Source organism: Streptomyces sp. NPDC006643, from assembly GCF_042870175.1.
In the GTDB taxonomy this organism is placed as follows: domain Bacteria; phylum Actinomycetota; class Actinomycetes; order Streptomycetales; family Streptomycetaceae; genus Streptomyces.
This window is the reverse complement of sequence record NZ_JBIAHA010000037.1, coordinates 1-56,576: the sequence shown is the minus strand read 5'-3', so window position 1 is coordinate 56,576 and position 56,576 is coordinate 1. Positions and strand designations below refer to the sequence as shown.

The following is a 56,576-nucleotide window of genomic DNA, read 5'->3' as shown; positions in this document are numbered from 1 at the left end:
TGCAGATACGTGGCCAGGGTCAGCGCGATCACGAACGCGATCGGGTGCACCAGGGCCTCGGGGATCCGTGCCGCCTCGAAGCCGGGCTCCAGGAGGTGCGCGATGGCCGGTTCGGCCACGGCGCCGAGGACCAGCGACGAGACGGTGATGCCGAGCTGGGCGGTGGCCATCATGGCCGACAGGTGTTCCAGCCCGTACAGCACGGTGGGTGCCCGCTTGTCGCCCTTGCGGGCGTGCGGCTCGATCTGGCTGCGGCGGACGGCGATGAGGGCGAATTCGGCGCCGACGAAGAAAGCGTTGGTCAGCAGCGTCAGTGCGCCGATGGCGAGTTGCAGGGCGGTCATCGGGCTTCTCCGGCGTACTCGCGTGAGGGGTCGTCGGTGGCGGCGTCGGTCGCGGTGGCGGCGTCGGTGGCATCCGTCGCGGTGGCCGCGTCGGCCGCGGTGGCCGCATCGGCGTCGGTGTCCGTCACCGGTACGGGTACGGGCACGCGCGCCGCGTACGGCTCCACGACGGCCCGCGCCGGCTCGGTGATGTGTACGCGCTCCGCGACGTGGTGCTCGATGTCCAGGACATCCAGGCGCCACCCGTCCAGCTCGACGGTGTCGCCCTCGACGGGAATGCGCGCGAGGCGGGCCGCGACGAGTCCGGCGACGGTCTCGTACGGCCCCTCCGGGGCGACCAGACCAATCCGCGCCAGCTCGTCGATCCGTACGCTGCCGTCGGCCTCCCAGGTCGCGCGCCCGTCCGCGCTGGGCGGCGCGGGCAGCAGGTCGGGGGTCTCGACGGGGTCGTGCTCGTCGCGTACCTCGCCGACGACCTCCTCGACGATGTCCTCCATGGTGGCCACACCGGCCGTGCCGCCGTACTCGTCGATGACCACGGCCATGGTGCGCGCGGCGCGCAGCCGGTCCAGCAGCCGGTCGGCGGTCAGGGTGTCGGGCACCAGCAGCGGCTCGCTGGCCAGCTCGGTGACGGACACGCGAGCGCGCCGCTCCGGCTCCAGGGCGAGGACGTCACGGATGTGGACCGTGCCGATCACCTCGTCCAGGCTGCCGCGGTAGACGGGGAAGCGGGAGAGGCCGGTGGCGTAGGTGAGATTGGCCGCGTCGGCGGCCGTCGCGCCGGCCTCCAGCGCCTGGACGTCGACGCGGGGCGTCATGACGTTCTCGGCGGTCAGCTCGCCGAGCCGCAGTGTCCGTACGAACAGCTCGGCCGAGTCCTGCTCCAGCGCGCCTTCGGCGGCGGAGTGCCTGGCGAGCGAGATCAGCTCGTCGGGGGTACGGGCGGAGGCCAGCTCGTCGGTGGGCTCCAGGCCCATGCGCCGGACGAAACGGTTCGCCGTGCTGTTGAGATGGCGGATGAGCGGGCCGAAGGCGGCGGTGAAGCCGCGCTGCGGGCCCGCGACGACCTTGGCGACGGCCAGGGGCCGCGAGATCGCCCAGTTCTTGGGGACCAGCTCACCGATCACCATCAGCACCACCGTGGAGATCACGACACCGAGGACGGTGGCCACGACCGAGGCGGCCGAGCCGAGCCCGACGGCCTCCAGCGGTCCGCGCAGCAGCACGGCCATGGACGGTTCGGCGAGCATGCCGATGACGAGGGAGGTGACGGTGATGCCCAGCTGGGCGCCGGACAGCTGGAACGTGAGCCGTCGGACGGCCTTGAGGGCCCCTTCGGCGCCCCGCTCACCGGCCGCCGCGGCGCGCTCCAGGCTGTCGCGCTCGACGGTGGTCAGCGAGAACTCGGCGGCCACGAAGACGGCACAGGCGAGTGTCAGCCCGAGGGCGATCAGCAGGAAGAAGATCTCGGTCACCGTGCCACCCCCGCTCCGCCGGTCAGGTAAAGCGGAGAGGAAATGGCACGGCTGGTACTAGGAGGCTCCATCGTGGAACTGCTGCTTCCTTCTTGGTCGGTCGGGGTGTCCCCGCCGCGAGCGGTCTGAGGGACGAGACACCATGGTAAAGGAATGGCAAACGGAATGGGAGTGCCAGGTGGGGCGACCAGGAGATCACCCTGGGACGCCCCTTCGGGCACGCACTCGGGCACGCCCTCGGACACACACTCGGGCACGCTCTAGTGACGCTCGCGCCACTCCGCGGCGATCTCCTCGACGTCGTACGGCTTCTTGTTCAGCGGTGGTCCGGCCGGGGGCCTGGCGACGGCGGCGCGGATCTTCTCGTTGATGGCCGTGATGATCCGCCGTGCCTGTGCCTCCGACGCGGCGTCGCGGGCGGCGGCGACCGCGTCCTCGACCTCCTTACGGAGCATGAGCGTCGGCGGCAGGTGGGAGATTCCCTCCCGCTCCAGCTTTCCCTTGATCCACCACAGCTCGTCGTACGGGGCGGAGTCGGACGGCAGCGGCTTGCCCGCCCCGGGCAGATCGTCGAAAGCGCCGCGCTCGGCGGCCTCCCGGACCTGCCGGTCGACCCATGTCTCGAAGTTGACGCCGGGTGGCTTGCGCTCGGTCATCCTGCGATCTCCTGTCCGACTGTGACGTGGGGCGGCGGCAGCGGTCTCCTTACATGGTGCCGGAGCGGCTCAGATCTCCTTCGCCGGCCAGTCCAGCAGCCGCGCGCCGATCACCGCCGTCTGGAGCGTGTAGCGCTGGAAGGGCTCCGCCGGGTCCGACCCGGTGAGCTTGTGTATGCGCTCCAGCCGGTACGTCAGCGCGCGCACGCTCAGATTCAGCCGCCGCGCCGCCTCCGCCGACACACACCCCGCGTCGAAGTACGCCGTCAATGTGTCGAGCAGCGGCCGGGCGCCGCCGCGTGCCTCCTTAAGAGGACCGAGCGCACTGCGTACGAGATCGGTCATCGCCTCCCGGTCCCGGCTGAGCACCGGGTACACCAGCAGGTCGGCCGCGCGCAGCACCGGTTCCTCCAGCTCCATGCGGTCGGCGAGGTCCTGGGCGTTGAGCGCCTCCTCGTACGACTGCACGACGCCGCCCGCCCCAGGATGCGCGCGCCCGATGGTGACCCGTCCGCCGCCTGTCGCCGCGTGCGCCTGCTTCGCGAAGTATGTGAGGACGTCGCCCTCGTCGGCGGGCGCGACGCAGATGAGCCGCCCGTCCTTGGTGGTCAGCAGGATGCGGCGGTCGCCGAAGCGCGAGACGAGGGCGAGTTCGACGCTGCGGGTGACGGGGTCGGTCTCGGCGTACGCGGCCTCTCCGACGGCCACGGCCACCGCGTGCGCGTGGGAGAGCTGGAGCCCGAACCGGCCGGCCCGCTCGGCGAGCCTGCCCAGGTCGCTGCGCCCGTGCAGCAGGTCGTCGATGAACTCGCGCCGGGACGCCTCCTCGCGGCGTACGGCGAGGCGCTGGGCCCGCTCGTACCCCTCGGCGAACGCGTCGACCGCCTGCTCGACGGCGGCCAGAACGCTGTCGGCGGACGCCGTGTCGGCCGACGAGACGGGCCAGGCGGCGCGGGTGGCGGTCAGATGCCTGCTGACGAGGGCCCGCAGACCGTGCCCGGCCTCGGCGGCCTGCTCGCCCAGCGCGCGGCGCGAGTCCAGCTCGTCGCGGGTGAGGCGGCGCCCGGTCGTCGAGACGTCGGAGAGGATCCGGTCGTAGCCCGTCAAGTACTCCTGGAACACGTCGAGGTCCGTGCTCCGCTCCGTGCTCCTGTCGAAGCTTCGGTCCGTGGTCCGGTCCGCGCCCCGGCCCGTCGTGTGGTCCGTCATGCCAGCCCCCCGGCTTCCTGATCCGTCCTGACGCGTTCTTAACGCGGCTGCCGCCAAGCCTGTCAGACCTGGATCCCGCGACGACACCCGGCATTAGGAGCGCGTAAAGATTGCCGGGATCCGGCAATGCGCACGCGGTCCGTCGGCTGACAGGATCGGACCACGGAAAACGGGGGACGACACGGGGGCCGTGGTCCGGTGCCGGAGTGCGCGCACTCGCACTCCGGCATCCGGAGTCGGTCCGGTCCGGTCGGTACGGCGGCGGAGTGCCGCGCGAGGGGGAAACGGGACATGCGTGAATTCATCGACGCGGCACTCGGATTCCCCACTTTCCTGTTCACCGCCGCGCTGATCGTGGTCGTCGGCTTCTGGCTGCTGGTACTGGCCGGCGTCACCGAGACCGACAGCTTCGACTCGGACATCGACCTCGACACCGCCGGGATCGGCGGAGTGCCGGTCACCGTGGCCTTCTCGCTGCTGACGGCGGTCGCGTGGTTCAGCAGCCTCACCGCCTCCGTACTTATGGGCCACCTCGGCGTCTCCGGTCTCGTACGGGCCGTTTCGGCTCTCGCCGTCCTGGCCGGGGCGACGCTGCTCGCCTGGTGGGTCACCCGGCTCCTCGTACGGCCGCTGCACACGCTCTTCCCCGACGAACCCGGGCCGTCCCGGCTCGACTTCGTGGGACTGACCTGCACCATCCGGACAGGACGGGTGGATGCCTGGTTCGGCCAGGCCGAGGTCGCCGCGCGGGACGGCTCCACCGCCCTCGTACAGGTCAGGCAGCACCGCGCGGACACCGCGAAGGCCGGCGCGCCGACGCTGAGCAACGGCAGCACCGGGCTGCTGTACGCCTACGACGACGCCGGTGAGTTCTTCTGGGTCGCGCCGTACGACACGGCGCTGGACCCGCGCGCCTCGGCCGCCTGATCCCTTCGCCCCGCATCGCCTGACTCCCCTCACCCGGCCCCTCGTCGGTCGGGCCCCCATGCCTGCTCGTGCCCGTTCGTGCCTCCACGCAAGGACTTCTCATGGATGCCATCACCTTGGGCGTCGGCGTGCTCGTCGCCGTCGTCCTGCTCATCGCAGTGACCCTGCTCCTGGTCGTCAGCCGGCTCTTCCGCAAGGTCGAGCAGGGCAAGGCCCTGATCGTCTCGAAGATGCGGAAGGTCGACGTCACCTTCACCGGCCAGGTCGTCCTGCCCGTGCTCCACAAGGCCGAGACGATGGACATCTCCGTCAAGGCCATCGACATCACCCGCACCGGCCGGGACGGACTGATCTGCCGGGACAACATCCGCGCCGACATCCGGATCTCGTTCTTCGTCCGGGTCAACAAGACCACCGAGGACGTCATCAAGGTCGCGCAGGCCATCGGCACGGCACGGGCCAGCGACAAGGAGACGTTGCAGGAGCTGTTCAACGCCAAGTTCTCCGAGGCGCTGAAGACGGTCGGCAAGCAGCTCGACTTCACCGATCTCTACACCAAGCGCGACGAGTTCAGGGACCGGATCATCCAGGTCATCGGCACCGACCTCAACGGCTACAGCCTGGAGGACGCGGCGATCGACTATCTGGAGCAGACGCCGCTCGCGCAGCTGGACACCCACAACATCCTGGACGCCCAGGGCATCCGGAAGATCACCGAGCTGACAGCGATCGAGCATGTCCGCACAAACGAGTTCCTCCGTACGGAGGAGAAGGAGACCACCCGCCAGAACGTCGACGCCCGCGAGGCGATCCTGGAGCTGGAGCGCCGGCAGGCCGACGCCGAGATCAAGCAGAAGCGCGAGATCGAGACCGTACGGGCACGCGAGGAGGCCGAGACGGCGCGTGTGCGTGAGGAGGAGCGGCTGCGGGCGCAGAGTGCCTTCCTCAGTACGGAGGAGCAGTTGGGCGTCCAGCGCGAGAACCAGGCGCGTGAGGTCGCCGTCGCCGAGAAGAACCGCGAGCGGGTCATCGCCATCGAGACCGAGCGCATCGAGAAGGACCGACTCCTTGAGGTCATCGCCCGCGAGCGGGAGACCGAACTGACGCGTATCTCGGCCGAGAAGGAGGTCGAGACGGAGCGCCGGGAGATCGCCGAGGTGATCCGCGAGCGGATCGCCGTGGACCGTACGGTCGCCGAGCAGGAGGAGTCCATCAAGCGGCTGCGCGCCGTGGAGTCCGCCGAGCGCGACCGCCAGTCGATCGTCATCGCGGCGGAGGCCGAGGCGCAGGAGAAGCTGGTCAAGGACATCAAGGCGGCCGAGGCCGCCGAGCAGGCCGCGGTCCATCTGGCGGCCGAGCAGATCACCCTCGCCGAGGCGCGGGTGAAGTCGGCCGACCTCGACGCGACCGCGAAGACGCGGCTGGCGGAGGGCGTCCAGGCCGAGACGGCGGCCGTCGGCCTGGCGGCGGTGCAGGTACGGGAGAAGGAGGCCGACGCCGTCGAGAAGGCGGGCCGCGCCGAGGCCGGGGCGACGGAGGCGCGTCTGCGCGCCGAGGCGGCCGGGCTGACCGAGAAGGCGGCGGCGATGGCCGCGCTGGACGAGGCGTCGCGTGGTCACGAGGAGTACCGGCTGCGTCTGGAGGCCGACAAGGAGGTGCGGCTCGCGGGTCTGGAGACGCAGCGGCAAGTCGCCGAGGCGCAGGCCGCGGTGCTGGCGACGGGTCTGGAGAGCGCGGACATCAACATCGTCGGCGGGGACACCGTCTTCTTCGACCGGCTCGTGTCGTCGATCTCGCTCGGCAAGGGGCTGGACGGCTTCATGAAGCACTCGGACACCGCGCAGACGCTGGCGGGGCCCTGGCTGGACGGGTCGGCGAGCTTCACGGACGACCTGGCGAGGATGCTCGGGTCGGTCTCGACGGCCGACGTGCGGAATCTGACGGTCTCGGCGCTGCTGACGAAGCTGATGACGGCGGACGGCGGCGCGGGCGCGGGGGCACGGAGCGGGCAGCTCGGCGAACTGCTCGACAAGGCCAAGCAGTTGGGGCTCGCGGACATGCCGATCGCGGAGCTGAACGGCGCGCTCAAGACCTGACGGCCGTCGCCAGGACCATCGAAGACCGGCCGGAGCTGCCGCCATGGGGGTGTGTGGCAGCTCCGGCCCCTGCTCGCCGACCCCGCAGGGAGTGACCACACATGACGACGACGGCCGACGACGCGGGCACGGACGCGGGCACGGACGCGGTTACGAGGACAGACGCCGGTACGGGCACGCATATCGACCGAGGCACGCGTATCGACGCCGGTGCCTACGAGGTGCTGCGTGACCGGCTCGCCGCCCAGGGCGGTGAACTCGCCCTCCGTACGGAAGCGCTCAACTCCCGCCGCGTCGAGACCTTCGGCTCCACCGAGCTGCGCCTCACCGGCACCGGACAGGTCCGGACGCGGCACGCGAGTGTGCCGCGCGACATCGTCGCCGTCGGGGACGTGCTCCTCTTCGGCCGGTCCGTCGACGACGCCGCCGCCACCGCCACCGGCCATGACCCGGAGATCGCGGTCTCGGACGTCTTCGTCCTGCACGACCGCGCGCTCGAACCGCTCCCCGAGGACGCGGTCCCCGGACTGCTGGACGACCCGGCCTTCGTCAGGGAACTGGGCGCGCTGTTCCGCTACTACCGGGGCGCGCGGCTGCTCCGGCTGCGCCGTCTCGGCGGCAAGCTGCTGGCCGTGTTCCGTACGGGCGAGAAGGCCGACGACATACGCGTACTGCGCTGGGCGCTGCGCACCGACGGCACGGCGGAGTTCCTGGACGCGCGCGGCGACCGGGACCATGTCTTCCCGCTGTCGCACGACGTCGAGTGGACAGTGGCGACCCGCGACGACCATGTCCTCGGCCGCCATCCGCACATCCGCGTCGGCGGCGAGGCGTATCTGTCCACGGTCGGTGGCGCTCTCACCGTCAAGACCGTGGACGACACCGAGACGGCCGAGGGGATCTACACGGAGCCCGTCGCCGAACCTCTCCAGTCGCTCGCGGACGCCGATGTCGCCCACGCGCGCGTGGGCGCGCTGCTCCTGCTGCGGGTGCGTCCTTACAAGGAGGACGCGTGGCGCCATCTCGTCCTCAACACCCTCACCGGGACGGTCGTGCGGCTCGACGGCATCGGCCGGTCCTGCCGCCGGCTGCCGGAGGACCAGGGCGTCGTCTTCCCGGGCGGCTACTACCTGGCGGCCACGGACACCGCGAAGACGTTCGAAGCAGGCACGGGCGAGGGCGAGGGCGCGGACGGAGGCCTGGAGTTCGAGCGCACGGTGCGCTCCCCCAACGGCGAGGACGTGCTGTACGTCTTCCAGGACCGTACCGAGGGCCGCACGCTCCTCCTGCCGTACAACGTCATCCGTAAGGAGGCCGCGACGCCCCTGACCGGCGCCGGCTACGCCGTCTTCGACGACGGCACCCTCATCACCCTGCGCGCCGCCCCGGAGCCCGCGCGGGTGCATCCGCTCCAGCTCTGGCACTCGCCGTACGTCTCCGACACCTACGCGGCGACCCGCCCCACCGGCAGCGGGCCCCTCGCCCGCGTCGGCAACGCCGATCTCGTGCGCGGTATCGCGGACTGTCTGTCGATCACCCGCGCGGTCGCCGGGACGACGGCGCCCGCCGCCACACCGACGACCGCCGCGTACGCCGCGCTCGTCACCGCGTGCGCCCGCGCCGCCGACCGTCACCACTGGCTGACCGACCCCGAACTGGGCGCCCCGCACGGCCTGTTGGCCGAGATCAGGGTCACCGCCGAGCAGGTGCTCGGCGAGTTCGAGACGGTACGGACCCTGACCCGGCAGGCCGCGGACGCGCTCACCGAGTCCGCCGACCGGGTCGCCGCGCTGGTACGCCGTATCCGTGGCGAAGCACCGCGCGGCGCGGCCGACTGGGTGGACCGGCTCACCGAACTGCGGCGCGCGCAGGGCCACTTGGTGACGCTGAAGGAGATGCGGTACGCCGACACCGAGCGGATCGACGGCCTCGTGGCGGCGACCGAGGGCGACATCGACGCGGCGGCGCGCCGCGCCGTCGCCTTCCTCGGGCGCGAGGACGCGTTCGCCGGTCACCACAGCGAGGTCGAACGGCTGACGGCCGACGCGGCGGCCATCACGACGGTCACCGAGGCGGCGCCGCTCGCCGCCCGTCTCAAGGAGCACGCCGCCGGGCTGCGGACCGTCACCGATGTCGTCACCGGGCTCGACATCGGCGACACCGTGGTCCGTACGTCCGTCCTGGAGCGCGTCGCGGACGTACTCGGCGGCGTCAACCGCGCCCGCGCCACACTCGAAGCGCGCCGCTCCGAACTGCTCGACCACGAGGGCCGCGCCGAGTTCGCCGCCGAATTCGCCCTGCTGGGGCAGGCGGTGACCGGCGCGCTCGCCGCCGCCGACACCCCCGAGACCTGCGACGAACAGCTCGCCGGGCTGCTGCTCCAGCTGGAGGACCTGGAGTCGCGCTTCGTCGAGTACGAGGGTTTCCTCACCGAGCTGGAGACGAAGCGCACCGAGATCTACGAGGCGTTCGCCGCCCGCGGGCAGGCTCTTCAGGACGCCCGCGCCCGGCGCGCCGAGCGGCTGGCCGACTCGGCCGTGCGCGTGCTCGGCTCGATCTCGCGCCGGCTCCCCTCGCTCGCGGACACCGACGCCGTGAACACCTACTTCGCGTCGGACCCGATGGTCGCCAAGGTCCGCCGCACCGCCGGCGAACTGCGTGAGCTGGGCGACCGGGTGCGGGCCGAGGAGCTGGACGGGCGGCTGCTGGCCGCCCGCCAGGAGGCGGCACGGGCCCTGCGCGACCGCACCGATCTGTACGCGGACGGCGGCGCCACGATCCGGCTCGGCCGCCACACCTTCGCGGTGAACACCCGGACCCCGGAGCTGACCCTGGTCCCGCACGGCGACGGTACGGCGCTCGCGCTCACCGGCACCGACTACCGCGATCCCGTCACGGACCCGGCGTTCGAGGCGACCCGCCCGTACTGGAACCAGCTGCTGCCCTCCGAGTCCCCCGGCGTCTACCGCGCGGAGCACCTGGCCGCCCGTCTGCTGGCCGAACACGGCGCCGCCGGGCTCCGGGCCCACGCCGACCTCCCCGGGCTGGTCAGGGCGGCGGCGGAGGCCGCGTACGACGAGGGCCACCAGCGCGGCGTCCACGACCACGACGCGACCGTCCTGCTCACCGCGCTGCTGCGGCTCCACGAGGAGGCGGGCCTGCTGCGGCACCCGCCTGGGGTGCGCGCGGCGGCGCAGCTGTTCTGGGCGTACGGCGTGACGGAGCGGGCGCGGGAGAGCCTCACCCGCCGGGCGGTGTCGCTGGCGCGCGTGCGCGAGACGTTCGGGCCGGCCGTCGCGGTCGACGCCTTCCGTACGGAGCTGGCCACGGCGGTACGGGAGTTCGGCGGCGGAGGCGTATCCGAAGGCGAGTCTGGAAGCGAAACCGGAGGCGGATCCGAAGTCGCCCCCCTCCATGTCGCGGACTACCTCTTCGAGGAGCTGACGAGCGGCCCGCCCGGTTTTGTCACGGGCGCGGCGGCCCGCGCGCTGCTCGACGGCTTCCACCGGTCACCGGGCGGCCCCGCGCTGGCCGAGGACCTGAAGCAGGCGCGGGAGGACACCCTGGACGCGCGCCGGCAGCTCGTGGTGGCCTGGCTCACCTCGTACAGCGCCACGTCCGGCGATCCGGGTGACCCTGGTGATCTGACCGAGGCGGTCGCCGTCGCACTCTGCCCGGAGCTGGACCGGTACGACTCCACGGCCCGCCTCACCACCGAGGTCGACGGCCTGCTCGGCAGCCATCCGCGCGTCACCGGCCGCCGGATGACCGTACGGATCGACGAACTCCTCGTCAGGACACGGGACTTCCGCGAGCGCACGGTGCCCGGCTTCCGTGCCTACCAGGCGCGGCGCACCGCCCTGGTGGCCGCCGAACGCGCCCGGCTGCGGCTGGACGACCTCCGGCCCCGGGTCATGTCCTCCTTCGTACGGAACCGGCTGGTGGACGAGGTCTATCTGCCGCTCGTCGGGGACAACCTCGCCAAGCAGCTCGGCTCGTCCGACGACAGCAGGCGCACCGACACCAACGGCCTTCTCCTGCTGGTGTCGCCGCCGGGCTACGGCAAGACGACGCTCATGGAGTACGTCGCCGACCGGCTCGGCCTCCTCCTGGTGAAGATCGACGGACCGGCGCTCGGCCGGTCCGTCACCTCGCTCGACCCGGCCGAGGCGCCGAACGCCACCGCCCGCCAGGAGGTCGAGAAGATCAACTTCGCGCTGGCGGCGGGCAGCAACACCCTGCTGTACCTGGACGACATCCAGCACACGTCACCGGAGCTGCTCCAGAAGTTCATCGCGCTGTGCGACGCGCAACGCCGCATCGAGGGCGTGTGGGACGGCGAGGCGCGCACGTACGACCTGCGGGGCAAGCGGTTCGCGGTCTGCATGGCCGGCAACCCGTACACCGGCGCCGGGGGCCGTTTCCGGGTGCCCGACATGCTCGCGAACCGCGCGGACGTCTGGAACCTCGGCGACGTGCTGACCGGAAAGGAGGACGTGTTCGCGCTGAGCTTCGTGGAGAACGCGCTCACGTCCAACCCGGTGCTGGCCCCTCTCGCGGGCCGCGACCGGCGCGATCTCGACGTGCTGGTGCGCCTCGCGGAGGGCGACCCGACCGCCGCGTCCGACACCCTGCGCCACCCGTACGCGCCCGCCGAGCGGGACCGTGTCGTCGCCGTCCTGCGGCATCTGCTGACGGCCCGGCGCACGGTCCTCGCCGTGAACGAGGCCTACATCGCGTCGGCGGCGCGGACGGACGAGTCGCGCACCGCACCGCCGTTCCAGCTCCAGGGCTCGTACCGCGACATGAACAAGATCGCCGCGCGGATCGACCCGGTGATGAACGACGCCGAGCTGGCGGCGCTCGTGGACGACCACTACGCGGGCGAGGCCCAGACGCTCACCACGGGCGCCGAGGCGAATCTGCTGCGGCTCGCCGAGCTGCGGTCGGCGCTGACACCGGAACAGGCCGAGCGCTGGGCGGAGATCAAGGCGGCCTATGTACGGAGGCAGGCGCTCGGCGGCCCGGAGCGCGATCCGATGACGCGGGCGGTCGCGGCGCTGGGGCTGCTGGCCGACCGGGTCGCGGCGGTGGAGTCGGCGATCACCCGGGGCCGCGGCCCCGGCCCGTCGGGCGATTGACGGCGTTACGCGTTGACGGACGGGCGCCACCCCGGGTCACGGCCGGTCTCGGCGAGCAGCGACTCGAAGGGCGTCGCGTCCTCCCCCACGGGGAAGGGCGCGCCGAAGACGTTCATCTTCCGGGCCGTCGGGGCGAGCGCGGTGAACTCCTCGTTGAGCATCGCCACGACGGCGGCGTCCGGCTCGTACGGCTGCCCGGTCGCGCGGGCCAGGTCCCAGGAGTGCACGGTCAGATCGCCGAGCGCCATGGCGCCGACGGTCCGCGCGGGCATGTTCATGCCCCCGGTCAGGCCGTCCTCGGCGCCCGGCGCGGCCCACGCCCTGACCAGCTCGGCGATCTCGGCGGCGAACCGCTCGCTCCGGTCGTCGCCCAGCCGCTCGGCCGTCGCGCCGAAGTCGGACTCGCCCTTGGCGGCGAGCACCTGGAAGTTGGTGATCACCTGGAACAGGTGGTCCAGCAGCCCGTGCACGTCGTACTCGGCGCAGGGCGTCGGCAGGGTGAGCTGGTCGTCACGCACCCCGCGCAGCACCGGAAGTGCGTCGGCGGCGGCCGTCTCCAGAAGGGTGCAGATCTTGTCGTTCATGGTTCCGACGTTACGAACGGCGCCCCGGCGCGTATTGAACAAACGCGACATAGGATCCGGCCATGACAGCTCCACGGCGCGACACCCGAGGCATCGTGGACGCCTCCGCGCTCTTCGCCCGGGTCGACTTCCGCCGCCGTCTGCCCGCGCCGGAGCTGCGCCGGTACGTGGAGCTGTACTGGCTGATCGACTGGGATCTGTCGCAGCCGTACGCCTCCCATGTCGTCCCGCACCCCTCGGTGAACGTGGTCTTCCAGCGCTTCGGCTCGGCGCCGCCCTGGGGTGAGGTCGCGGGGATCGGTCTGGAGCTGTTCACGCAGAAGCTGCAGGCTCGCGGGCGGGTGTGCGGGGTGAAGTTCCGCCCGGGTGGCTTCCGGCCCTTCGCGCCCGCGTGGCCGGTGTCCGAGTGGTCGGGCCGGCGGGTGCCGATCGCCGATGTGCTGCCCGCGACGGACGCGGACGTCGCCGCGATCCTCGATCCTCCTGAGGAGGACGCCCGGGTCGCGGCGCTCGACGCGTACCTCCTGGGACTGGGGGCGCGGCCGGACGCGGGGGCCGACGAGGCGATGCGGGTGGTCGCCCTGGTCGGCGAGGACCGCACGATCCGGCGGGCGGCGCAGCTGGCGTCGGCGGCCGGTCTGTCGGTGCGCTCGTTGCAGCGGCTGTTCGCCACGTACGTCGGGGTGGGACCGAAGTGGGTGATCCTCCGCCACCGCATCCACGACGCCTTGGAGCGCGCCGAGGCGGACGGCGAGCCGGACTGGGCGGCGCTGGCGGCCGAGCTGGGCTACAGCGACCAGGCGCATCTGGTGCGGGACTTCACGGCGACGGTGGGCGTGCCGCCGACGGCGTACGCGCGCGCCGTCGAGCAGGACGGGTAGGGCGCGTCCGGCGGCGCACGTCAGCGGACCTCGGCCACGGCGACGACACCCCGGCCGTGGGCGGCGGCGTACCGGAGCACCCGCAGCGGCCCGGCGAGCAGTGCGGCTGCGTCGAACTCCCCCTCCGGCGCGTCCGTCATCCCGTACACCCAGGCGTCGACGCGGGCGAGCACCTCCGTACGGCGGGGCCCGGTCACGGACAGGACGGACTCGGCGCCCGGCAGCACGGCCCGCACCTCCTCGGCGGTGAGGAGGAAGTCCCCGAACCAGCCCGGCAGTTGGGCCGACGCCTCCGCGCCCAGGCCGTGGTGGAGCGCGGTCGCCGGCTCCCCTTCGCGTACGGCCACGGCGAACAGCCCGTCCGGATCGGTCCCGTCGCCCTCGGCCCGGCGCAGCAGGTCGGTCGCCGCCCGTTTCATGGCCACCACGGCGGGCGTGCTGGGGCCACCGCCGCGTGCGAACGCCGCGAAGCGGTGCGCGGCGGGGGTCGGTCCGGGCGTGAAGTACGGCTCGCGGTCCCCGCCGCCCAGCCACCAGCGCAGATCGTCGGCGCAGCCGTCGGGGACGGTCCAGGTCTCGTCGAGATGGGCGAACCGCCGGGGCAGGGCGGCGACCTCCGTGTCGGCCACGGCGCCGACGGACCAGACGCCGGTGTAACCCATCCGACCGCACCTGCCTCCCGCTCGGGGTTCCGTTGTCAGTGCCCCGATCTACAGTCGGTCACATGGAGATGAAAGCACCCCAGGTACGGCTGGAGCCATGGTCGGCGGGGGATCTCGGGCTGCTGCACGCGGCGAACGCGCCGGAGCTGATGACGCATCTCGGCGGCCCCGAGACCGGCGAGCAGGTGCTGGCCAGGCATCTGCGGTATGTGACGCTGAGCGCCGACCGGACGGGCAAGGGCCGGATGTTCCGGATCACGCTGCTGCCGGACGGCGAGGCCGTGGGCAACACCGGCTTCTGGGAGTCCACCTGGCAGGGGCAGGACGTGTACGAGACGGGCTGGAGCGTGCTCGGGGAGTTCCAGGGCCGGGGGCTCGCGGTGGTGGCGACGAGGGCGGTGGTGGAGCGGGCGCGGGCGGAGCGCAAGCACCGCTGGCTGATGGCGTACCCGTCGGTGGACAACGGCGCGTCGAACGCGGTGTGCCGCAAGGTGGGCTTCGAGCGGGTCGGGGAGGCCGACTTCGAGTATCCGGTCGGCCACATGATGCGGTGCAACGAGTGGCGGCTCGATCTGGAGGCGACGCCTTGACTGGACGCGACGCCTTGAGCGGATCGCGGGACAACCCCCTCGGCGCCGTCTGAAGCACCGCCCGAAGCGGAGTGAGGCCGCCCCCGCCCCCGGAGGTCGTACCCGCGCGGAAAGCCCTGGCCCGCCTCCCGGCCCGATGTCATGCTGACGACGTGAACGGACCGGAGATCCACCTCACCTTCGCCCCTGAGCTGCATGTCTTCGTCCCGGCCGGGCGGCGCGGCGGACCGACGGCCGTGGCGACGGACGGCTCGTCCACGCTCGGCCATGTCGTCGAATCCCTCGGCGTCTCGCTCACCGAGGCCGGTCAACTCCTCGTCGACGGACGCCCGGTGGCCACCTCGCACATCCCGTCGGCGGGCGAGTCGGTGGAGGTGCGGGCGGTGGCGCGCCCGCAGCGCGTGCCGGGCGCGCCGCTGCGCTTCCTGCTCGACGTCCACCTCGGCACGCTCGCGCGCCGGATGCGGCTGCTGGGCGTCGACGCGGCGTACGAGAGCGAGGACATCGGCGACGCGGCGCTGGCCACGCTCTCGGCGAAGGAGCAGCGGGTGATGCTCTCCCGCGACCGGGGCCTGCTGCGGCGCCGGGAGATCTGGGCGGGGGCGTACGTCTACAGCGACCGTACGGAGGACCAGCTGCGGGACGTGCTGGAGCGGTTCGCTCCGCCGCTCGCCCCCTGGACGCGCTGCACGGCCTGCAACGGGCCGCTCGGAGCGGCGGACAAGGACTCGGTCGAGGACCGGCTGGAGGGCGGCACCCGGCGTACGTACGACGTGTTCGCGCAGTGCACGGCCTGCGGCAGGGTCTACTGGCGCGGCGCGCACCACGCGCGTCTGGCGGCGATCGTCGACGAGGCGATGCGCGAATTCGGCGGCGCGGCAGCCTGGTTGAGCGAACCTCAGTAGACGTACAGATCGCCGGTGGCGGGCACGAGCACCTGGTGCTTGTCGTTGTCCGGGTTCTGATCGTCCGCGCCGCCGTTCCACACGGTGGAGACGTCCACGGACACCTCGGCGGGGTCGCCGACGGTCCGCAGATCGAGCAGGAACTCGCTGTCCCGCCCGTCCGCCCGCAACGCGCCCGCCTGGCAGTACACGATCTGGTTCCCGCCCCACAGACAGGCGTCCGGCAGCTTCTGCCCGGCGGCCAGCGGTACGGAGAAGCCCAGCCGGGCGGTCGCGCCGGTCAGGTCCGACGGACCGTGGTTGCCGGTCGAGAGCCGTACGGCGAGACGCCCGCCCCAGAGGGAGACGTCCCCGTGGTGCGCCACGTCGGCCTCCACCGCCTCCGGCCCGGCGCCCACGCCCGCGCCGGACGCCACGGCGGAACCGGCGCCCGGACCGATGCCGGACCCCACACCGGAACCGGCGCTCAGCACCACGGCCGTGGCCGCGGTCGACGCCACCAACATCGCCTTACGCATTGCTCCCATAATCTGAAGATACCCCTAAACCCCCCTAAACCTGACCACCCGTCACTGTGTCGACCCGCCTTCCGCCCCCGCAGCCGCATGCCCGCCCCGCGCGACCACCGGGCCGCACCGCCTGCCTATCCTGGCCGGAAGTCGATCAGCGGTCGACAGCCGTCGGCACCCGTCGACAGTCGCCCACACGCGCGAGGAGCACGCCATGACCGTCGCCGGTAGACCCACCGCAGTCGTCACCGGAGCAAGCAGCGGCATCGGAGCCGCCACCGCTCGCCAACTCGCCGCCGCGGGCCTGCACGTCGTCGTGACCGCCCGCCGCCAGGACCGTATCGAGGCACTGGCCGCCGAGATCAACGCGGCCGGGCACTCCGCCACGGCGTACGTACTCGACGTCACCGACCGCGCGGCCGTGGACGCGTTCGCCGCCGAACTCGGCCGGCTCCCGTCCGTCGACGTGCTCGTCGCCAACGCGGGCGGCGCGCTCGGCGCCGACCCGGTCGCCAGCGGCGACCCGGACGACTGGCGGCAGATGTTCGAGACGAACGTCATCGGCACCCTCCACACCACCCAGGCCCTGCTCCCCGCGCTCACCGCGAGCGGCAACGGCACGGTGGTGATCCTCTCCTCGACCGCCGGCTTCGCCACGTACGAGGGCGGCGGCGGCTATGTCGCGGCCAAGCACGGCGAGCATGTCCTGGCCGAGACCCTGCGGCTGGAGATCGTGGGCACACCGGTGCGTGTCATCGAGGTGGCGCCCGGCATGGTCAAGACGGAGGAGTTCGCGTCCACGCGCTTCCGCGGGGACACCGAGCGGGCCGCGAAGGTGTACGAGGGGGTGGCGGAGCCGCTCAGCGCGGAGGACGTGGCCGACACCATCACCTGGGCGGTCACCCGCCCCCACCACGTGAACATCGACCTCCTGGTGGTCCGCCCGCGGGCGCAGGCGTCCAACACCAAGGTGCACAGGGAACTCTGACGCGCTACCAGTGCGAGGGGCGCGCCAGCGCGGCCGGCAGTACGGTCGCGGCGTCGCCCCTCGCCGCGTTGAGCTGTGTCTGGGTGAGGAACAGGGCGCCGGTGAGATCGGCGCCGCGCAGGTCCGCGTCCCGGAAGTCCGCGCCGATGAGATCGGCCATCCGCAGATCGGCGCCGCGCAGATCGGCGGCGATCAGATACGCGCCCCGCAGATTCGCCCCCTTCAGGTCGGCGCCCCTCAGCTTCGCGCCCATCAGATCGGCGCCCCTGCGCTCCATCCGTTTGCGGCGTACGCCGGCCCGGACCAGCTCACTGGTCCGCAGCAACAGCTCGTTCACACCCGCCCGGTGGCCGGCCACATCCGTCCCCGCCAGGGCCTCGGCGTCCCCCGCCGCCAGCCGCTCGGTCGCGTCGAGCGCGGCCCGCAGCTCCCCGGCCAGCCCGCGGGCGGGCTCCATCGCCAGCGCCTCGGTGAGATACCGGAGCAGTTCGTGCAACTGCCGCATCACCGGAAACACGGCGTACATGGCCTGCGCGCTCCCCGGCTCCTCCCGCCAGCTCCTCCCACCGAAGGTGACCTGCGAGACCCGCTGACCGGCGCCGAAACAGTCGTACACCGTGCAGCCCTGGAAGCCCTCCTCCCGCAGCCGCGTATGAATGCCGCAGCGGAAGTCGGTGCGCAGATTCGAGCACGGCTGCCCGGCCTTCTTGTCGACGGCGAAGTCCGCCGACGCGGTGAAGGGCAGCGCGACACAGCAGAGCCCGAAGCAGCTTCCGCAGTCGGCGGTCAGCTCGGTTCGGTCGGACACGACGGCGGATCTCCCGGCTCTGACGGCGGCACTGCGCCCAGTAGACACCACACCGGCGGTCCCCCGACAAATGGTTTGCCCGACCGCCGCCCCCGGTGCCACGCTCACCGTCATGACGACGCCAGTCCCCCGCGTTGACCTGCTGGTCCGCCAACTCGACATGGCCTGGGCGCTGTTCGAGTACTACCAGAAGGACCTGGACGACCAGGCCTGCCTCTGGGAACCGTCCCCCGACTGCTGGTCGGTCCGCCCGGACGCGAACGGCGACTGGGTCGCGGACTTCCGGATCCCGGAGCCCGACCCGGTCCCCAGCACCTCGATCGGCTGGCTCACCTGGCACATCGGCTACTGGTGGACGACCACCCTCACCCACTGCTTCGGCGACGGCGCCCCTCCGCGCGAGTCCATCCACTGGCCCGGCACGAAGGAGTCCGCCGTCACCTGGCTCCACTCCCTGAAGGACTCCTGGCGCGCCGAACTGCTCCCCCTCACCGACGCCGACCTGGACTCGAAGTCCCGCACGGCGGGCCTGCCCTGGGGCGAGAACATCGAGCTGGTCCACGTCGCGAGCTGGCTCAACTTCGAACTGACGAAGAACGTCGCGGAGATCGGCCTGGTCCACCGCGCGTACGAGAAGCGGGTCAGCCCTTCACACACACCAGCTGCTTGAGCTTCGCCACCACCTCGACCAGGTCCTTCTGCTGGTCGATGACCTTCTCGATCGGCTTGTACGCGCCCGGGATCTCGTCCACGACCCCGGAGTCCTTGCGGCACTCCACGCCCCGCGTCTGATTCTCCAGGTCCCGCACGGAGAACTTCTTCCGCGCCGCGTTCCGGCTCATCTTGCGGCCCGCGCCGTGGGACGCGGAGTTGAAGGACGCCTCGTTGCCGAGGCCCTTCACGATGTACGAGCCCGTGCCCATGGAGCCCGGGATGATCCCGTAGTCACCGCTGCCGGCGCGGATCGCGCCCTTGCGGGTGACCAGCAGGTCCATGCCGTCGTACCGCTCCTCGGAGACGTAGTTGTGGTGGCAGGAGATGACCGGCTCGAAGGCGACCTTCGCCTTCTTGAACTCCTTGCGGACGACGTTCTTGAAGAGGTCCATCATCACGGCGCGGTTGTAACTCGCGTACTCCTGCGCCCAGAACAGGTCGTTGCGGTACGCCCTCATCTCCGGAGTGTCGGCGACGAAGACCGCGAGATCGGGGTCGATCAGGTCCTGGTTGTGCGGCAGGCCCCGTGCCACACCGATGTGGAAGTCCGCCAGTTCGTTGCCGATGTTCCGGGAGCCGGAGTGCAGCATCAGCCAGACAGATCCGGTCGAATCCAGGCAGAACTCAACAAAATGATTCCCGCCTCCGAGCGTTCCCATCTGCCGTACCGCCCGCTGCTGACGGAATTTGACCGATTCGGCGATCCCGTCGAACCGCTCCCAGAAGTCGTCCCAGCGCGCGCCGACCCCCTCCGGCTCCATCAGTTCGTCGTGCATCCCCCGCCCGACCGGAATCGCCTGCTCGATCCGGGAGCGCAGCCGCGACAGGTCGCCCGGCAGGTCGTTCGCCGTCAGGGACGTCCTGACCGCCGACATGCCGCAGCCGATGTCCACGCCCACCGCCGCCGGGCAGACCGCGTCCCGCATCGCGATGACCGAACCGACCGTCGCGCCCTTGCCGAAGTGGACGTCGGGCATCACGGCGAGGCCCTTGATCCAGGGCAGCGTCGCCACGTTCCGCAGCTGCTGCATCGCGACGTCCTCGACCGACGCGGGGTCCGTCCACATACGGATGGGGACCTTCTCGCCCGGCACTTCCACGTACGACATAGTTCCTCGATTCCCCCGAAAGTCTGATAGAGCAAAAACCGGAACCAGCGCCGTCAAAACAGACAGCGAACCGGCATCCACGGCAATGCTTGAGGTACACATTGTGTCCACCGCACGCCATGCGGCGGCAAACCGTTTTCGCGTGAACTCGCCATGTGTGCCGAACGTGGAACCAGCACGGCACCTGCGTAGTTCTCACCAGTGCGACCATTTAGAACTCATGTCCACACCGCGTAGATGAGGAGCCCAGGGACCGTGCAGCGAAAGGCGTACGTACCCGGCCTGGCGGCGCTGCTCGTGACTCTCGTCGCGGGCTGTACCTCCGGCGGCGGCGGCGACGGCTCCGATCTCGACTCGAAGGCCGGTGTCCCCACCACGACCACCGCGCCCCCGGGGAAGTACCGGACGCTGAGCGAGCCCTGCGGCTCCGTGGACCGCCCGACGCTGCGGGATCTGCTGCCGGGTGTCGCCCAGCTCCCCGGGGAGCAGCAGGAGAAGGCGCTGAAGGGCACGGCGGCGGTGACGTACGACACCGATCGCCGCGTCGGGTGCTCCTGGTCGGCGGACGCCCCGAACGCCTCGCACCACCTGGTGATCGACGTCGAGCGCGTCGTGTCCTACGACCCGGCGGTGAGCGACGCGGACAAGGCGCAGGAGGTCTACGCGAAGAAGGAGGACGGCGCGGCCCTGCCGCCTCCGGTGGAGGGGGCGGGCGAGAGCGAGGGGACGGACGAGAGCACGAGCCCGTCCGGATCGCCGTCCGACGGCAAGACGCCCAACAGCGGCGCGACCACCGGCCCCTCCGCGAGCACCACACCCGCCGACCTCCAGCCCCGTCTGCTGGAGGATCTCGGCGACGCGGCCTTCGTGGACGACGTCTTCGCCTCGTCCGGTTCGGCCGCCAAGCGCCGTACGGTCAGCGTGGTCTTTCGCACATCGAACGTGGTCGTGACCGTGCGGTACGCAGAGCAGCCGGCCCATCCGACGACGGTCCCGGACAGCAAGGAGCTGCAAGAAAAGGCCCGTGGGCTGGCCCGGAAGCTGGCCGATCAGCTCAACGAGTAGCGGGGCCTGGTCCGGCGCCCGGCCCCTGAGTGACGCTCGGGGCGGTTACCGTGGCCGATCGGACCGTACGACTACCGACTCAAGGACCACTGAAGGAACCATGCAGCGATCAGCCCCGCGACCCAGCCGCTCCCGCACCCGCACCCGCCTCCGTATGCTCGCGTGCGCAGCCGTCCCGGTGATGATCGTCGCCGCCGGCTGCTCGTCCGACTCCGACGATGCCGCCAAGGACACGAACAAGCCCTCGGCCTCGGCCTCGAAGTCCGCGCCGAAGCTGGCCCCGGCGAAGTTCAGCTCGCTGCCGGCCGACCCGTGCAAGGCGGTCGCCAGGAAGACGATCGAGGACCTGGTGCCCAAGGCGAAGGACAAGTCGGGCTCGTCCGGCAAGTCCTCGGACATCTCGACGCGCGGCAGCTGCTCGTGGAACGGCCTGGACGACAACGGCGTCAAGGGCTCGCAGTACCGCTGGCTGGACGTCTCCTTCATGCGTTACGACTCCGACGAGGGCATCGGTTCGGGCCAGGACCGCGCCGCGGACTATTACAAGAAGGAAGTCGCCAAGGCGCGTGCCACGGAAGGCGCGAAGGGCGCGAAGGCCACCCCGACGCCCGGGGTAGGCACGGAGGCGACGGCGGTCACGTACAGCCTGACGAAGACGGGCGAGTCGTTCGGTTACGCGACGGTCGTGACCCGCTCGGAGAACGTGGTGATCACGCTCACGTACAACGGCGCGGGTTACGCGGGGGCGAAGTCCCCGGCGGCGTCGGACCTGGTGAAGGGCGCGACGAAGGCGACGAAGGAAGCGGTGGCGGCCGTTCCGGGGGCGGCGGGCTAAGCGGTGTCGGGCGGAGGTCCGGCCGTGGACGGGCGCCGCCCGCGCCCGTCCGACGATTGAGGACAAACGCCCCACCCCTCGGCCCCCGTACCCCAACTCCCCGGCCACGCACGGCTCCCCGGGCCACAGCACCCGCACACATATGCGAGGCTGTGCCCCGCCAGATGTCCAGGACGGGAGGGGCCACGGGTGGCCGCGATGCAGCTCACTCGCACGCACCGAATACTCATCGGCGTCGTCGTCGCCGGCGCGGTTCTCATCGCCGCGATCGGTTTCGCGGGGTCGTACGCCGCAGTGCGCGAACTCGCCGAGCAGAAGGGCTTCGGTCAGTTCTCGATCGTCTTCCCGATCGGTATCGACGCGGGTATCTGCGTCCTGCTGGCGCTGGACCTCCTGCTGACCTGGATGCGGATCCCGTTCCCGCTCCTGCGCCAGACCGCGTGGCTGCTCACCGCCGCCACCATCGCCTTCAACGGCGCCGCCGCCTGGCCCGACCCGCTCGGCGTCGGTATGCACGCGGTGATCCCGATCCTGTTCGTCGTCTCCGTCGAGGCGGCCCGCCACGCGGTCGGCCGGATCGCGGACATCACCGCCGACAAGCACATGGAGGGCGTCCGCCTCACGCGCTGGCTGCTCTCGCCCGTCCCGACGTTCAAGCTGTGGCGGCGGATGAAGCTGTGGGAGATCCGCAGCTACGAGGACATCATCCAGCTCGAACAGGACCGGCTCATCTACCAGGCCCGCCTCCAGGCGCGCTACGGCCGCAACTGGCGCCGCAAGGCCCCGATCGAGGCGATGATGCCGCTGCGCCTCGCCAAGTACGGCGTCCCCCTCGCGGACACCGGCCCGGCCGGCCTCGCCGCCGCGGGCATCGAACCGGCCCTGCTCCCGCCGGCCCCGGCGACCGCGACGCCGATCGCGGCGGCCCCCGAACTTCCGCAGGCACAACAACAGCAGCAGCAACTGGAGCAACAACAGCAGCTACAACAGCAACAGTTGCGCCAGCAGCAGCAGGCACCGCAGCCCGAACTCTCCGAAGAGGAGTGGATCCAGCTCCAGAAGGAGGAGCAGTGGGCGCGGGAGCACGAGGCCGGGCCGCAGGACCCCGGCGCGCCCGCCGCCCAGGCGAACCCCTGGTTCGCCGCCCCGCGGGCGCCTGAGGGGCCGTACGAGGGCTCGTACGACCCCGCGTACGACCCCCAGCAGCAGTACGACCCGCAGTACGACCCGCAGCAGCACGACCCCGAGCACTTCGATCAGCAGGAGTACGAGCAGCAGCAGTACGAGCAGTTCGAGCGGGCCCGCCGCCGGTTCGAGCAGTACGAGCGGTACGAGGACGAGCAGCCCCCGGCCCAGGAGGCCCAGGAGCCCCAGGGACAGGGGCCGGAGCAGCAGCAGGCGGCCCAGCAGGCACCGTCCCGCCGCCCTCTCGGCCCCCAGCAGCCCCAGCCCGACCTCGGACCGGATGTCGAGCCCGAGCCGGAGCCGGAAGACCTCCCCACCGCGTCCCTCCCCAACGGCATGCCCCGTGAGGAGGCGTACTTCAACGCCTTTCTGAGGTACGTCAGCGAGCGCCAGGATCTGCCCAACGCCCGCCAGTTCGCGATCTACTTGCAGGATCTGTACGGCGTGACCGGCCGCACGGGCGGCCCGTTGAGCGAGAGTTCCCTGCGCACGTATCTGAAGGACTTCAAGCGCCGCTACCAGCAGCAGCTGGACGCGCAGGACGACGCCGAGCAGATCGCCTGAGCCGGTCCGTCAACAGCGTTGACAGGGCGCCGGTCGGCTATCCGGCGAGGACCTCGCCGAAGTACGACAGACCGGCGGGCCCGCCGACCGACGCGGCGCCGAAGGACGTCGAACCGGTCGCGGTGACACCGCTCGTACCGGACTTGAAGAGCCAGATGGAGCCCGCGCCCGCGTTCTCGGCGAAGGCGCCGGCCACCAGCTCCGCGCGGCCGTCGTTGTTGCTGTCGGTGAGTTCGACGGAGCCGCCGAACTGGTCCTCGGCCTCGGCCGCGCCGGGCACGCCCGCCGTGTCCTGCGTGAAGCTCTTGGAGCTTGTGCCGGTCAGCCCCTTGGCGGAGCCCCGCAGCACGGTGACCGTGCCCGTGCCCCGCTTGCTCCCCGTGGCCTCGCCGGTCGCGCCGATCGCGATGTCCGCGTAGCCGTCGCGGTTGGTGTCACCCGCGGCCAGGCTCCAGCCGAAGCGGTCGCCCTTCTTGGCGGTGCCGACGACCGCGGTGGTGTCCTGGGTGATACGGACCGGCGTACGGGTGGAGAGCCCGGCGGCGCTGCCGTACGTCACGGTGATCGCGCCTCCGAGACCGCCGTTCGGCTCGTCGGTGGACTTCTCCATGAAGTTGCCGGTGACGATGTCGCCGTAACCGTCCTTGTCGACATCGGCGATGGCGGCCTCGTAACCGCCGGCGACCTTGCTCGACGCCTTGAGACCGGTCGTGCCGCCCTTGTAGAGGACGCTGCGGGTCCGGTATCCGTCGCCGCTCTCCTCCTGGCCCATGACCAGAAGGTCGGTCGCGGCGTCGCCGTTGACGTTCCCCGCGATGATCTTGTCGGCGTTGATGCCGGTCTGGCTGAGGGTGTCGATACCGGTGAGACCCGCCGCCTTGCCGGTCCGGGAGACCGGTCCCTTGAAGATGTTCAGCTCGGGGGCGGCGAGGTTGACGACGGCCAGGTCGGTGCGCCCGTTCCCGTCGAAGTCACCGGAGGCGAGGCCCCAGCCCAGTTCGTTGCGGTACTTGGGCAGCGGCGCCGAGATGTCGACGGCGGACTTCAGCCCGCTCGCGCCGCCCCAGACGACGGTGAGGACTCCGTAGGAGTCGGTGTCGCCGATCCGTTCGCCGTGCACGCCGACCACCAGGTCGGTGTACCCGTCGCCGTCGAGGTCCCCGGTGGTGAGGCGGTCGCCGAAGTAGTCACTCGTCTCCGGCGTGCCCGGGATACCGGTGGTGGCCTGGCTGATGATGGTGCGCTTGGACTTGTCGAGCCCGTTCTTGGTGCCGTAGACGACGGCCACGTATCCGGCCCTCGCCTTTCCGCTGATCTTTCCGAGGGGCGCGGCGATCGCGAGATCGCGGTAGCCGTCGCCGTTGAAGTCGCCCTCCATCCCCGACGGCGCGGCGACGGCACTGCCGCCGGCGGCGAGAAGCAGCCCGCTGACGAGGGCCGCCGACGCGGTGGTCGCGAGGATGGTGCGAAGGTGCTGCTGCATGCGTGTCTTCTTCTCCTACGGCACGCCGGACGCCGTGACGGCTGTCCGAGTCGGTGCAGATGTGACCGCTGAGGCACCCCGGGGGTTGTACGGAAACGAACGGCCCCGGCGCACATCACGCGCACCGGGGCCGTTCGTCGTTCGTATCGTTCGTCGTTCCGTACGGTCTCAGCCGCCCAGCAGCGTCCTGACCCGGTCCGCCCCCACCGCCAGCAGCAGCGTCGGCAGCCGGGGCCCGGTGTCCCTGGTCACCAGCAGCCGGTACAGCACCGCGAAGAAGGACCGCTGCGCGGCCTTCAGCTCCGGCGTCGGCTTCGCGTCGGGCTCCAGCCCCGCCAGCACCTTCGGCACCCCGTAGACGAGCGTCGTGAGCCCGTCCAGCGACCAGTGCGCGTCCAGGTCCGCCAGCAGCAGCCGCAGCGCCTCGCGCGTCTGCTCGTCCAGCGAGTCCAGCAACTCCCGGTCGGGCTCGGCGCGGACGACCGTCCGGGCCTCGGCCGGCACCTGGCTGGTGATCCAGTTCTCCGCCCGGTCCAGCCGGGGCCGCGCCTCGTCCAGCGAGGTCAGCGGGTCGGCCGGGTCCAGCTCGGCGAGGATCCGCAGCGTCTGCTCCTCGGCGCCCGCCGTGATGTCCACGACGGAGGCCAGCGTGCGGTACGGCAGCGGGCGCGGCGTGCGCGGCAGCTCACGGGCGGCCGTACGCGTGGCCCGTGAGTACGCGGCGGCGTCGGCCGCCTGCGCCGAACCGTCCGCGATCTTGCGCTCCAGGGCGTCCCACTCGTCGTACAGCCGCTGGATCTCCTGATCGAAGGCGATCTTGAACGACTGGTTCGGCCGGCGGCGCGCGTACAGCCAGCGCAGCAGCGGCGCCTCCATGATCCGCAGTGCGTCGGCCGGGATCGGCACGCCTCCCTTGGAGGACGACATCTTCGCCATCCCGGAGATCCCCACGAACGCGTACATCGGTCCGATCGGCTGCACACCGTCGAAGATCTCGCGCACGATCTGCCCGCCGACGACGAACGACGACCCGGGCGACTGGTGGTCGACACCGGACGGCTCGAAGATCACGCCCTCGTACGCCCAGCGCATCGGCCAGTCGATCTTCCAGACCAGCTTGCCGCGGTTGAACTCGCTGAGCCGTACGGTCTCGGTGAAGCCACAGGCCTGGCAGACGTAGGTCAGCTCGGTCGTCTCGTCGTCGTACGCGGTGACGGTGGTCAGGTCCTTGCCACAGCCCTCGTTGCCGCAGAACGGCTTGTACGGGAAGTACCCGGCCGAGCCCGCGCCGTCGTCCTCGTCGGCGGCGCCCGACCCCTCGGCGGCCTCCAGCTCGGCCTCGTCGACCTTCTTCTGCTGCGGCTTCTGCTGCGACTTCTTCGACGGGCCCGTCGACGGCCCGTCCGCGGGCTGCTCCTTGGTCCGGTACCGCCCGAGGATCGCGTCGATCTCGCCGCGGTGCCGCATCGCGTGCAGGATCTGCTCGCGGTACGTGCCCGCCAGATACTTCTCGGTCTGGCTGATCCCGTCGTACTCGACGTCCAGCTCGGCCAGCGACTCGATCAGCTGCGCCTTGAAGTGCTCGGCCCAGTTCGGGTGCGGGGACCCCGCCGGGGCGGGCACGGACGTCAGCGGCTTGCCGATGTGCTCGGCCCAGGACTCGTCCACCCCGGGCACCCCGGCCGGCACCTTGCGGTAGCGGTCGAAGTCGTCCCACGAGATGAGGTGCCTGACCTCGTACCCACGCCTGCGGACCTCGTCGGCGACGAGGTGCGGCGTCATGACCTCACGGAGATTGCCCAGGTGAATGGGGCCGGAGGGAGAGATTCCGGAAGCGACGACGACCGGTTTGCCAGGCGCACGTCGCTCCGACTCGGCGATGACATCGTCCGCGAAACGGGAGACCCAGTCGGTCTCGGTGCTCTGAGCCACGGTCGGTACGTCCTTCTTTCTGCTACGCCCTGCGGAATGCGCCCGTACGCCTCCGATACCGGCGACGGCCATTGTCCCAGGCCACTCCGACAATGCGAAAACGACTTGTTGCCCCATGGGAGAATGGGGGTCACGGACACACCCTCTACAAGAACGGCTCCCCGCCCATGGCCCCGGTCACTTCCCTCGCCTCGACCGTCGATCAGCGCATCGCGGACGCCCTCTCGGCAGCCCTGCCGGAGGCCGGCTCCGTGGACCCCCTGCTGCGACGTAGCGACCGGGCGGACTTCCAGGCCAACGGGATGCTGGCCCTCGCCAAGAAGCTGAAGGGCAACCCGCGCGAGCTGGCGGCGAAGGTCGTGGACGCGCTGGCGGGCGGCGACCTCATCAAGGAGGTCGAGGTCTCGGGCCCCGGCTTCCTCAACATCACCGTCACGGACCGGGCGATCGTCGAGACGCTGGCGGCCCGCGCCGCTGACGACCGGCTCGGCGTCCCGTTCGCCGCCGAGCCCGGCACGACGGTCGTGGACTACGCGCAGCCGAACGTCGCCAAGGAGATGCACGTCGGCCATCTGCGCTCCGCCGTGATCGGCGCCGCGATGGTCGAGATCCTGGAGTTCACCGGCGAGAACGTGGTCCGGCGCCACCACATCGGCGACTGGGGCACGCAGTTCGGGATGCTCATCCAGTATCTGACCGAGCACCCGCACGAGTTGGACCACAGCCGCTCGGACCAGGTCTCCGGCGAGGAGGCGATGTCGAATCTCAACCGCCTCTACAAGGCCGCCCGCACGGTCTTCGACTCCGACGAGGAGTTCAAGACGCGCGCCCGTGACCGCGTCGTCGCCCTCCAGGCCGGTGACGCCGACACCCTCGCCCAGTGGCAGCGGTTCGTGGACGAGTCGAAGATCTACTTCCACTCGGTCTTCGACAAGCTCGACATGGAGATCCGCGACGAGGACGTCGTCGGTGAGTCCGGCTACAACGACATGCTCGAAGAGACCTGCCGCATCCTTGAGGAGACGGGCGTCGCCGTCCGCTCCGACGGGGCGCTGTGCGTGTTCTTCGACGACGTGAAGGGCCCGGACGGCAATCCGACACCGCTGATCGTCAAGAAGAGCAACGGCGGTTACGGGTACGCGGCCACCGACCTCTCCGCGATCCGCGACCGGGTGGGAAACCTGAAGGCGAACACCCTGCTGTACGTGGTGGACGCCCGCCAGTCGCTGCACTTCAAGATGGTCTTCGAGACCGCCCGCCGGGCCGGCTGGCTGAACGAGGACGTGAAGGCCGTCCAGCTCGCCTTCGGCACCGTCCTCGGTAAGGACGGCAAGCCGTTCAAGACCCGTGAGGGCGAGACGGTGCGGCTGGTGGACCTGCTGGACGAGGCCGTCGAGCGCGCGTCCGCGGTCGTACGGGAGAAGAGCAAGGGCCTGGGCCTCACCGAGGACGAGATCGTCGAGCGCGCCACGGAGGTGGGCATCGGCGCGGTGAAGTACGCCGACCTGTCGACCTCGGCCGCGCGGGACTACAAGTTCGACCTGGACCAGATGGTGTCGCTCCAGGGCGACACGAGCGTGTACATCCAGTACGCGTACGCCCGGACCCGGTCCATCTTCCGGATGGCGGGCGAGCGCACGCCCGTGGGCCACCCCGAGCTGGCACTGGCCCCGGCGGAGCGGGCACTGGGCCTGCACCTGGACCAGTTCGGCGAGGTGCTGGCGGAGGCCGCGACGGGGTACGAGCCGCACAAGCTGACCGCGTATCTGTACCAACTGTCGTCGATGTTCTCGACCTTCTACACCGAGTGCCCGGTCGTGAAGCCGGCGCCTCCTCAGGAGGTCGCGGAGAACCGCCTCTTCCTGTGCGACCTCACGGGCCGCACGCTGCGCCAGGGCATGGCTCTGCTCGGTATCCACACCCCCGAGCGTCTGTAAGAGACCCACGGGCGCCGGTCCGGCGCGGCCAGGAGCCGCGCCGGATCGCATTACTAAGAGGCCCGCACCCCCGGCCGGACCTCCGGGTACGCCACTTTCTCCTCCGACAGCCAGTACCCCAGCTCCCTCATCCGCGCCGCGACGTCCGCCGGACTGCGGCCCGCGAGGCTCGCGGTGCGCAGCACGTTCTCCAACTCGATGATGTCCAGGTACGAGTTGGTGACCGCCGCCAGGAGCCGGATGTCGGCCTCCTCGGCGGTCTCGGGCAGGATCGCCCTCTCGTGCAGCCAGTGGCCCAGCGCGGTCAGGCGCTCGGTCACCTGTGCCGGGGTCTTCCCCGTGGCGAGGGACGCCCGCAGGATGTGCCGCAGTTGAAGGCCGACGACAGTGTTCTTCGCCAGCCAGGGCGCCCGGCCGTCCAGGTTCTCGCTGAGCAGGACGAAGTCGTCGGGCTCCGGGGCGTCGGGCACGGTCCCGTCCGGCCGCTGGCAGCCCAGTTCGGCCAGCCTGGCGACGATGTCCGCGGGCGGGCGGCCCGTCTCGCGGGCGACGGCGAGGACGTGCGCGACCGGCGCGGTGGCCCAGCGGCTGATCCAGCCGCCACCGGGGGTGTCCGCGTACTTCAGAAGCCGTTCGTCGTCCGGCTCGGGGGTGTACGGCAGCCGCAGCCCGAGCGCGATCAGGCGCTCGGCGGCGAAGCGCGGGCTGCACGACAACTCCTGTGCCGCTTCCAGCACATGGCCGGCCGGGACCTCGTCGCCCCACTCGAACCACTTGCCCCGGCGGTCCTTGCGGATCAGCACGACGTCACGCGGGTTGGCCGACTCGGGCAGCGGCCGGGCGCCGGTGCCGACCCGGAAGCCGAGAGCGGTCATGCGTCGTGCGGCCTCGGCCGGGGCGCGGCCGGCGAGAGCCGCCGATACGACGATCTGCCGCAGGGACACGGTCGTGTCGGCGTCGACCGGAAGGGCGCCGAAGCGTCGGTCCACACCCGCGATCAGCGGTACGTCGTCGGGCCCGACGGCATCGGGCCACGGTCCGTCGGAGCGCTGGACGTCGGCGTACCCCAGGGCGCCCAGCCGGGTCAGCACGGCGTCGGGGCGCCATGCCAGCTTGGCCGCGATGAGCAGCACGCGCCCGTAGGGCACCTGCTCGGCGGGGTCCTGCCACGGGTGTCTGCCGTTGAGATTGCTGCTGGCGATCACGAGATCGTCCGGGTCCTGGGACTCGGGGGCGGCGGGATCGGGTTTGCGCGGCATGCGGTGTGGCCTTTCGGAGGTTCAGGGGTTCAGCTGTGCGACGGGTCCTCGGCGGTGGGTGGCGCGGGCCCTCATTCGGACGCCGCGATGTACCGGCCGTCCGCGTCCCACTCGTTGCGCTCACGCCGCTGCCGCGCGGTCAGATCCACCCGGACTCCCGCCGGCTCCAGGGCCGTCCAGATCCGCAGCATCATCTCGTCGCCGATGAAGTGGAAGGAGAGGTCGAGTTCCCGCAGATGTGTCAGTGGCTGTCCCTGGAGCAGCGCCTCCACCCCCTCGTCGGAGAGCGTGCCCATCGCCAGGCTGAGCGAGGTGAGCTGGGGCACGACGGTCGCGGAGGCGAGCGCGGCGGCCAACTCGTCCTGGATGTGGCTGTTCTGGAGACCGAGGTGGCGCAGCGCGGGCTTGCCCTCTCCCGTGAGCAGCGGGGCGAGCTGTTCGACCGTGGCGCCACCGCCGTAGTTCTCGTCGCCCAGCCACAGCTCCAGGCGTTCCAGCGACGGCAGTTGGGCGGCGGCGATGTGTTCGGCCGCGCGCGGGGGCAGCCCGCCGGACTCGACGCGCAGCACGCGCAGTGCCTCGTGGCCGGAGACGGGGAAGTCGAGGCCTTCCCCGCCGCGTATCGCCAGCTCCCGAAGGCCGGGGTACGCGGCGAGGATCGGGCCGACGTCGCAGTGGTAGATCGAGGAGAGCATCGACTCCTCGTCCTCCAGATCGCCGAGGAAGAGCGCTTCGAGCCCGGTCAGCCGGGTGCTCAGCTCGATCAGCGGTTCGTCCGACATCCCGCCGTCGCCGTCGTACCAGGGCTGCCCGAAGACGATCGCGCGTACCTTCTCCAGCTCGACCGATTCGGTGAAGCGCTGCCAGCAGGCGTCCGCGTCCTCTTCGAAGTCGTACGGCTCCCGGTGCAGCCGCCAGGCGACCGCGTCGGCGGGTGGCAGGTCGGCCGGGTCGGCGTAGGGCGGGAAGTTGTAGGTGGGCAGTCCGTGGAACCGCTCAACGTGGTGCACGTAAGACAAGTTCGAACTCCTGAGGCTGCTGAGCCTGTTGAGGCTCCTGGTACGCCAGTTGACGCTCGCCATCCTTCCGTCCCGGCCGCCCGCACGTCCGCGCTTCCTTACCTCGCGGTGTGTAGCGCACTAATTAGTCGGTACTTGTGGCTTGAAGTTCTCCGGTCGAACATCGGAAGCATTCGCCGATCGCCCCTTGAGGAGCACCCGTATGTCCACCAACCCCGCCGTCTCCGTCATCGGCCTCGGCATGATGGGCACCGCCCTGGCCGCCGCCTTCCTCAAGGCCGGGCACCCCGTCACCGTGTGGAACAGATCCCCCGCCAAGACCGGTCCGCTGGTCGCCCAGGGCGCGCTCCCCACCGACACGGCCGCCGAGGCGGTCGCCGCGAGTCCGCTCGTGGTCGTCTGCCTCACCACATACGACACGGTCCGCGCCGTCCTCGAACCGCTCTCCGGGCAGCTCACCGGCAAGACCGTCGCCAACCTCACCAACGGCACCCCCGAGCAGGCGCGCGACCTCGCTCTCTGGGCGGCCAAGGAGGGCGCCGACTATCTGGACGGCGGGATCATGGCCGTCCCGCAGATGATCGCGGGCCCGCACGCGTACGTCTTCTACAGCGGCGCACGCGAGGTCTTCGACGCGCACCGGGAGACGTTCGCGGCGCTCGGCGGCACGAAGTACGTCGGCACCGACCCCGGTCTCGCCGCGCTGTACGACCTGGCGCTGCTCACCGGCATGTACGGGATGATCATGGGCGTCATGCAGGCGTACGCCCTCGTCGGCTCGGAGTCCATCCCGGCCACCGAGTTCTCGGAGCTGCTGGTGCCGTGGGTGGGCGCGATGCTCGGCTCGGCGCCCGCGTGGGCGGCGGCGATCGACTCGGGGCAGCATCTGACGGACGTGTCGAGCCTGGCCGTCAACCACGAGGCGTTCCCGAACCTGTTGGAGACGTTCGCCGCACAGGGTGTGAGCGGCGAACTCTTCGCCCCCGTCGAGGCTCTCCTGGACCGCGCCATCGCCGAGGGCTACGCGGCCGACGGCCTCTCCCGACTGGCCGATCTGCTGCGTAGTTCCACAAGCTGAACCCCGTTGTCAGTGGGGGCATTTAAGGTCTCCTGCATGGCGACGCTCCCCAACCCCCTGCCCGCCCTGGCCGCCGACCCCACGGGACGGTCGATCGGGCTCCAACTGCCCCCCGGCAAGCTGGTCGACGCGACCATCGACGGGACCTGGCACGAACCGCTTCTGTGGTACGCGGACGAGCCGGCGTCCCACCGGGCCTGGGCCGACCTGCTGCCCGCCCGCAGGGCCGGGCTGCATCCGCTGCTGGTCCACGGCGGCCACCGCAAGGAGTGGCCGGAGGACTGGGAGCTGAGCCCGGACTCCGCGTCGTATCCGGGGGACCACGACGCGGAGGACGTCCTCGCGGAGTCCTGGGAGGGGCTGACGGAGGAGGACGAGTGGCCGGGCCTGGCAGGCCCGCTGACGTCGTCGGCCGACCCGGACAAGGAGGCCGCCGAGGTCGCCTCCATCCTCACCGACGAGGGCAGTTGGCTGCACGGCGCCCGGGTGGCCCTGGTCCCGGCCCGGCGCAGCGCGGACATACCGGCGGCCGTCGGCTGGCTGGGCCCGGTGAATCACGAGGGTGACGTGGCCCGGCTGTGCGCGGTGCTGCGGTCGTGGGAGGACCGCTTCGGGATACGGGTGGTGGCGCTCACCTTCGACCAGTTGGTGGTCTCCGTGGCCGCCCCGCCGACGACCCAGGAGGAGGCAGAGGCGGTCGCGGCGGAGCACTTCGCGTTCTGCCCGGACAACATCCACCAGGGCCGCCACACCACCCTGGCGGCGTACGCGACGAACCAGGTGCTGGATCAGCCGGCCTGGACGTTCTGGTGGGACTGACCGGGCCCCGGGGCCCGGTCCCCGGATCGGGTCAGCTGTAGACGAGCAGGTGGTCGCACGTGCTCGTACCGTCGTGGAGCGAGGAATCGCTGTTGAGGACGTAGAAAGCCCCGGCGAACCCGGCGGCGTTCATCTTCGGCACCACGACCAGCGTCTGATTCCCCATGTCCAGCCCGTTCGGCGCCACCACGTACCGGGACAGCAGCGTGAACAGATTCTGCGAGAGGTTGGGCAGCCTGAGGGCCCTGTACGTACGGTCGCCCCCGGAGCCCGTGACGGCCACCTGGTACTGCGGGGAGGCCCACTGCGCGGGCTGGGTGGCGAGGCGGTTCATCGTTTCGAGGTCTTGCAGCCGCCGCTGTGTGCTCGGCCGGACACCGGCCATATGGATGTGCAACTGGTTCAGCCGCCGGGCGATCTGCGAGTTGATCCCCAATCCGATATTGGGGTAGCGCACGGGAACGCTTCCCGTGCTCCTCGCGTTCTCCCAGGCGTCGCTCCAGTAATTCGCCGCCGCCGAGGTCGAGATGAAGGGGCATTCGATGCCCTTGATCCGACACGTGGGAAGCAGCAGATAATTGTGCTGCGTCTCGGGCCTGCCGTGCAGCACGACGTAATTCTGCGTCACATTGAGGCAGTTGGGCCCGGGATTGCCTCCCGTACAGGACTGGACGTCCCTCCACAGCGGATCGTTGTCGGCGGGGCTGCCGCAGAGGGACTGAAGAGCGGCGGGGGGACAGGGGTTCGCGCCCCCGGGAGGCGGCGGGGTGAGGCACGCGCCGGGCGCGGGGTCACCGCCCACCGGCCCGGCCGCCACGGCCGGACTCCCGGCCGCTCCTCCGCCGGCCAGGAGCGCCGCCGTACCGATGGCGGAGAGCGAGACGAATTGACGCCGAGGCATCGCATGCGAATTCGTGGGGTCATTCATGCGTGATCTCCCGGGGTGATGACCGCGGCTTGGATTGACCGGCCATGAGCGAGAGTCAGGGTAGGCGGGGCCGCATCCCGGAAAGATCCGAATTGCGGGAATGTCACCCGGTCAGATCACGAATTCGCACCACACGATCTTTCCGGGATCACGCTCCCCCACCCCCCATTTGTCCGCGAGAGCGGCGACCAGCATGAGCCCGCGCCCGGACTCCCCGTACGGCTCACGGACACTCGGCCGCCCGTCACCGCTGTCGTGCACCTCGATACGGAACACCCCGTCCGCGAGCAACGACAACTGCAACCGGTACCCGCGCCCCGGCGGAACTCCGTGCACCAGGGCGTTGGTCGCCAGCTCGCTCACGCACAGCAAGGCGTCGTCGAGCCGGTCGCCGAGGGCCCAGTCGATCACCGCCTCCCGTACGAACTGCCTGGCGGCGGGCACGGATCGGCGTTCGCGGCGGTAGAAACGCTCGCGCTGGACGGTGGGTGGATTCGTCTCATTCACGAGACGATTGTCACTGCCCGTGATTACGCTGTAGCAGTACGCGCACCCGTACAAAGATTTCGTACGGGCGGTGCGGGCGTGACGTACGTACGGGGACGGGGAGTTGGACAGGCATGCAATCCAGAAAACGACGACGGAAGAACGCGTCCGCGATGAAGCTCGTGGGGTCGCTGGTCGCCCTCTTCCGGGAGGTCGCGGGCCTGACGCAGAGTCAACTCGCTGCGCGCGCCTGCGTACACACGGAGACGATCGCGTCGGTGGAGCAGGGCCGACGGCCCCTGAAGCTCGATCTGGCAGTTCTGCTGGATCAAGTGCTGGAGACGAAGGGGGCGTTGGAGACGGCGGTGGAGAACATGCCGGAGATCGACCGGTATCCGGCGTGGGCGGCGGCGTTCATCGACCAGGAGCAGGAGGCGATCACGATCTCCTGGTACGAGAACCAGGTGGTGCCGGGCCTGCTCCAGACCGAGAATTACGCGCGAGCGGTCTTCCGCAGCAGGGTGCCCGCTTTCAGCGATGACGAGATCAACACCCGCGTCGGCGGACGCATCGAACGCCAGCACATCCTGCACCGCAAGGTCCCGCCGACATGCAGCTTCCTGATCGGCGAAGGCGTTCTCAAGGACCGGCTCGGCTCCCCCGCCGTGTTCAAGGAGCAGCTTCGCCATCTCCGGGAGAGCGCCGATCTTCCGGGGCTCACGCTCCAGATCATGCCGTTCGGCCGGGGCACCCACGCGGGACTCGACGGACCGTTCGTTCTGCTGGAGACAGCCGATCATCAGCACCTCGCCTATGTCGAGACACAGCGGGGCAGCCTCTTCGTCGAGGACCCGGATGAGGTCAGCATCCTGGCGTGCAAATATGCGATGCTGCGGACTCAGGCCCTCAACACGGAGCACTCCAGAGGCCTGTTGGACCGGCTGCTAGGGGAGAGCAATGAAGACGCCACTTGAGTGGTTCAAGTCCAAGTACAGCGGCAGCGAAGGCGGCAACTGCCTCGAAGTCGCCTACGACTGGCACAAGTCGAGCTACAGCGGCAGCGAAGGCGGCGCCTGCGTCGAGGTCGCCGCTCACCCCGCCGCCGTGCATGTCCGGGACTCCAAGGTCACCGACGGACCGATGCTCACCCTCACCCCCGCCGCCTGGGCGGCCTTCACGTCGGACGTTGTCCGCTGACCGTCGCGCCCACTGCGCCGGTCAGGTGAATCCCGCCCCGACACACGCCGTTGGCCGTGACTTCTGGACCCGGTCTGCGCAATAGACAGACCGGATCATGAGGACTACGACGAGCAGACGGGCCACCACCAGATGAAAGCCACCCACACCCTGACCGTCCTCGGCACGGCGGTGCTTGCCGCCTTACTCCCCGCCACCGGCGCCGCCGCCGACGAGACCCACACGAATTCACACAACGGCGGCTTCACGCTGCTCTCGATCGGCCAGATCGACGACCCTGCCGAGGACGTGCTGGAACACGCCACGATCCTCGGTGAGACGCACATGAACGAGGGAGCGGAGCCGGCCGAACCGGCCGAGGCACCCGAGCCGGCCGAAGCGCCCGAGGCGGCCGACAGCCCCTGAGGCGGTCCCGTGCGTCAGACGATGACGGGGACGGTCTCGGAGGAGTCCGTGGACCAGTTGGTGACGATGGGCTTCTCGACGGTGGCGGTGTCGGGGAGCTGAATCTCGGCGGGGTTGGGGTCCCCCTCGGTGGTGGAGAGAATGACGCTCTCGAACTCCACGCCACCGTCGCTGTTGGTGGTCTTGGGGCTGATACCGGTGTACGCCACGGCGGAGCCGCTCAGCTCGATGGGGTCCGCGCCACCCTGCCCGACGGGGGAGGCGACGTTCTCGGCGTCCGAACCGAAGGACACGACGGGGGTGTTCTCCTCCAGCGTGCACGTGATGCCGGACTTGGCCTTGGCGGTGACGAGGTAGTAGCCGCCGGCCTGGGTTTCCGAGGTGACCGAGAACTCAAGGTCGTTGGCGCCACAGACCTGCCCGTAGCCGCTCTTGTCGCCACCGGCGGAGTCGGACGTGTCGTTGGAGCCGCCGGCGTCGTCGCTCTTGTCGCTCCCGGCGCTCTCTTCGCTGCCGTCCGTGGCGACGGCGGAGGGGGCCGCGGAGCTGCCGCTGTCCGTGACCTCTTCCGGACCGCACGCGGTGGTGGTGGCGGCGAGGGCCGCCACGGCCACGCCGGCCAGGACGAGACGGGCGGAACGGGCGGCGAGACGCGAACGCATCATGATCTCCAGCGGCTGTCGGTTGCGGTGTTTCCTGCTGACACCGACGACACTAGGACCGGGTCGATCTTCAAATGATCCTGTGAATGTCCGGGTTCCGTTTCAGCGGACGGGTTCCGGAGAAACGGCACTGGATTTGTAACAGCCCCAGGTCAAGGGCCATTACGGGTACTGGTCCGGGTCCTCCACGGGCGCCGTCTCCCACTTCGAGTCGCCGCCCAAGGGGTAGTTGTACGACGGCCGCCCCTTCGCACCGCTCGTACGGAACGGCTGCCCCTGGTCGTCGATGCGCAGGGTGCCCTCGCGTCCGCCGCTGGACCACTCCAGCTCCAGATACCAACTGACATAACGCGCCGAGGCGTTCGCGCTGATCTGGAAGACCTCCGGGTCGGACTCGCTCACCTTGTAGGGGAAGTCCCGCTGCCCGCCCTTCGTGACGACAGTGGGGCGGCCCGCGTCCAGGTCGACCGCGAACGCCCTGGTCGTCACACCGCCGCCGCAGCCGACACCCGTGGCGAAGTCGTTCCAGGCGAGCGGCGCCTCGCTCCCCACCACACGGACGTTCAGGCCCTTGAGTACGACGGTCTCGGCCCCGGTGCCCTGGACGGCCAGTTCGATGAACTGGCTGCCGCTGGAGACCGCGCCGAGCGCGGCGACCCAGCCGGGCGCGTCCGGCTCGTTGGGGGGCGGGGGGACCCTCGTCGCGGGGCGGTCCACAAGGTAGTGCTGCGTGCAGGGGTCCTCGAAGGCGTACGGCTTGGTACTCACCTTCACCGGCACCCCGCCGACCGCTCCCTTTCCACCCCCGGTGTCGCCGCCCCCGTTCCCCTTGCCCGTGGGAGTCGCCCGGTCCGAGGGAGAGGCTTTGGGCGAGGGCGACTTCTTGGAAGACGGTGATACCGACGGAGAGGAGGAGGGGGAGGGCGACTTCGACTCGACGCCCTCCGAGACTTCCGAGGCGACGGACGAGCGGTCGGTCGAGGAATCGTTCAGCGGTCCGAAGATGACGGCCGGTACGGCGACGGCCACGACGACCGCCGCGGCGGCGAGCGTGACGTACAGCCGCTTCCTGGGCCGCGAGGGGGGCGGGTCGGCGGTCGGCACATCAGGTTCGGCCGCCGGGCTCTCGTCGGCCCGGTCGTCCACCGAGGCAGAGGCAGAGGTAGAAGCAGAAGCAGAAGCAGCGGCAGACTCGGCGGCAGGGGCAGCAGCAGCGGCCGACGGCGCCGCCGCCGACCGGGACCGTCGGCGCGCCTCGTCCGCGAGGATCCACCGCCGGTGCAGCTCCACGAACTCCTCGCCCTTCGCCCCGCAGAGCCGCCCGAACCGCTCCGCCACCGCGAACTCGGCCGGCACGGCGTCGCCGTTGCAGTAGCGGTGCAGGGTGGACGTACTGACATGGAGCTTCGCGGCGAGCGCGCCGTAGCTCTGTCCCGAACGCTCCTTCAGCTCGGTGAGCAGTTCGGCGAAAGCCTTGGCCTCGGTGGTCGCCACTCGGGGTTCCCCTCCAGATGCATCTGCCACAGGTGCGCGGCCGTTCCAGGAACGCGTCCCAGGGAAACACTGTTCCCGCAGGTCACTGCCGTGTGAGCGTCCCAGCTTCCCCCATTGTCCCTTGCCGATTGCGGCCACTTCCAGCCGCCCCGCAAGGTGAGTGCAGCACCCGCCGAACGAGGAGGAGCGATCCGCACTCGGAACCGCGACGACCTCGTAGATGCCGTGGCCGTCTGCGTACTCATCGCCTGCACAGCCGTGCTGCTCGTGCTCATCAACCGCCACTGAACGCACCACCACAACGGGAGACAGAACTCATGCGTAACCTTCGATTCCGCTCCGCCGCCTCCGCCGCCACCACCGCCCTCGTGGCCGCTCTCGCCCTCACCGCCTGCGGACAGGGCGACGCGGACGGCGCCGCTCAGAAGCCCGACACACAGACGGTCGCGTCCACCTCCACGCCGAAGGACGACTCGACGTCCAAGCCGGCCGGGGCGACCGACAAGCCCCAGGACTCCACCGACCGGAACGCGCAGACCGCCGGCAACAACAGCAGCAACAACAACAGCGGCGGCAACAAGAGCGCCGACAAGTCCGGCGACAGCAGCAACACGAGCGACGCCCGCACCACCTGCACCGGGAAGAACACCAAGGTCACCGTCACCGACGTCACCCGGCCCATCAACCACCTGCTGGTGACCGCGACCAACACCGGCAAGACCAACTGCGACGCCTACTACGCGCCTCTCCTCGGCTTCGACGAGGCCCAGGCCGTCACCCAGATCAACGAGAACAGCAAGCCGCAGGCCGTCGTCACCCTGGCACCCGGCGAGTCCGCCTACGCCTCGATCTCCCTGGGCGGCGACGGCTCCCCGGACATCGCGGCGTACAAGCTCAGCGTCAACTTCGCGGGCCGCTCGAACCAGGGCTCGGTGGGCTCGCCCGCGAACCTCACCCTCCCGAAGGGGACGATGGTCTCCGACACCACGTCGGTCTCCTACTGGCAGTCGACCATGGCGGACGCCCTCATCTGGTAGCCCATCAGGACCGACAGGTCCGAGCCGGACCGGTGGCGGGGGGGGGGCGCCCCCCCCCCCCCCCCCCCCCCCCCCCCCCGGCCGGGGGGGGGGGGCCCCCCCCCCCCCCCCCCCCCCCACCTCCGTCGCCCAGTACGTGAGGATCATCTTCGCGCCGGCCCGCTTGATCCCGGTCAGGCTCTCCATGATCGCCTTGTCCCGGTCGATCCAGCCCTTCTCGGCCGCCGCCTCGATCATCGCGAACTCACCACTGATCTGGTACGCGGCCACGGGCACGGACACCTCGGCGGCGACCCGCGCCAGCACATCCAGATACGGCCCGGCTGGCTTCACCATCACCATGTCGGCGCCCTCTTCGAGGTCCAGCGCCAACTCCCGCATGGATTCCCGCACATTGGCCGAATCCTGTTGGTACGTCTTGCGGTCACCCGTCAGCGAGGAGCCGACGGCCTCCCGGAACGGGCCGTAGAACGCGGACGAGTACTTCACCGCGTACGCCAGGATGCCCACGTCCTCCTTGCCGATGGTGTCCAGCGCGTCGCGGGCCACCCCGACCTGGCCGTCCATCATCCCGCTGGTGCCCAGCACATGGGCGCCCGCGTCGGCCTGCACCTGGGCCATCTCCGCGTACCGCTCCAGCGTCGCGTCGTTGTCGACGCGCCCCTCGGCGTCGAGCACCCCGCAGTGGCCGTGGTCGGTGTACTCGTCCAGACACAGGTCGGACATGATCACCAGATCGTCACCGACCTCCTCGCGGACCGCCCGGAGCGCCACCTGGAGGATTCCGTCCGGATCGGTCCCGGCCGTCCCGACCGCGTCCTTCTTCGCGTCCTCCGGCACGCCGAACAGCATGATCCCGGAGACACCGACGGACACGGCCTCGACCGCCGCCTTCCGCAGCGTGTCCAGGCTGTGCTGCACGACCCCGGGCATCGCCGAGATGGCCACCGGCTCACCGGCACCCTCCCGCACGAACGCGGGCAGGATCAGATCGGACGGGTGCAGCCGCGTCTCGGCGACCATGCGCCGCATCGCGGGAGTCGTCCGCAGCCGGCGGGGCCGGGCACCGGGGAAGGAACCGTACACAGTCATGGTGAGTCGCCTCATGGTCCGAAAGAGCTGTCGTCCCCGTCCACGCTACGCCTCGCTCCCGCGCGCGGACGGCCCCCCTCGGACCCCGCCGAACCCCTACGTCGTACGCCGCCGCCTCGACCCCGGCCGCCGCTCGCTCGGCCGGGTGACCGTCTCCCCGGCCTCCCGCGCCGCCTCCCGGCGCTGCGCGCCGAACGCGGCCAGCGCCTCGGCGAGCTTGTGCACCGAGGGCTCCGGCGACAGCACGTCCACCCGCAGCCCGTGCTCCTCCGCCGTCTTGGCGGTCGCCGGGCCGATACAGGCGATGACGGTCACGTTGTGCGGCTTGCCCGCGATACCGACCAGATTCCGCACGGTGGACGACGAGGTGAACATCACCGCGTCGAAGCCCCCGCCCTTGATGGCCTCACGCGTCTCGGCGGGCGGCGGCGACGCGCGCACGGTCCGGTAGGCCGTGACGTCGTCCACCTCCCAGCCAAGCTCGATCAGCCCGGCGACCAGCGTCTCCGTGGCGATGTCGGCCCGCGGCAGGAACACCCGGTCGATCGGGTCGAAGACCGGGTCGTACGGCGGCCAGTCCTCCAGGAGACCGGCGGCCGACTGCTCACCGCTGGGCACCAGGTCCGGCTTGACACCGAAGTCGACCAGCGCGGCGGCGGTCTGCTCGCCGACCGCGGCGACCTTGATCCCCGCGAAGGCACGGGCGTCGAGCCCGTACTCCTCGAACTTCTCCCTGACGGCCTTCACCGCGTTGACCGACGTGAAGGCGATCCACTCGTAGCGCCCGGTGACGAGCCCCTTGACCGCGCGCTCCATCTGCTGGGGCGTACGCGGCGGTTCGACCGCGATGGTCGGGACCTCGTGCGGTACGGCGCCGTACGACCGAAGCTGGTCGGAGAGCGAGGCGGCCTGCTCCTTCGTACGCGGGACGAGCACCTTCCAGCCGAACAGCTGCTTCGACTCGAACCACGCGAGCTGGTCACGTTGCGCGGGCGCGCTGCGCTCCCCGACCACGGCTATGACCGGCTGATGCCCGGCCGCCGACGGCAGGACCTTCGCCTGCTTCAGCGTCAGCGCGATCGTGCCGAGCGTCGCGGACCAGGTGCGCTGCCGGGTCGTCGTACCGGCGACGGTGACCGTCATCGGCGTGTCCGGCTTGCGGCCCGCGGCGACGAACTCCCCGGCGGTCGCGGCGACCGTGTCGAGGGTCGCCGAGACGACCACCGTGCCGTCGCTGGCGCCGAGTTCGGTCCAGCAGCGCTCGCCGGCGGTACGGCTGTCGACGAACCGGACATCCGTGCCCTGCGCGTCCCGCAGCGGCACACCCGCGTACGCGGGGACCCCCACGGCGGCGGCGATACCGGGCACGACCTCGAAGGGAATGCCCGCGGCGGCGCACGCCAGCATCTCGGCGCCGGTGTCGCCGTCGAGACCGGGATCCCCGGTCACCGCACGGACGACCCGCTTGCCGCCGCGCGCGGCCTCCATGACAAGATTGACGGCATCCCTGATCGCGGGGATACCGGCGGCTGTTGACGCATCGTCAACAATCGTCAGCTCAGGCGTGCTCACACCCGCACGCGCATGGGCGCGTACGAGAGCGAGCACATCAGGCTCGGCGATCAGTACCTCCGCCCCCGCGAGCGCCTCGACGGCGCGGAGTGTCAGCAGACCCGGGTCCCCGGGTCCGGCACCGAGGAAGGTGACGTGCCCTGAGGCGTAGACGGCCGGATGGTCGGCGATGGGGCTCAAAGTGCTCGCTCCCCCATAAGACCGGCCGCACCCTTGGCGAGCATCTCGGACGCGAGTTCGCGACCGAGCGCGACGGCGTCGCCGAGCGACGTGGGTACGGGACCGGTGATGGACAACTGCACGAGCGTCGAGCCGTCGGTCGTGCCGACGACGCCACGCAGGCGCAGTTCGTTGACAAATCGCGCGTCCTGTCCGTCGCCCAGCAGGTCGGCCAGCGCACCCACAGGTGCGCTGCAACCGGCCTCCAGGGCGGCGAGCAGGGAACGTTCCGCGGTGACGGCGATCCGCGTGTGCGGATCGTCGAGGCCGGCGAGTGCGGCGGCGAGTTCCGGATCGGAAGCCACGCATTCGACGGCGAGTGCCCCCTGGCCGGGGGCCGGCAGGACCGAGTCGACCGACAGGAAGTCGGTCACCTCGGCCGTCCTGCCGAGGCGGTTGATACCAGCGGCGGCCAGCACGACGGCGTCGAGCTGCCCCCCGTGGACGTAGCCGATACGGGTGTCGATGTTCCCGCGTATCGGCACGGTCTCTATGAGCAGGCCGTGGCTCCGGGCATACGCGTTGAGCTGCGCCGTACGCCGCGGGGAGCCCGTACCGATCCTGGCGCCGTGCGGCAGCGTGTCGAGGGTCAGCCCGTCGCGTGCGACGAGCACGTCCCTGGGGTCCTCGCGGCGCGGTACGGCGGCCAGCGTCAGATTCTCGGGCTGCGCCGTGGGCAGGTCCTTGAGCGAGTGGACGGCGAAGTCCACGTCGCCGCGCAGCAGCGCGTCGCGCAGCGCGGTGACGAAGACGCCGGTGCCGCCGATCTGGGACAGCTGCTCACGGGAGGTGTCGCCGTACGTCGTGATCTCGACCAGCTCCACCGGCCGCCCGGTCAACTCCCGTACGGCGTCGGCCACTTGCCCGGACTGGGCCATGGCGAGCCTGCTGCGCCTGGTCCCGAGTCTCAGTGTCTTGTCGGTCATACCAGCCCTCGGTTCCTGACGTCGACCACGTTCCGGTCGACGGGTGCGCCGCGGCCGGCGGTCTCGTGCCGGTCGGCGGCGGCCTCGCCCCGGTCCGCCCTGCTGACGGAGGCGACCGTCTGCGGGTCGAGGTCGAAGAGTTCGCGCAGCGCGTCCGCGTAACCGGCGCCGCCGGGCTCACCGGCGAGCTGCTTCACCCGCACGGTCGGGGCGTGCAGCAGTTTGTCGACGACGCGGCGCACGGCCTGGGTGATCTCGGCGCGCTGCCGCTCGTCGAGACCGGGGAGCCGGCCTTCGAGGCGCGTGATCTCGTTGGTGACGACATCGGCGGCCATGGCGCGCAGCGCGACCACGGTCGGGGTGATGTGGGCGGCGCGCTGGGCGGCGCCGAAGGCCGCGACCTCGTCGGTGACGATGCGCTTGACCTGCTCGACGTCGGCGGCCATCGGGGCGTCGGCGGACGCGTCGGCCAGCGACTCGATGTCGATCAGCCGCGCGCCGGCGAGGCGGTGGACCGCCGCGTCGATGTCGCGGGGCATGGCGAGGTCGAGAAGGGCGAGTTCCCGGCCGCCGTCGGCCCGGCCGACGGCCTTCTCGACGGCGTCGGCGGTCAGGACGAGACCGGTGGAGCCGGTGCAGGAGACGACGATGTCGGCACGTGTCAACTCGCCGTCCACGGCGCCCATCTCGACGGCGCGGGCCCTGACTCCCGTACCGCCGGGCTCGTTCAGGATCTCCACCAGCCGCTCCGCGCGCGCGGCGGTGCGGTTGGCGACGACGATCTCGGCGACCCCGGCGCGGGCGAGTGTCGCGGCGGCGAGCGAGGACATCGACCCGGCGCCGATCACCAGCGCCCGGCGGCCCGCGGCCCAGCCGGGGACGTCCGCGCCGTCCGCGAGCTGCTGGAGACCGAAGGAGACGAGCGACTGCCCGGCCCGGTCGATCCCGGTCTCGCTGTGGGCGCGCTTGCCGACGCGCAGCGCCTGCTGGAAGAGGTCGTTGAGGAGGCGTCCCGCGGTGTGCAGCTCCTGGCCGCCCGCGAGGGCGTCCTTGATCTGGCCGAGGATCTGGCCCTCGCCGACGACCATCGAGTCGAGTCCGCAGGCCACCGAGAAGAGGTGGTGGACGGCGCGGTCCTCGTAGTGCACATAGAGATAGGGGGTCAGCTCGTCCAGGCCGACGCCGCTGTGCCGGGCGAGGAGCGTGGACAGCTCGGCGACGCCCGCGTGGAACTTGTCCACGTCCGCGTACAGCTCGATCCGGTTGCACGTCGCGAGTACGGCCGCCTCGGTCGCCGGTTCGGCGGCGAGGGCGTCCTGGAGGAGCTTGATCCGGCCGTCCGGGGACAGCGAAGCCCGGTCCAGCACGCTCACGGGCGCGCTGCGGTGGCTCAGACCGATGACCAGAAGACTCATGCCGGCATCACGGCGGGGACTTCCCCGTCGGGTCCCTTCCGGCTCGCGGCGGTGGAGCGGATCGGCGGCGGTGTGCCGGCCTCGGCGGCTGCGGCTTCCTCACCGGCCTTGCGCTGCTCGTGGAAGGCGAGGATCTGGAGCTCGATCGAGAGGTCGACCTTCCGTACGTCCACACCGTCGGGCACGGTCAGCACGGTCGGCGCGAAGTTGAGGATCGAGGTGACCCCGGCGGCGACGAGGCGCTCGCAGACCTGCTGGGCACCGCCCGCCGGGGTCGCGATGACCCCGATGGAGACGCCGTTGTCGCTGATGATCCGCTCCAGCTCGTCCGTGTGCTGGACCGGCATCCCGGCGACCGGCTTGCCGGCCATCTCGGGGTCGGCGTCGATCAGCGCGGCGACGCGGAAGCCGCGGGAGGCGAATCCGCCGTAATTGGCCAGCGCGGCGCCGAGGTTGCCGATACCGACGATGACGACGGGCCAGTCCTGGGTGAGGCCGAGTTCACGGGAGATCTGGTAGACGAGGTATTCGACGTCGTACCCGACACCGCGCGTTCCGTAGGAGCCGAGATACGAGAAGTCCTTGCGCAGCTTCGCGGAGTTGACCCCGGCGGCCACGGCGAGTTCCTCGGACGACACAGTGGGTACGGAGCGCTCGGAGAGTGCGGTGAGCGCCCGCAGATACAGCGGAAGCCGGGCGACCGTGGCCTCGGGGATTCCTCGGCTACGGGTCGCCGGTCGGTGAGTTCGGCCAGTTGCCACGGTGCTCCTGCGGGATGAGCGGGGCTGTAGGCGGCCGTATGTCCAAGGACCGCCCCGTCCTGTGCAGGTTATGCCTTTGTGAACGCGTGCACAAAGATTGTGTCCGCTTTGTCCGTGCAAAGTGACCGGGGTCACGCGACCCGAACGAGGGATCTTGGAACCCCCGACCGCACCGCCCCGTTGAACCCATGATGGGGGCAAAACAGCACAACTCCTCATGACCACGCCCCCGAGACCGCTCCGGTCGAGCCCGCCGCCGACCGGTCGTCCCGGCCCTGGCGGAAAAAGCTCGGCAAAGCGCCCACGATCGTAACCGTCTTTCTGTCAGGTCCCCAGTTCCTTGCGGAGCCGATCGGCGTCCACCCGCCAGAAGGTGTGCTGTTCACCGTCCACGAGCACCACCGGAATTTGCTCCCAGTAGGCGCGGTGCAGCTCTTCGTCCACCGTGATGTCCTTCTCCTCCCAGAACGCCCCGGTCTCGGCACACACCTCGGCCACGACGGCGCGCGCGTCGTCACAGAGATGACAGCCGGGTTTGGAGACGAGTGTCACCACGCGCTCGGCGGGTTTCTTCTTCGTACGGCGCAGAAGAGGGCTCATGCCGACCATTCTCCGTCGTCCCCCGACCCCCCTGTCGACCTCCCGCCGGCCGCTCTCCCCGTCACCTTCCCGGCACCTTCCCGGAGAGTTCACACCGACGGCACCCCGGCGAGTCCGGAAGTACCGAACAGACTGACTATGCTCACGCTATGGCCGCACTGGGATGGCTCACCCCCCGTAAGCGCTCCGCGACAGCACGGAGCGTGCTCGCGGGTGAGGCCGCAGCAGAGGCAGGACTCAAGTCGTCGCAGGAGATCGACGGCGTCGGCGCGGCACCGAGCGGTATCGCCGACCCCGCCGTACCCGACTTCCCCGTCTTCGGGGACGCGCGCGCGGCGGCGTTCTTCGACCTGGACAACACGGTCATGCAGGGCGCCGCGATCTTCCACTTCGGCCGCGGGCTGTACAAGCGGAAGTTCTTCCAGCGCCGCGAACTGGCCAGATTCGCCTGGCAGCAGACCTGGTTCCGGCTCGCCGGCGTCGAGGACCCGCAGCACATGCAGGACGCCCGGGACAGCGCGCTGTCCATCGTCAAGGGCCACCGGGTCGCCGAGCTGATGTCCATCGGCGAGGAGATCTACGACGAGTACATGGCCGACCGCATCTGGCCCGGCACCCGCACCCTCGCCCAGGCGCACCTCGACGCCGGGCAGCAGGTCTGGCTCGTGACCGCCGCGCCCGTCGAGACCGCCACGATCATCGCCCGGCGCCTCGGGCTGACCGGCGCGCTCGGCACGGTCGCCGAGTCGGTCGACGGCGTCTACACCGGCAAGCTCGTCGGCGAGCCGCTGCACGGCCCCGCGAAGGCCGAGGCGGTACGGGCGCTGGCCGCGGCCGAGGGCTTCGACCTGGACCGCTGCGCGGCGTACAGCGACTCGCACAACGACATCCCGATGCTGTCGCTGGTCGGACACCCGTACGCGATCAACCCGGACACCAAGCTCCGCAAGCACGCCAAGGACCGCGAGTGGCGGCTGCGCGACTACCGGACGGGCCGCAAGGCGGCCAAGGTCGGCATCCCCGCGGCGGCCGGGGTCGGCGCGCTGGCGGGCGGCACGGCCGCCGCGGTGGCACTGCACCGCCGCCGTCGCTGACCGCCCCTCTCGAACGCGCTGCCGCCGGACCCGGCCGCTGACGCACTCAGGCACAACAGATCACGTCTGCTGACACATCGTGACGCCAATCGATCAATATCCGCTCACGATGTGCTACTTGATTCGCCGTATAGGCGTAACAGAAGCGACGTAATCGATGATTTGAGCAACTGGGTGTAGTGCTGCCTGTACGAAGCGTTATTCTCCTCAGACGCATACCGGACCCCACACGTCGCCACGACGAGTGAAAGGTCCCGCACTGAACGTGATGGAAGCTCTGCCTCTGGGAGTCCCGTGTACCCACACGTCGGGGTTGACGCCTCGGGCCTGGCTACGCTGCGCGCATCGGTCATCGACCGCTTGCGCGGCTTCGTCCCCACCGCGTACGCCGTCCCCGCATACGCCGCCGCGGCCCCTGCCGTGAGCGGCCCGATTGGTCCCTGCTATGCCCTGGCGAACGGCGGTGCGGCGGTCGGCAGACGGGGAAGCCGAAGCAGCACCTCCGCCGCCTCCACCCCTGTCCGCCGCCCCACGGCGGACAGCGACAGCGCCCGCATGATGGAGCTGGTCGAGCGCGCCCAGGCCGGCGAGGCCGAAGCGTTCGGCAGGCTGTACGACCAGTACAGCGACACCGTCTACCGCTACATCTACTACCGCGTGGGCGGCAAGGCGACCGCGGAGGACCTCACCAGTGAGACCTTCCTGCGCGCCCTGCGGCGTATCTCCACGTTCACCTGGCAGGGCCGCGACTTCGGCGCCTGGCTGGTCACGATCGCTCGCAACCTGGTCGCCGACCACTTCAAATCGAGCCGGTTCCGACTCGAAGTGACCACCGGCGAAATGCTCGACGCCAACGAGGTCGAGCGCAGCCCGGAGGACTCCGTCCTTGAGTCCCTCTCGAACGCCGCGCTGCTCGAAGCCGTACGGAAACTCAACCCCCAGCAGCAGGAGTGCGTGACCCTGCGCTTCCTGCAAGGGCTGTCGGTCGCCGAGACGGCACGGGTCATGGGCAAGAACGAAGGAGCGATCAAAACCTTGCAGTACCGGGCCGTGCGCACGCTGGCGCGACTGCTCCCGGAGGACGCCCGCTGACGGCCGGCCACCGGTCCCCCCACGGATCCGGTGCGCCGTTCAACTCACCCTCGGTGAGCCCCTGATGACGCACTGGTCCGATCATCTTTCGCGCGTAACCCAAGTGCCGCGACGCTCGTTGTGCGGGATGCAGGCTCCCTGTGGATGCGCTCAAGGCGTGCAACCTTCCGAACCCCCAGGGGAGTCGATCGTCATGACGAGAGGAGGTGCCGCCAGTGATCGCGAATGTCTCGGCACACCGGCGGGCGAACGCCTTCGCCCAGGCCCTGGAAGACCGGACACCCCAGGGAGCGGCGGGGGAACAGCCCGCCACGTCGGCCGAACCGACTGAGCAGGGGCGGCTGTTGGCCCTGGCGAGCGGTCTCGGTGAGCTACCGAGACCCACGCTGGACCCAGAGGTCAAAGTGGTGCAACGGGCACAGCTCGTGGCAGCCATGGAGGCCATGCTGCTGGAGGGCACGGCGGGCGGAGCCGCGTCCACGGGCACCACGGTGCCCGAGCAGCGGCGTACATCGGGGAGGGGAGCCCACCGGGCGTCCCCGCTCCGCAAGCTCCGCCCCAGATCCCGCTGGTCCAAGGGGCTCGCGGCCGGCGGACTCACCGTCGGTGTGGCCGCGGGGGCCTTCGGCGGAGTGGCAGCCGCCAGTTCCGACGCCCTGCCCGGTGATTCGCTGTACGGGCTGAAGCGCGGCATGGAGGACTTCAAGCTCGGCATGGCCGACGAGGACGCCGACCGCGGCGGGCTCTACCTCGACCATGCCTCGACCCGGCTGAGCGAGGCCCGCCGACTGCTGGAGCGTGGCCGCTCCGGCGCGCTGGACCATGAATCGCTCGGCGAGATCCGCCGGGCGCTCAACGGCATGAAGCACGACGCCACCGAGGGCCACCGGCTGCTGCACCAGGCGTACGAGAAGGACGGCAAGATCAAGTCGATCGCGACGCTCTCCTCGTTCTCCGAATCGCACCGCGCCATCTGGAACGGCCTGCGGGACCGGCTGCCACCGCAGCTGAGCGACGTGGGAAGCCAGGTCAACCTGGTGTTCGACGCCATAGACGAAGACGTCGCGCCGTTGCAGTCGCTGCTGCCGCGTACGCCCGACAAGGACTGGCACTCGCCGGATCCCGGCGGGCCCGCCAAGGAGTCCAACGGCTCCGACGGCAAGGGCGACAGCCCGTCGCCGTCGAAGTCGGCCCCCGACCAGGGGCGCCCGGACAGCGGGGAGAAGCCGAGCCCGTCGAGGCCCGGCGACTCGGAGCACGACGGGCTGCTGCCGGGCGACGCCGGCGATCTGCTCAACCCGCCGTCGGACAACGACTCGCCGTCGGCACCCGGCCAGGGCGGCATTCCGCCGGCGCCGGACGTCACGCTTCCGCCGCTGCTGCCCGGTCTGCTGCCGGGGCTGGGCATCGACACGGAGAAGGCCGACTGACGCGTAGGGCATGACAGAAGCAGAGAGGCGGGGGGGGGGGGGGGGGGGGGGGCGGGGGGGGGGGGGGGGGGGGCCCCCCCCGCCCCGCCCCCCCGCCCCCGCCGCCCCGCCCCCCCCCCCCCCGCGGGGGGGGGGCCCCCCCCCCCCCCCCCTCTCTGCTGTGCCGCTGTTCTGGTGTGCTGTGCTGTGCTGCTGCGTCGTGCTGCCGTGCGGTCAGAAGAAGACCGAGCGGCGCTGCACGAGCAGCTTGTAGAGCGTGTGCTGGATCTGCTCCCGTACCTGATCGGTCAGGTTGAACATCAGCATCGGATCCTCGGCCGCCTCCGGCGGATAGCCGTCCGTGGGGATCGGCTCGCCGAACTGGATCGTCCACTTCGTCGGCAGCGGCAGCGCGCCCAGCGGTCCGAGCCACGGGAACGTCGGAGTGATCGGGAAGTACGGGAATCCCAGCAGCCGAGCCAGCGTCTTGGAGTTGCCGATCATCGGGTAGATCTCCTCCGCCCCGACGATCGAGCACGGCACGATCGGCACACCGTGCCGCAGGGCCGTCGAGACGAACCCGCCCCGGCCGAAGCGCTGAAGCTTGTAGCGCTCGCCGAAGGGCTTGCCGAGCCCCTTGAAGCCCTCCGGCATCACGCCGACGATCTCGCCGCGCTGAAGCAGCCGTTCCGCGTCCTCCGCGCAGGCCAGGGTATGACCGGCCTTGCGCGCCAGCTCGTTGACGACCGGCAGCATGAACACCAGGTCGGCCGCGAGCAGCCGCAGATGGCGGCCGGCGGGGTGGTTGTCGTGGACGGCGACCTGCATCATCAGCCCGTCGAGCGGGAGGGTGCCGGAGTGGTTGGACACCACCAGGGCACCGCCGTCCGAGGGGATGTTCTCGATGCCCTTCACCTCGACGCGGAAGTAGTTCTCGTAGAGCGGGCGGATCAACGACATCAGGACCTGGTCGGTGAGTTCCTTGTCGTACCCGAACTCGTCGACCTCGTAGTCACCGGTGACCCGGCGCCGCAGGAAGGCGAGGCCTTCCGCGATCCGCCGGTCCCAGGGGCTGTCGCCGGGCGGGGGCGCCGTCTCGGGTCGCGGCTCCGACACCCCACCGGCGCCGGTCTCCTCGGCGCCCATCCGGTCCTCGACCCCGTCCGGTTGATCGGGCACGGAGGCGAGCGAGTGCGGACCGGGCCCCGGCCCGGATGAGGACGGGGACGGGGACGGGGACTGAGGCTGAGACGGTGCCGGGGCCGCGGCCGAGGACGGGGATGCGGGCGACTTGCCGCGTCCCTGTGCGCGCTTCGCCGCGCGCCGTGACCGGGGCTCTTCGCCGAAGGGGATCACCTTGGCATCGGCCATGTCAGATGCGCTCCTTGCTGACGAGGGTGGCGAACCGGTCGACCGCGTCGGCGACAGCCGCGGGCGGCAACAGTCCGGCACCCCTGCTACGTGCGAAGTCCGTGAAAGCCTCCGCCGTCGTGTACGTGGGTACGAACCCCAGTGTCTCGCGCATCTGATCCGTACTGACGACCCTGCCGTGGGTCAGCAGCCGGATCTGCTCCGGCGAGAAGTCCGTCACGCCGAGCGTGCGCAGCGCCGAGCCCACCCAGGTGACGGCCGGCAGCAGCACGGGCACCGTGGGCCTGCCGAGGCGCCGGGAGCACTGCGAGAGCAACAGCACGCCGTCCCCGGCGATGTTGAAGGTCCCGCTGTTGAGCGTGCCGCGCCGGGGCTCGTGCAGGGCGATCCGCAGGACGTCGATGACGTCGTCCTCGTGGACGAACTGGAGCCGGGGGTCGTAGCCGAAGACCGTGGGCAGCACGGGCAGTGCCAGATACTCGGCGAGCGGCGAATCCGCCGCGGGCCCGAGGATGTTCGCGAAGCGCAGCACGCACACGGCGACGTCGGGCCGACGGCGCGCGAACCCGCGTACGTACCCCTCGACCTCCACCGCGTCCTTCGCGAAGCCGCCGCTGGGCAGCGACTTGGGCGGGGTGTTCTCGGTGAAGACGGCCGGGTCGCGGGGCGCGGAGCCGTACACGCTCGTGCTCGACTTCACGACCAGGCGCTCGACACTGGGCGACTTCTGGCAGGCGCCGAGGAGTTGCATGGTGCCGATGACGTTGGTCTCTTTCACGGCCGTCCGGCCGCCGGCGCCGAGCGGTGTGCCCGTCACGTCCATGTGCACGACCGTGTCGACGGAATGCTCGGCCAGGACGCGCGCTATGGCGGGCTGGCGGATGTCCGCCCGTACGAAATCGGCACCGCCGAGACTGTGCTCGGGAGTGACGGCGTCCACACCGATGACCCGGTCCACCTCGGGGTCCCGCAGGATTCTCCGTACGAGACGACTGCCGAGCTGGCGGGCCACTCCGGTCACGAGCACGACCTTGCCCAAGATCAGCGCCTTCCCCTGAATTTGATGTCTGGTGCAAGCACATTGCTTGTCTCCGCGTCACCGTAGCGGGTCGCCACAGCCGCGTGACCGCGTCGCGGGGCAGTTCTCCGCACCTTCGCGAATCTTTGACCTGAACCGACCCGAACCGACGCCGAACGGGGGCCGCGTACCGGGCCGCGAGTCGGGCACGTCCGCCGGGCCGGCACGCACCGCGGCCCTCCCACCTGCGTGGTGGGAGGGCCGCGGTGTCACGTACAGCTGTCGCTTACTTCTTGTTACGACGCTGAACGCGGGTGCGCTTGAGCAGCTTGCGGTGCTTCTTCTTGGCCATCCGCTTACGCCGCTTCTTGATAACAGAGCCCACGACTACCCTCGCTCACTTCTCTTCACTCGGTGCGGGGCGTCTGGGCCCACACGACCTACGTTGGCCCAGCCTACCCGTCGCCGAGTGAGGGACGTAATCCGAGGGAAATCTCAGGCGGATTCGACCCCCACGAAAGACTCGCGGAGATACTCGTGAACCGCTTGCTCCGGAACCCGGAATGACCTGCCCACCCGGATCGCCGGCAGATGACCACTGTGTACCAATCGATACACGGTCATCTTCGACACTCGCATCACCGAGGCGACTTCCGCCACGGTAAGGAACTTGACCTCATTGAGAGGCCTCTCGCTGCCAGCAGCCATGACCCACCTGTACCTTCCGCACCCGACGGCCACCGGCTTCCCCTCCGGTGACTCTTCGTCGCTGTGCGCTCACTCCCCAGACTAGGGGCGGGTGGTACGAGTGGGGAAGAGGAGCAGCACATGGTCGCCTACTGTGACAGACGCGCTCGATTGAGTACATAGCGCGTCAGCGGACGGTAGTAATCGGACCGCACACCGTCATCAACCGGAACCACGACGGACACCCGGCCCTCCGCCTCGCCCACGAAGAGCGCCGGGTCGTCGGTGTCGGCGAGACCGATGGCCTCAATGCCCAACTGACCTGCCCCGCAGACCCATCCGTGGTCCCCGACGACCAGCGCGGGCAGCGGTCCGCCGGCCGCCGCCGCGCTGTCCAGAGCGACCCGAACAGGGAGGGGAGAATGGGTGTGCGCGCCGGTCTCACTCCCCGCGTGCGATGCTTCGGATTCCCGCACCAACGCAACTCCTCGTACGTAGTCGAGGTGGTACGTGCGTACGCCGAACCGGGTCGTTATGTCGATACATCGCCCCCTCGCCGGGGTGAGGACGAGGCACCCCGCCGCCGACAAAGCGTCTGCCAGCCCCGCGTAGAAGCCGATCAGCCGGTGCGGATGCCCGGTCCCGAACAGCACCGGAGCCCGGCGGACGGCGGCGGCGCCCAGCCGCTCGGCGAACGCGTCGAGGCTGCTCAACGTCCGTTCGGGGTCGATGACATCACCGCCCGAGACATGCGCCGGATCCCCCGAGACCCCGCACCGGTCGGCCATCAGCCGCAGCAAGTCCCGCTCGCACCAGGCCCGTTCGGGGGTCAGCCCCAGCGTCGCGCGCGGATCGCGGGCGGCGAAGAGCCGGTAGCTGCGCAGGCTCTGCTCCCGTGTGGTGGCCACGGGGCCGGCCAGTCTCGCGGCCAGCAGATGGGCCCGTAGAGTTCCGGTACTCAGCACGGCTTCGATGCTCCCGTACGGAGGCGGCCCCGGGGCCAAAACGGTTGCGGCACCGCACAGTTGGCGTAACAACCGGCGTATGGCGCGCACCGCCGCCGGGGTCAGGGCAGCAGCCCCCGCAACGGGAACACCGCCTTGCGGGTCGCGAGAATCGCCTGGTCCAGCCGGTCCGCCGGGTCGTAACCCGCGTCCCACGACCGCCAGTCCGGCGTACGCCCGTCCGTCATCCGGCGCGGCGCGGACTCACGCGTACGGGCGAAAACCTCGTCGCGCCACTCCTCCGGCACCGCCGACGCCGGATCGATGGGTGCGTGCGCCGCGATCGACACCAGATGGGTCCAGGAGCGCGGCACGACGTCCACGACCGAGTACCCGCCGCCGCCCAGCGCGACCCAGCGGCCCTCGTCCACGTACTCGTGCGCCAGGTCGTGACAGGACGCCTGCACGGCGCGCTGCGCGTCCAGCGACACCGCGAGATGCGCCAGGGGGTCCTCGAAATGCGTATCGGCCCCGTGCTGGGTCACCAGCGCCTGCGGCCGGAAGTCCGCCAGCAGTTCGGGCACGACCGAGTGGAAGGCCCGCAGCCAGCCCTCGTCACCGGTCCCGGCGGGCAGCGGCAGATTGACCGCACAGCCCTCCCCCGCGCCCTCGCCCGTCTCCTCGGGCCAGCCGGTCTGCGGGAAGAGCGTGCGGGGGTGCTCGTGCAGCGAGATCGTCAGCACGCGCGGGTCGTCCCAGAACGCCGCCTGGACGCCGTCCCCGTGGTGCACGTCGACGTCCACGTACGCCACGCGTTCCGCGCCCAGCTCCAGGAGCCGCGCGACGGCGAGGGACGCATCGTTGTAGACACAGAACCCCGAGGCCGAACCGGGCATCGCGTGGTGCAGACCGCCGGCGAAGTTCACGGCGTGCCGCGTCGCGCCGCGCCACACCGCCTCGGCGGCGCCGACCGACTGCCCGGCGATCAGCGCGGACGCCTCGTGCATCCCGGCGAAAGCCGGATCGTCCACGGTCCCGACGCCGTAGGAGCCGTCCGCGGACCTCGGATCGGCCGAGCAGCGCCGTACCGCGTCGATGTAGTCCTCGTGGTGGACGAGTCTCAGCGTGGAGGCCCCGGCGGACGGCGCGGACACCACGTCGACCTCGCTGTCGAGCCCGTACGCGCGTACGAGTTCCCTGGTCAGCGACAGACGCACCGGATCCATCGGGTGGCTCGGCCCGAAGTTGTAGCCCGTTACGCCGTCATCCCACATCAGCTGCGCGCGACCGGTCATGCACGCCACCGTATCGGGCGCTCCCGTCCGCGAACGAGCGGGCGTACACGAGCGTCACGAGGATCATCAGCATCGGGACGAGCATCGCGCCCCGGTAGCTCCACACATCACCGAGGGCGCCGACGAGGGGCGAGCCGATCAGGAAGCCCACGTAGTTGAAGATGTTCAGCCGGGCGACGGCCGCGTCACTGGCGTCGGGAAACATCCGGCCGGCGGCGGCGAAGCACTGCGGCACGAGGACGCAGAGACCGAACCCGAGAATCGTGAACCCCAGGATCCCCACCCACGCGCCGGGCGCCAGCGCGACCACCGCGAACCCGGCGGCGGCGAACAGCGATCCGAACCGCACGACGGCGACGGGCCCGAAGCGCCGCACCCCGAGGTCTCCGGCGGCGCGGCCGAGGAGCGTGGTGACCATGTAGGCGTTGTACGGGACGGTGGCGACCTCGTCGGAGCTGCCGAGGACGTCCTGGAGGTACTTGGCACTCCAGTTGGAGACGGTGGAGTCGCCGATGTAGGCGAAGGTCATGACGAGACAGAGGGGCAGAAGGGCCTTGAAGGCGACGCTGCTTGCTCCGGATATCCCGGTGCGGACGGAGTCGGGCTTCTCGGTGTCCGCGCCGGTACTCGCACGGGTATCCGCGCCGGTACTCGCAGGGGTAATCGCGTCGGTACTCACTTCGGTACTCGCTTCGGTGTACCAGCGGCTTCCGACGAGCGCGGCCGGCAGCAGCACGACGACGACCGGCAGATACGACACCAGCAGGGACAGATCCCAGTGGGCACCGGCCCAGGCGAGCGAGGCCCCGGCGATCCCTCCGAGGCTGTACGTGGCGTGGAAGCCGAGCATGATGCTGCGCCCGTACGCCCGCTGAAGGCGCACACCCAGCATGTTCATCGACGCGTCGAGCGCACCGACCGCCAGCCCGAACGCGCCGAGAGACACGGCGAGTTGCCACACCTGGTCACCGGCGGCCACGCCGAGGAGAGCGAGCAGTACGAGCGGCTGCGCCCACCGCAGTACGACACGGGGCCGCACCCGGACGACGATCCTCTCGGTGAGGACGCTGCCGACGCCGGCGAGAATCGGCACGGCCGCCAGGAACACCGGCAGCAGGGCGTCGGATATCCCGTAGCGGTCCTGGATGGCCGGAATGCGCGTGACGAGCAGGGCGAAGGCGACTCCCTGCACGAAGAAGCTCAGAGCCAGGGACACCCGTCCGTGTCTCAGCCGCGCGTCTGGGTTGACCGGCTCGGCGGTCGAGTCCTTCATGGCCGGACAGCGTATGGCTCCGCGCTACCGAGGGGTAGATGGATCAGCCAAGCAGTTCCGGAAGCTCGGCGAGCTCGGCCATGGAGGAGAAGTAGGCGGTCGCGCCCGGCAGCTTCTCGGCAGGGGTCATCGCGGTGAACGCGTACACATCCATCCCGGCCGCCCGCGCGGCGGCCAGCCCGAGCGGGCTGTCCTCGACGACCACACACCGCGCGGGAGAGACACCCATCCGCTCGGCGGCGTGCAGGAAGAGATCGGGCGCCGGCTTGCCACGCCCGACATCCTGCGCGCTGAAGACAATCCCGGGCCCGAACCACCGGTCCAGCCCGGTTTTACGGTGCCCCACCCGGATCCGCTCATGGCTCCCGGACGACGCGACACAGTACGACCGCCCGTCGGCGGTCAGCTTCTCCAGCACCTCGGTGACACCCGCCACGGGCTCCAACTCCCGCTCGAACGCGTCGAAGACGCGGCGGTGCAGGGTGTCGTCGAAGTCCGCGGGCAGCTGCTGCCCGGTTCTCTCCCGTACGAGATCGTGCACCCGGTGGACGGCGGCGCCCATGTAGTCGCGCAGGGAATCCTCGTACGTGGTGGGATGACCCAGCTCGGTGAGATAGCCCGCGAGAATGGTGTTGGAAAGGGGCTCGCTGTCGACGAGGACGCCGTCGTTGTCGAAGATGACCAGTTCGTATTCGTTACTCATACGGCCGACTGTAAACGTCCCCTGAACTGAACGCAGAAATGCCTCAACCCCCGGACACAGTCCGGGGGTTGAGGCCAAAGATTGTTCGGCGGCGTCCTACTCTCCCACAGGGTCCCCCCTGC

At 70.7% G+C, this 56,576-nt stretch carries 51 protein-coding genes and 1 pseudogene (1 of these 52 running past the window's edge); 21 read left to right on the top strand and 31 right to left on the bottom strand.

Features of this window, described 5'->3' with window-relative positions; all coding sequences use genetic code 11:
- The 4 genes from ACFYNU_RS36120 to ACFYNU_RS36105 form a co-directional block, all read right to left on the bottom strand.
- Positions 1–344, bottom strand: partial view of a hemolysin family protein gene (locus ACFYNU_RS36120; protein WP_356596335.1) — the 5' portion only. The gene continues 673 nt to the left of window position 1, outside the view; only the first 344 of its 1,017 coding nucleotides appear in the window; its start codon is at positions 342–344; its stop codon lies off the left edge, out of view.
- Positions 341–1,819: a hemolysin family protein gene (locus ACFYNU_RS36115; RefSeq protein ID WP_356596333.1), complete on the bottom strand. Its 1,479-nt coding sequence runs from the start codon at positions 1,817–1,819 to the stop codon at positions 341–343. Before ACFYNU_RS36115 ends, ACFYNU_RS36120 begins: the two co-directional genes overlap by 4 nt.
- A 260-nt stretch (positions 1,820–2,079) precedes the next feature.
- The gene (locus ACFYNU_RS36110; protein WP_356596331.1) at positions 2,080–2,475 is read right to left on the bottom strand and encodes a DUF1992 domain-containing protein; all 396 of its coding nucleotides are present in this window, start codon (positions 2,473–2,475) and stop codon (positions 2,080–2,082) included.
- A gap of 69 nt (positions 2,476–2,544) precedes the next feature.
- On the bottom strand, positions 2,545–3,684 hold the full coding sequence (locus ACFYNU_RS36105) for a helix-turn-helix domain-containing protein (protein ID WP_356596329.1): 1,140 nt from the start codon (positions 3,682–3,684) through the stop codon (positions 2,545–2,547).
- A 291-nt stretch (positions 3,685–3,975) separates the two neighbouring features.
- On the opposite strand from ACFYNU_RS36105, the gene ACFYNU_RS36100 reads away from it, so the two are divergent.
- From ACFYNU_RS36100 to ACFYNU_RS36090, 3 genes are all read left to right on the top strand, one after another.
- Positions 3,976–4,611, top strand: coding sequence for a hypothetical protein (locus ACFYNU_RS36100; RefSeq protein ID WP_356596327.1), 636 nt, complete (start codon positions 3,976–3,978; stop codon positions 4,609–4,611).
- A 101-nt stretch (positions 4,612–4,712) separates the two neighbouring features.
- Complete coding sequence (locus ACFYNU_RS36095) at positions 4,713–6,707, top strand: SPFH domain-containing protein (RefSeq protein ID WP_356596325.1); 1,995 nt, start codon at positions 4,713–4,715, stop codon at positions 6,705–6,707.
- Positions 6,708–6,808: 101 nt separating this feature from the next.
- On the top strand, positions 6,809–11,848 hold the full coding sequence (locus ACFYNU_RS36090) for a DNA repair ATPase (protein WP_356596323.1): 5,040 nt from the start codon (positions 6,809–6,811) through the stop codon (positions 11,846–11,848).
- Positions 11,849–11,853: 5 nt separating this feature from the next.
- Here the strand turns inward: ACFYNU_RS36090 and ACFYNU_RS36085 are convergent, their stop codons facing one another.
- Positions 11,854–12,432: a TIGR03086 family metal-binding protein gene (locus ACFYNU_RS36085; RefSeq protein ID WP_356596321.1), complete on the bottom strand. Its 579-nt coding sequence runs from the start codon at positions 12,430–12,432 to the stop codon at positions 11,854–11,856.
- A gap of 62 nt (positions 12,433–12,494) precedes the next feature.
- Between ACFYNU_RS36085 and ACFYNU_RS36080 the strand changes: the two genes are divergently transcribed.
- Positions 12,495–13,313: a helix-turn-helix domain-containing protein gene (locus tag ACFYNU_RS36080; protein WP_356596319.1), complete on the top strand. Its 819-nt coding sequence runs from the start codon at positions 12,495–12,497 to the stop codon at positions 13,311–13,313.
- 20 nt (positions 13,314–13,333) lie between these two features.
- Here the strand turns inward: ACFYNU_RS36080 and ACFYNU_RS36075 are convergent, their stop codons facing one another.
- The gene (locus tag ACFYNU_RS36075) at positions 13,334–13,975 is read right to left on the bottom strand and encodes a hypothetical protein (protein WP_356596317.1); all 642 of its coding nucleotides are present in this window, start codon (positions 13,973–13,975) and stop codon (positions 13,334–13,336) included.
- A gap of 62 nt (positions 13,976–14,037) precedes the next feature.
- Between ACFYNU_RS36075 and ACFYNU_RS36070 the strand changes: the two genes are divergently transcribed.
- Both ACFYNU_RS36070 and ACFYNU_RS36065 read left to right on the top strand, forming a co-directional pair.
- On the top strand, positions 14,038–14,565 hold the full coding sequence (locus tag ACFYNU_RS36070; protein ID WP_356596315.1) for a GNAT family N-acetyltransferase: 528 nt from the start codon (positions 14,038–14,040) through the stop codon (positions 14,563–14,565).
- A 152-nt stretch (positions 14,566–14,717) separates the two neighbouring features.
- Positions 14,718–15,470 carry a Mut7-C RNAse domain-containing protein gene (locus ACFYNU_RS36065; RefSeq protein ID WP_356596313.1) on the top strand — a complete coding sequence of 251 codons (753 nt, stop codon included), beginning with the start codon at positions 14,718–14,720 and terminating at the stop codon, positions 15,468–15,470.
- Here ACFYNU_RS36065 and ACFYNU_RS36060 read toward each other — a convergent pair.
- Entirely contained in the window at positions 15,464–15,997 is a 534-nt protein-coding gene (locus tag ACFYNU_RS36060) for a hypothetical protein (protein WP_356596311.1), read from the bottom strand. The genes ACFYNU_RS36065 and ACFYNU_RS36060 overlap by 7 nt on opposite strands.
- A gap of 196 nt (positions 15,998–16,193) precedes the next feature.
- Here ACFYNU_RS36060 and ACFYNU_RS36055 point away from each other — a divergent pair, with 196 nt between their 5' ends.
- The gene (locus ACFYNU_RS36055) at positions 16,194–16,967 is read left to right on the top strand and encodes an SDR family oxidoreductase (RefSeq protein ID WP_356596309.1); all 774 of its coding nucleotides are present in this window, start codon (positions 16,194–16,196) and stop codon (positions 16,965–16,967) included.
- Positions 16,968–16,971: 4 nt separating this feature from the next.
- Here ACFYNU_RS36055 and ACFYNU_RS36050 read toward each other — a convergent pair whose 3' ends face one another.
- The gene (locus tag ACFYNU_RS36050) at positions 16,972–17,775 is read right to left on the bottom strand and encodes a pentapeptide repeat-containing protein (RefSeq protein WP_356596307.1); all 804 of its coding nucleotides are present in this window, start codon (positions 17,773–17,775) and stop codon (positions 16,972–16,974) included.
- 112 nt (positions 17,776–17,887) lie between these two features.
- Between ACFYNU_RS36050 and ACFYNU_RS36045 the strand changes: the two genes are divergently transcribed.
- Positions 17,888–18,445 carry a DinB family protein gene (locus ACFYNU_RS36045; RefSeq protein WP_356596305.1) on the top strand — a complete coding sequence of 186 codons (558 nt, stop codon included), beginning with the start codon at positions 17,888–17,890 and terminating at the stop codon, positions 18,443–18,445.
- Here the strand turns inward: ACFYNU_RS36045 and ACFYNU_RS36040 are convergent.
- Positions 18,417–19,598 (bottom strand): RtcB family protein, encoded by a 1,182-nt coding sequence (locus ACFYNU_RS36040; protein WP_356596303.1) that lies wholly within the window; start codon positions 19,596–19,598, stop codon positions 18,417–18,419. The genes ACFYNU_RS36045 and ACFYNU_RS36040 overlap by 29 nt on opposite strands.
- A 255-nt stretch (positions 19,599–19,853) precedes the next feature.
- Here ACFYNU_RS36040 and ACFYNU_RS36035 point away from each other — a divergent pair, with 255 nt between their 5' ends.
- The 3 genes from ACFYNU_RS36035 (at position 19,854) to ACFYNU_RS36025 (ending at position 23,247) form a co-directional block, all read left to right on the top strand.
- Entirely contained in the window at positions 19,854–20,663 is an 810-nt protein-coding gene (locus ACFYNU_RS36035) for a DUF3558 domain-containing protein (protein WP_356596301.1), read from the top strand.
- Between the two features lie 100 nt (positions 20,664–20,763).
- Positions 20,764–21,498 (top strand): DUF3558 domain-containing protein, encoded by a 735-nt coding sequence (locus tag ACFYNU_RS36030; protein ID WP_356596299.1) that lies wholly within the window; start codon positions 20,764–20,766, stop codon positions 21,496–21,498.
- A gap of 189 nt (positions 21,499–21,687) precedes the next feature.
- Entirely contained in the window at positions 21,688–23,247 is a 1,560-nt protein-coding gene (locus tag ACFYNU_RS36025; RefSeq protein WP_356596297.1) for a DUF2637 domain-containing protein, read from the top strand.
- 37 nt (positions 23,248–23,284) lie between these two features.
- Here ACFYNU_RS36025 and ACFYNU_RS36020 read toward each other — a convergent pair whose 3' ends face one another.
- Both ACFYNU_RS36020 and lysS read right to left on the bottom strand, forming a co-directional pair.
- On the bottom strand, positions 23,285–24,730 hold the full coding sequence (locus ACFYNU_RS36020) for an FG-GAP and VCBS repeat-containing protein (protein WP_356596295.1): 1,446 nt from the start codon (positions 24,728–24,730) through the stop codon (positions 23,285–23,287).
- Positions 24,731–24,898: 168 nt separating this feature from the next.
- Positions 24,899–26,734: a lysine--tRNA ligase gene (gene lysS / locus ACFYNU_RS36015; protein ID WP_388768482.1), complete on the bottom strand. Its 1,836-nt coding sequence runs from the start codon at positions 26,732–26,734 to the stop codon at positions 24,899–24,901.
- Between the two features lie 95 nt (positions 26,735–26,829).
- Between lysS and argS the strand changes: the two genes are divergently transcribed.
- The gene (gene argS / locus ACFYNU_RS36010) at positions 26,830–28,599 is read left to right on the top strand and encodes an arginine--tRNA ligase (RefSeq protein WP_356596291.1); all 1,770 of its coding nucleotides are present in this window, start codon (positions 26,830–26,832) and stop codon (positions 28,597–28,599) included.
- Positions 28,600–28,652: 53 nt separating this feature from the next.
- Here the strand turns inward: argS and ACFYNU_RS36005 are convergent, their stop codons facing one another.
- A complete protein-coding gene (locus tag ACFYNU_RS36005) occupies positions 28,653–29,858 on the bottom strand; it encodes a hypothetical protein (protein WP_356596289.1) in 1,206 nt (401 codons plus the stop codon).
- Positions 29,859–29,929: 71 nt separating this feature from the next.
- On the bottom strand, positions 29,930–30,868 hold the full coding sequence (locus ACFYNU_RS36000; protein ID WP_356596348.1) for an STM4015 family protein: 939 nt from the start codon (positions 30,866–30,868) through the stop codon (positions 29,930–29,932).
- Between the two features lie 211 nt (positions 30,869–31,079).
- On the opposite strand from ACFYNU_RS36000, the gene ACFYNU_RS35995 reads away from it, so the two are divergent.
- Both ACFYNU_RS35995 and ACFYNU_RS35990 read left to right on the top strand, forming a co-directional pair.
- Positions 31,080–31,955 (top strand): NAD(P)-binding domain-containing protein, encoded by an 876-nt coding sequence (locus ACFYNU_RS35995; protein ID WP_356596287.1) that lies wholly within the window; start codon positions 31,080–31,082, stop codon positions 31,953–31,955.
- Positions 31,956–31,991: 36 nt separating this feature from the next.
- The gene (locus ACFYNU_RS35990) at positions 31,992–32,774 is read left to right on the top strand and encodes a DUF4253 domain-containing protein (RefSeq protein WP_356596285.1); all 783 of its coding nucleotides are present in this window, start codon (positions 31,992–31,994) and stop codon (positions 32,772–32,774) included.
- A gap of 31 nt (positions 32,775–32,805) precedes the next feature.
- On the opposite strand, the gene ACFYNU_RS35985 is transcribed toward ACFYNU_RS35990, so the two are convergent.
- Together ACFYNU_RS35985 and ACFYNU_RS35980 are read right to left on the bottom strand one after the other, a co-directional pair.
- Positions 32,806–33,702 (bottom strand): CDP-diacylglycerol diphosphatase, encoded by an 897-nt coding sequence (locus tag ACFYNU_RS35985; RefSeq protein ID WP_356596283.1) that lies wholly within the window; start codon positions 33,700–33,702, stop codon positions 32,806–32,808.
- Between the two features lie 111 nt (positions 33,703–33,813).
- The gene (locus tag ACFYNU_RS35980) at positions 33,814–34,209 is read right to left on the bottom strand and encodes an ATP-binding protein (RefSeq protein WP_356596281.1); all 396 of its coding nucleotides are present in this window, start codon (positions 34,207–34,209) and stop codon (positions 33,814–33,816) included.
- Positions 34,210–34,322: 113 nt separating this feature from the next.
- On the opposite strand from ACFYNU_RS35980, the gene ACFYNU_RS35975 reads away from it, so the two are divergent.
- The 3 genes from ACFYNU_RS35975 to ACFYNU_RS35965 all read left to right on the top strand — a co-directional run bounded on the left by ACFYNU_RS35975 (position 34,323) and on the right by ACFYNU_RS35965 (position 35,790).
- Complete coding sequence (locus ACFYNU_RS35975) at positions 34,323–35,162, top strand: helix-turn-helix transcriptional regulator (RefSeq protein WP_356596279.1); 840 nt, start codon at positions 34,323–34,325, stop codon at positions 35,160–35,162.
- Positions 35,146–35,385: a DUF397 domain-containing protein gene (locus tag ACFYNU_RS35970; protein WP_356596277.1), complete on the top strand. Its 240-nt coding sequence runs from the start codon at positions 35,146–35,148 to the stop codon at positions 35,383–35,385. The genes ACFYNU_RS35975 and ACFYNU_RS35970 overlap by 17 nt, the downstream gene beginning before the upstream one ends.
- A 132-nt stretch (positions 35,386–35,517) precedes the next feature.
- A complete protein-coding gene (locus ACFYNU_RS35965; protein WP_388768477.1) occupies positions 35,518–35,790 on the top strand; it encodes a hypothetical protein in 273 nt (90 codons plus the stop codon).
- A 14-nt stretch (positions 35,791–35,804) separates the two neighbouring features.
- Here the strand turns inward: ACFYNU_RS35965 and ACFYNU_RS35960 are convergent, their stop codons facing one another.
- Positions 35,805–36,455, bottom strand: coding sequence for a DUF4232 domain-containing protein (locus tag ACFYNU_RS35960; protein ID WP_388768475.1), 651 nt, complete (start codon positions 36,453–36,455; stop codon positions 35,805–35,807).
- Between the two features lie 159 nt (positions 36,456–36,614).
- Positions 36,615–37,946: a helix-turn-helix transcriptional regulator gene (locus tag ACFYNU_RS35955; protein ID WP_356596275.1), complete on the bottom strand. Its 1,332-nt coding sequence runs from the start codon at positions 37,944–37,946 to the stop codon at positions 36,615–36,617.
- Between the two features lie 317 nt (positions 37,947–38,263).
- On the opposite strand from ACFYNU_RS35955, the gene ACFYNU_RS35950 reads away from it, so the two are divergent.
- Positions 38,264–38,983 carry a DUF4232 domain-containing protein gene (locus tag ACFYNU_RS35950; RefSeq protein WP_356596273.1) on the top strand — a complete coding sequence of 240 codons (720 nt, stop codon included), beginning with the start codon at positions 38,264–38,266 and terminating at the stop codon, positions 38,981–38,983.
- Between the two features lie 120 nt (positions 38,984–39,103).
- Here ACFYNU_RS35950 and hemB read toward each other — a convergent pair.
- From hemB to ACFYNU_RS35920, 6 genes and pseudogenes are all read right to left on the bottom strand, one after another.
- A pseudogene (gene hemB / locus ACFYNU_RS35945) lies at positions 39,104–40,075 on the bottom strand (porphobilinogen synthase); the annotation flags it as partial.
- Positions 40,076–40,171: 96 nt separating this feature from the next.
- Complete coding sequence (locus ACFYNU_RS35940) at positions 40,172–41,827, bottom strand: bifunctional uroporphyrinogen-III C-methyltransferase/uroporphyrinogen-III synthase (protein ID WP_356596269.1); 1,656 nt, start codon at positions 41,825–41,827, stop codon at positions 40,172–40,174.
- Positions 41,824–42,792 carry a hydroxymethylbilane synthase gene (hemC, locus tag ACFYNU_RS35935; protein WP_356596267.1) on the bottom strand — a complete coding sequence of 323 codons (969 nt, stop codon included), beginning with the start codon at positions 42,790–42,792 and terminating at the stop codon, positions 41,824–41,826. Before hemC ends, ACFYNU_RS35940 begins: the two co-directional genes overlap by 4 nt.
- Positions 42,789–44,207: a glutamyl-tRNA reductase gene (locus ACFYNU_RS35930; RefSeq protein WP_356596265.1), complete on the bottom strand. Its 1,419-nt coding sequence runs from the start codon at positions 44,205–44,207 to the stop codon at positions 42,789–42,791. Before ACFYNU_RS35930 ends, hemC begins: the two co-directional genes overlap by 4 nt.
- Positions 44,204–44,968, bottom strand: a complete 765-nt coding sequence (locus ACFYNU_RS35925) for a redox-sensing transcriptional repressor Rex (RefSeq protein WP_069629975.1) — start codon at positions 44,966–44,968, stop codon at positions 44,204–44,206. The genes ACFYNU_RS35930 and ACFYNU_RS35925 overlap by 4 nt, the downstream gene beginning before the upstream one ends.
- 324 nt (positions 44,969–45,292) lie before the next feature.
- Positions 45,293–45,568 carry a glutaredoxin family protein gene (locus tag ACFYNU_RS35920; protein ID WP_356596263.1) on the bottom strand — a complete coding sequence of 92 codons (276 nt, stop codon included), beginning with the start codon at positions 45,566–45,568 and terminating at the stop codon, positions 45,293–45,295.
- Positions 45,569–45,717: 149 nt separating this feature from the next.
- Between ACFYNU_RS35920 and ACFYNU_RS35915 the strand changes: the two genes are divergently transcribed.
- The 3 genes from ACFYNU_RS35915 to ACFYNU_RS35905 all read left to right on the top strand — a co-directional run bounded on the left by ACFYNU_RS35915 (position 45,718) and on the right by ACFYNU_RS35905 (position 49,184).
- On the top strand, positions 45,718–46,662 hold the full coding sequence (locus ACFYNU_RS35915; RefSeq protein ID WP_356596261.1) for an HAD-IB family hydrolase: 945 nt from the start codon (positions 45,718–45,720) through the stop codon (positions 46,660–46,662).
- A gap of 294 nt (positions 46,663–46,956) precedes the next feature.
- Positions 46,957–47,754, top strand: coding sequence for an ECF subfamily RNA polymerase sigma factor, BldN family (locus tag ACFYNU_RS35910; protein ID WP_031230135.1), 798 nt, complete (start codon positions 46,957–46,959; stop codon positions 47,752–47,754).
- Positions 47,755–47,969: 215 nt separating this feature from the next.
- Complete coding sequence (locus ACFYNU_RS35905; protein WP_388768470.1) at positions 47,970–49,184, top strand: DUF5667 domain-containing protein; 1,215 nt, start codon at positions 47,970–47,972, stop codon at positions 49,182–49,184.
- Positions 49,185–49,397: 213 nt separating this feature from the next.
- On the opposite strand, the gene ACFYNU_RS35900 is transcribed toward ACFYNU_RS35905, so the two are convergent.
- The 8 genes from ACFYNU_RS35900 to ACFYNU_RS35865 all read right to left on the bottom strand — a co-directional run bounded on the left by ACFYNU_RS35900 (position 49,398) and on the right by ACFYNU_RS35865 (position 56,454).
- Complete coding sequence (locus ACFYNU_RS35900; protein ID WP_356597296.1) at positions 49,398–50,534, bottom strand: lysophospholipid acyltransferase family protein; 1,137 nt, start codon at positions 50,532–50,534, stop codon at positions 49,398–49,400.
- 1 nt (position 50,535) lies between these two features.
- A complete protein-coding gene (locus ACFYNU_RS35895; protein WP_356597294.1) occupies positions 50,536–51,573 on the bottom strand; it encodes an NAD-dependent epimerase/dehydratase family protein in 1,038 nt (345 codons plus the stop codon).
- Between the two features lie 265 nt (positions 51,574–51,838).
- Positions 51,839–51,937 carry a 30S ribosomal protein bS22 gene (locus ACFYNU_RS35890; RefSeq protein ID WP_003948845.1) on the bottom strand — a complete coding sequence of 33 codons (99 nt, stop codon included), beginning with the start codon at positions 51,935–51,937 and terminating at the stop codon, positions 51,839–51,841.
- Between the two features lie 110 nt (positions 51,938–52,047).
- A complete protein-coding gene (locus ACFYNU_RS35885) occupies positions 52,048–52,260 on the bottom strand; it encodes a helix-turn-helix domain-containing protein (RefSeq protein ID WP_014046653.1) in 213 nt (70 codons plus the stop codon).
- A 128-nt stretch (positions 52,261–52,388) separates the two neighbouring features.
- Entirely contained in the window at positions 52,389–53,204 is an 816-nt protein-coding gene (locus tag ACFYNU_RS35880; protein ID WP_356597292.1) for a phosphatase, read from the bottom strand.
- Positions 53,205–53,305: 101 nt separating this feature from the next.
- Positions 53,306–54,478, bottom strand: a complete 1,173-nt coding sequence (locus ACFYNU_RS35875) for an acetoin utilization protein AcuC (protein ID WP_356597290.1) — start codon at positions 54,476–54,478, stop codon at positions 53,306–53,308.
- Positions 54,447–55,751 carry an MFS transporter gene (locus tag ACFYNU_RS35870; RefSeq protein WP_356597288.1) on the bottom strand — a complete coding sequence of 435 codons (1,305 nt, stop codon included), beginning with the start codon at positions 55,749–55,751 and terminating at the stop codon, positions 54,447–54,449. The genes ACFYNU_RS35875 and ACFYNU_RS35870 overlap by 32 nt, the downstream gene beginning before the upstream one ends.
- Before the next feature lie 43 nt (positions 55,752–55,794).
- On the bottom strand, positions 55,795–56,454 hold the full coding sequence (locus tag ACFYNU_RS35865; RefSeq protein WP_356597286.1) for an HAD family hydrolase: 660 nt from the start codon (positions 56,452–56,454) through the stop codon (positions 55,795–55,797).
- Positions 56,455–56,576 lie beyond the last annotated feature (122 nt).

Bases quoted from the DNA above. Each gene is read 5' to 3' on its own strand.
- ACFYNU_RS35870 (WP_356597288.1), bottom strand. From the start codon at position 55,751: ATGAAGGACTCGACCGCCGAGCCGGTCAACCCAGACGCGCGGCTGAGA.
- ACFYNU_RS36040 (WP_356596303.1), bottom strand. From the start codon at position 19,598: ATGTCGTACGTGGAAGTGCCGGGCGAGAAGGTCCCCATCCGTATGTGG.
- ACFYNU_RS35930 (WP_356596265.1), bottom strand. From the start codon at position 44,207: ATGAGTCTTCTGGTCATCGGTCTGAGCCACCGCAGCGCGCCCGTGAGC.
- ACFYNU_RS35900 (WP_356597296.1), bottom strand. From the start codon at position 50,534: ATGGCCGATGCCAAGGTGATCCCCTTCGGCGAAGAGCCCCGGTCACGG.
- lysS (WP_388768482.1), bottom strand. From the start codon at position 26,734: ATGGCCGTCGCCGGTATCGGAGGCGTACGGGCGCATTCCGCAGGGCGT.
- ACFYNU_RS35950 (WP_356596273.1), top strand. From the start codon at position 38,264: ATGCGTAACCTTCGATTCCGCTCCGCCGCCTCCGCCGCCACCACCGCC.
- ACFYNU_RS36055 (WP_356596309.1), top strand. From the start codon at position 16,194: ATGACCGTCGCCGGTAGACCCACCGCAGTCGTCACCGGAGCAAGCAGC.
- ACFYNU_RS35970 (WP_356596277.1), top strand. From the start codon at position 35,146: ATGAAGACGCCACTTGAGTGGTTCAAGTCCAAGTACAGCGGCAGCGAA.
- argS (WP_356596291.1), top strand. From the start codon at position 26,830: ATGGCCCCGGTCACTTCCCTCGCCTCGACCGTCGATCAGCGCATCGCG.
- ACFYNU_RS35920 (WP_356596263.1), bottom strand. From the start codon at position 45,568: ATGAGCCCTCTTCTGCGCCGTACGAAGAAGAAACCCGCCGAGCGCGTG.
- hemC (WP_356596267.1), bottom strand. From the start codon at position 42,792: ATGACCGACAAGACACTGAGACTCGGGACCAGGCGCAGCAGGCTCGCC.
- ACFYNU_RS36045 (WP_356596305.1), top strand. From the start codon at position 17,888: ATGACGACGCCAGTCCCCCGCGTTGACCTGCTGGTCCGCCAACTCGAC.
- ACFYNU_RS36100 (WP_356596327.1), top strand. From the start codon at position 3,976: ATGCGTGAATTCATCGACGCGGCACTCGGATTCCCCACTTTCCTGTTC.
- ACFYNU_RS35965 (WP_388768477.1), top strand. From the start codon at position 35,518: ATGAAAGCCACCCACACCCTGACCGTCCTCGGCACGGCGGTGCTTGCC.
- ACFYNU_RS35975 (WP_356596279.1), top strand. From the start codon at position 34,323: ATGCAATCCAGAAAACGACGACGGAAGAACGCGTCCGCGATGAAGCTC.
- ACFYNU_RS35875 (WP_356597290.1), bottom strand. From the start codon at position 54,478: ATGACCGGTCGCGCGCAGCTGATGTGGGATGACGGCGTAACGGGCTAC.
- ACFYNU_RS36095 (WP_356596325.1), top strand. From the start codon at position 4,713: ATGGATGCCATCACCTTGGGCGTCGGCGTGCTCGTCGCCGTCGTCCTG.
- ACFYNU_RS35885 (WP_014046653.1), bottom strand. From the start codon at position 52,260: ATGGCTGCTGGCAGCGAGAGGCCTCTCAATGAGGTCAAGTTCCTTACC.
- ACFYNU_RS35960 (WP_388768475.1), bottom strand. From the start codon at position 36,455: ATGATGCGTTCGCGTCTCGCCGCCCGTTCCGCCCGTCTCGTCCTGGCC.
- ACFYNU_RS36110 (WP_356596331.1), bottom strand. From the start codon at position 2,475: ATGACCGAGCGCAAGCCACCCGGCGTCAACTTCGAGACATGGGTCGAC.
- ACFYNU_RS36090 (WP_356596323.1), top strand. From the start codon at position 6,809: ATGACGACGACGGCCGACGACGCGGGCACGGACGCGGGCACGGACGCG.
- ACFYNU_RS36080 (WP_356596319.1), top strand. From the start codon at position 12,495: ATGACAGCTCCACGGCGCGACACCCGAGGCATCGTGGACGCCTCCGCG.
- ACFYNU_RS36060 (WP_356596311.1), bottom strand. From the start codon at position 15,997: ATGGGAGCAATGCGTAAGGCGATGTTGGTGGCGTCGACCGCGGCCACG.
- ACFYNU_RS36005 (WP_356596289.1), bottom strand. From the start codon at position 29,858: ATGCCGCGCAAACCCGATCCCGCCGCCCCCGAGTCCCAGGACCCGGAC.
- ACFYNU_RS36075 (WP_356596317.1), bottom strand. From the start codon at position 13,975: ATGGGTTACACCGGCGTCTGGTCCGTCGGCGCCGTGGCCGACACGGAG.
- ACFYNU_RS35915 (WP_356596261.1), top strand. From the start codon at position 45,718: ATGGCCGCACTGGGATGGCTCACCCCCCGTAAGCGCTCCGCGACAGCA.
- ACFYNU_RS35990 (WP_356596285.1), top strand. From the start codon at position 31,992: ATGGCGACGCTCCCCAACCCCCTGCCCGCCCTGGCCGCCGACCCCACG.
- ACFYNU_RS35985 (WP_356596283.1), bottom strand. From the start codon at position 33,702: ATGAATGACCCCACGAATTCGCATGCGATGCCTCGGCGTCAATTCGTC.
- ACFYNU_RS36085 (WP_356596321.1), bottom strand. From the start codon at position 12,432: ATGAACGACAAGATCTGCACCCTTCTGGAGACGGCCGCCGCCGACGCA.
- ACFYNU_RS36105 (WP_356596329.1), bottom strand. From the start codon at position 3,684: ATGACGGACCACACGACGGGCCGGGGCGCGGACCGGACCACGGACCGA.
- ACFYNU_RS36020 (WP_356596295.1), bottom strand. From the start codon at position 24,730: ATGCAGCAGCACCTTCGCACCATCCTCGCGACCACCGCGTCGGCGGCC.
- ACFYNU_RS36070 (WP_356596315.1), top strand. From the start codon at position 14,038: ATGGAGATGAAAGCACCCCAGGTACGGCTGGAGCCATGGTCGGCGGGG.
- ACFYNU_RS35865 (WP_356597286.1), bottom strand. From the start codon at position 56,454: ATGAGTAACGAATACGAACTGGTCATCTTCGACAACGACGGCGTCCTC.
- ACFYNU_RS36030 (WP_356596299.1), top strand. From the start codon at position 20,764: ATGCAGCGATCAGCCCCGCGACCCAGCCGCTCCCGCACCCGCACCCGC.
- ACFYNU_RS35995 (WP_356596287.1), top strand. From the start codon at position 31,080: ATGTCCACCAACCCCGCCGTCTCCGTCATCGGCCTCGGCATGATGGGC.